We start from the raw sequence: 57232 nt of genomic DNA on the forward strand, positions 1-57232 counted from the left end.
TTTTGACGAGCCTACAGGGATGTATTCACGGCGTGTCCCGCAAACCCACCCCGGTACGCCCAAATTCGGAACCGATGAACACCGGCTTTTCGCACAAATCCAACAGCAGCCGGGCAGAGCCCGGCGTTACGTAGCGTGTGCAATCACCGGGACGACGTCACCGGGTGTGCGCGACAGGATCGAACTCGTCGCCGCTGAGGCCCAGATCCCAGGCGAGGCCGGCGTAGGCGGGGTCTGCCGTGGGGGAGGGCGAGGGTGCGGGCTGCGCGGCAATCAGGCGGGCCAGTTCCTGCTGGGCCAGCTGCTCCAGCACCGGCAGCAGTGCGCGGCCGTTCGGCGGTGGGGCCGAAGTGACAGGCAGGCGCGTGGCGTCGACCGGGAGTTCGGTGACGGTGCTGGCGATCAGTGCTGCGTTGGGGGCGTTCAACAGCATGAGGTGTCATCTACAAAGCTGGGGGGAGCTGTGCATGCACAACGGCCCCGGGAGTGGCGGGGCCGTTGGGGTTGCCGTTGCCGGCAGGGTGCATCCGGTCAGAACAGTTCGACCGCGCCGGCCGACATGTTCTGCTGCGCCACCGCCTTGTGCGGCGGGCGCTCCCACTCCACGCGCATGTCGCGCAGGCGGTTGCCGGTACGCTGCAGCGCGCTGACGATTTCTTCGTCGAACACGCCGCCGTTACGGTGCAGCAGCTCCTGCAGGGCCAGCGCTTCGCGGTTGATCGAAGTCAGGCGGTCCAGGTGGGTGTGCACGCCGCCCAGGGCCTGGGTGGCGATGTCTTCGAACTGCAGGGCGCGCACCGCTTCGGCCACGCTGCTGTCGATCGCACGACCGCATTCGGAGATCTCACGCATGCCGTCACCCAGCGACGCATTGATCTGGGCCACGTTGTCCAGCATAGCCGCCGCTTCGTGACGCGCTTCGCGGGAGCGGTCCATGTCGCGCGAGGCCATGTGCGAGACGGTTTCGCGGACCTTGGCGATGGCGTCCTTGGAGCTGTGCGCCAGCTTGCGGATCTGTTCGTTGAAAGTGGTCGAGCGCTCGGACAGGTTGCGGACTTCGTCAGCCACCACCGCAAAGCCGCGACCGGCTTCGCCAGCACGGGCCGCTTCAATGGCGGCGTTCAGGGCCAGCAGGTTGGTCTGGTCGGCAATCGACTTCACGTCTTCCAGCAGTGCGAAGATGCCGTCCAGGTGCTGCGCCATCTGGTCGATGTGCTGAACCGTGGTGCTGCTCTGGCCGCTGACCTGTTCCAGCGCTTCCACCAGCTGTTCCATGCGGTGGCTGGCGTGCTGGGCGAAACGGGCCACGTCGACGCCGGCACCGCCATCTTCACCGGCGCGGTCGACGATGCGGGCCAGGGCCTGGCTCTGCTGGCGGGACTTGCGGTTCATCGCGTCGAAGCTGCTGCCCAGGCCGCCCACCGCGTGGCGGATCAGGTCACGGGCGCGTTCCACTTCACCGCGCGAACCTTCGATTTCATTGCCGACGAACTGGCGCAGTTCGGTCAGCAGCTGGTCCTGTTCACGCAGGATGCGGGCATGCTCGGGGGAGCGCTGCGCCTGGGCGCGGGTGGTCCACCAGGCAAAGCCCAGCCAGCTGAGCGTCATCGTGGTCAGGATCGCCCAGCGCAGAGCGGCGGGCCAGTCCAGGCCGATGGCCAGGGGGAGCAGGAGGGTCAGGACCAGGGGGGCGGCCAGACGGATGAAAATGCGTGAGTACATGGACGTTCTCGGGAGGTGCACGGTGAATGTATCGGCCGTACCCCCCGGAGCTTTAGCGGCAGTGCACAAATTGCCGCGGGTCAACGCAAATGGCGGTCCACGGCCTCGACCATCGCCTTGCGCGAGATCAGGAAGTCCCAGTACTGCCCACCGGTCTGCCGCCACAGCACCGCCGAACGCACCGCGGCCAGCAGCAGGGCGCGGATCTCGGCAATGACCCCGGCCTGGCCCAGGTAGTGCGGGTTGCCCTGGACCATCACCCGCGGCTTGAGGTGACTGATGGTGTCGGCATACAGCGCTCCCAGCGCCGCCAGCACGTCCGGGTGTGCGCTGTCGCCCAGTTCGGCGGCCTGGCGCTGGGCGCGGGCGATGCCCTCGCTGACCGCGCCAACCACGTCACCATTGCGCACGAAGGTGCGCTCCAGCTGCAGCACGGCCAGCGCCAGGCGCGGCAGGATCTCGTCCTGGCCCTGGTTGCGGAAGTAGTTGTGCAGCAGGCGCAGGCCGGGGGCCAGCTGGGCGGCGTTGCCGTAAATGGCCTGCGGGCTGTCGGCATCGATCCGGAACACACTGTCGATGGCGGTGCGGACCACGCCGGCCTCCGAATGCCCGGTTTCGGCGATACGGCGCACCTGCTGCAGGGCCTGGGCAATACCGGCCAGCGCAAGCACACGGTCGTCGACGGAAAAACTCATGCAGCAGTTACCTCAAAAGGAGAAGGGGTGGTCCGCAGCCGCTGCTCCAGCGGCGCGTCGGTGGCGGCGATCACCGCGCCACCCAGGCAGACCTCGTTGTCATACAGCACCAGGGATTGACCGGGGGTGACGGCCCGCTGCGGCTGGGCGAAACGGACGTCCAGCGTGCCATCATCGCGCACCGCCACCGTGCAAGGCTCGTCCGGCTGACGGTAACGGGTCTGCGCGGTGCATTCGAACGTCCGGGCCGGCGGCGCGCCGGCAATCCAGTGGGCCACCTCTGAATGCAGACGGGTGGACTGCATCCACGGACTCTCACGGTCCTGGTCCACGTACAGCACGTTGCTGGCCACGTCCTTGCCGACGACATACCAGGGTGCGGCCGGGCGACCGCGCACGCCGCCGATGTTCAGGCCCTCGCGCTGTCCGAGGGTGAAGTAGAAGACGCCGGGGTGCTGGGCGATCACGTTGCCCTGCGGGTCGTGGATCTCGCCGCTGCGCGCTGGCAGGTAACGGCCGAGGAACTCGCGGAAATCACGCTCGCCGATGAAGCAGATGCCGGTGGAGTCCTTCTTGGCGTGGGTCGGCAGCCGCGCATCGCGGGCGATCCGGCGCAGGTCGTTCTTCTGCAGGTCGCCGATCGGGAACAGGGTGGCGGCCAGCTGGGTCTGGCCCAGTTGATGCAGGAAGTAGCTCTGGTCCTTGCTGCGATCGGCACCGCGCAGCAACGCCCAGCGCCCACCCACCTGGGCGACCCGCGCATAGTGGCCGGTGGCTATGCGTTCGGCCCCCAGTTCGCGGGCCGCGTCCAGGAAGTGCTTGAACTTCACTTCGCGGTTGCACAGCACGTCCGGGTTGGGGGTGCGGCCGGCCGCGTATTCGGCCAGGAAGTGCTCGAACACGCCCTGCCAGTATTCGCTGGAAAAATCGCGGAAGTGGAACGGAATGTCGAGCAGGCCGCACACTGCCACGGCATCGCGGCGGTCGTCCTCGGCGCGGCACTCGCCGCTGCCGTCATCGGCCCAGTTCTGCATGAACAACCCGGCCACCGGCTCGCCCTGCTGGACCAGCCGCCACGCGGCGACCGAGGAATCCACGCCGCCAGACACGCCGACCATGATGCGGGGCGTACTCATGCCGCTTCCTTCACCAGTGAAAGGGGGTAGCGCTGGCCAGCGAGGTAGTCGCTAACGACCTGCTGCACCAGCGGGCTGCGCAGTCGCGCGGGTTCGGCCTGCAGTTCGGCGGGCGTCAGCCACAGCGCGCGCAGGATGCCTGCGTCCAGTGGCAGGGCCGGATCATGGGCGACCGGGTCGCCGGCAAAGGCGAAGCGCAGGAAGGCGGTTCCGTCCGGAGCGGTCCACTGGTAGCAGCCGACGAAGGCGGTCAGTTCGACCTGCCAGCCGGTTTCCTCCAGCACCTCGCGCACCGCGGCAGCGGCCAGGCTTTCACCCGGTTCCAAGTGGCCGGCCGGTTGGTTCAGCACGGCGCGGCCGTCGATGGACTCCTCGACCAGCAGCAAGCGGCCGTCACGGACCACCACGGTGGCCACGGTGACATGGGGAGCCCAGCGCTGTTCAATGGCGGTGCTCACGTCAGTACTCGTCCTGCCCGGTCAAGGCGCGTTCCATCTCGTCGGCCGTATGCGTGGCCGCATCGATTGCATCGGCCAGGACCGGGCCGTCGGCATCGGCGTCGACCTTGACCACGAACATGGCCAGTTGCTGCTGTTTGACCCAGCCGCCCAGCTTGGCGCTTTGGGCATCTTCCAGCAGGCGGTTGGCAATTTCGGCGCTGAACTGCTCCGTGGGTGCGTTGTAACCGGGCGACCAGATCTCGCGGATGCGGTGGCTGCCATAGTCTTCGACCGCCGAGCGCACGAATACCAGCTGGGTACGGTCGTTTTCGACATCAAAGACCATCTTGTAGTCGCCGTCCTCGTCCACCTCGTACGGGTAGCCGAGTGCGTCCAGCGCGTTGGCAACGGTTGGATCGGGCGTGGCGGCGTGTGCGCCGAAGGCCGAAGCCATCAGCAGCAGGGCGAGGGTGGTCTTCATGAAAGCCCCGTGAAAGTCCTATGCATGAGCGAATTGTGACGGGCGCGGCCAGCGGCGTCCAATCCGGCGGGGCCGCGTTTATACTAGGCGGATGCCTCGCGAGCCTTCCCAAGAACCCCATCACGACCACGGTGTTGCCCTTGAACCGGCACGTCCGGAGGTTGCGCCGCCGCCTTTCTATCAGGTGATGCTGCTGAACGACGACTACACCCCGATGGATTTCGTGGTGACGGTACTGCAGCACTTCTTCTCCATGGACCTGGACAAGGCCACCCAGGTGATGCTCCACGTGCACACCCGGGGCCGCGGCGTGTGCGGGGTGTTCACCCGCGAAGTGGCCGAATCGAAGGTCGCCCAGGTCAACGAATTCTCGCGCATGAACCAGCATCCGCTGCTGTGCACGATGGAGAAAGCGGGGTAAACCCCGCCGCGCGTGGCCGCTTCGCGGCCCGGCGCACGTCCTTTCCTGAAACAGCGCCAGGGAGCCGCCGGGGGGGCGGAGGGCGCGCGAAGGGGCCATGACATTCTCATCACAGCCGGACGGCCAATGCTGGGCGCAGGTCCGGGCATCGGGCTGCGAGTGCCAACACTGTCTGAACGCACCCTTCCATCAGGGTGATGGAATTTCCGCCGCTAGGCCGCATATTGTTCTCAACTGCCGCCGGAGTAGAACATGTTCAGCAAAGACCTCGAACACACCATCGGACAGTGCTACAAGCGCGCCCGTGAGGCCCGGCATGAGTTCATGACGGTGGAACACCTGCTGCTGGCACTGTTGGACAACCCGTCCGCCCAGGCCGTACTCAAGGCCTGCGGGGCCGATGCCGAGCGCCTGCGCCAGGAGCTGGAGCAGGCCATTGAAGCCTCGGTGTCCCGCCTGGCCGACGATGACGGCCGCGACACCCAGCCGACCCTGGGCTTCCAGCGCGTGCTGCAGCGGGCCGTTTACCACGTGCAGTCCTCGGGCAAGAAGGAGGTCACCGGTGCCAACGTGCTGGTCGCCATCTTCGGCGAGAAGGACTCGCACGCGGTGTACTACCTCAACCAGCAGGACGTGACCCGGCTGGACATCGTCAACTACCTCTCCCATGGCATCGCCAAGATGGGCGAGGAGGGCGAGGTGCCGCCGTCGGGCGAAGCCGAAGGGCGCGCCGAAGGCGGGGAAGGCGAAGGCAAGGGGGATGCCCTGGCGGAATTCGCCAGCAATCTGAACGATGCGGCCCGAAGTGGCCGGATCGACCCGCTGGTCGGGCGTCGCGACGAGATCGAGCGCACCATCCAGGTTCTGTGCCGCCGCCGCAAGAACAACCCGCTGTACGTGGGCGAGGCGGGCGTGGGCAAGACCGCCATTGCCGAAGGCCTGGCCAAGCGCATCGTCGAAGGCTCGGTGCCCGAGGTGCTGGCCGACGCCGTGATCTACTCGCTCGACCTGGGTGCGCTGGTGGCCGGCACCAAGTACCGCGGCGACTTCGAGAAGCGCCTGAAGGGTGTACTGACCGCGCTGAAGAAGATGCCCAATGCGGTGCTGTTTATCGACGAGATCCATACCATCATCGGGGCCGGCTCGGCCTCGGGTGGCACCATGGACGCCTCCAACCTGATCAAGCCGGCGCTGGCGTCCGGTGAGCTGCGCTGCATCGGCTCGACCACGTTCCAGGAGTACCGCGGCATCTTCGAGAAGGACCGTGCGCTCGCCCGTCGCTTCCAGAAGATCGACATCGTCGAGCCGACCGTGGGCGAAACCTACGAGATCCTGCAGGGGCTCAAGCCCAAGTACGAGGCGCACCACGGCGTGACCTATGCCGACGACGCGCTGCAGGCGGCGGTGGACCTCTCGGTCAAGCACATCGGCGACCGCCTGTTGCCGGACAAGGCCATCGACGTGATCGACGAGGCCGGCGCCCGCCAGCGGCTGCTGCCGGAGGGTGAGCGCAAGGAACTCATCGATATCGAGGAAATCGAGACCATCATCGCCAAGATGGCGCGCATCCCGGCCAAGCAGGTCAGCGCCACCGACAAGGACGTGCTGCAGCATCTGGAGCGCAACCTGAAGATGGTGATCTTTGGTCAGGACCCGGCCATCGAGACGCTGTCGTCGGCGATCAAGCTGGCCCGTTCAGGCCTGGGCAACCCCGACAAGCCGATCGGCAACTTCCTGTTCGCCGGTCCCACCGGCGTGGGCAAGACCGAGGTGACCAAGCAGCTGGCGCTGCAGCTGGGCATCGAGCTGGTGCGCTTCGACATGAGCGAATACATGGAGCCGCATTCGATCAGTCGCCTGATCGGTGCCCCTCCGGGCTATGTCGGTTTCGACCAGGGTGGCCTGCTGACCGAGAAGATCGTCAAGACCCCGCACTGCGTGCTGCTGCTGGACGAGGTGGAAAAGGCCCACCCGGACATCTTCAACATTCTGCTGCAGGTCATGGACCGCGGCATCCTCACCGACACCAACGGACGCGAAGCCAACTTCAAGAACGTGGTGCTGGTGATGACCACCAACGCCGGCGCGGCGCAGGCCTCGCGTCGTTCGATCGGCTTCACCCGCCAGGACCATGCCACTGACGCGATGGAAGTAATCCGCAAGAGCTTCACGCCGGAATTCCGCAACCGCCTCGATGCGGTGGTGCAGTTCCAGCCGCTGGGCTTCGAGCACATCCTGCGCGTGGTGGACAAGTTCCTGATCGAGCTGGAAATGCTGCTGCAGGAAAAGCACGTCAGCCTGTCGGCCACGCCGACCGCGCGCGACTGGCTGGCCCGCCACGGCTTCGACCCGCTGATGGGCGCGCGCCCGATGGCCCGGGTCATCCAGGACAAGGTCAAGCGTCCGCTGGCCGACGAACTGCTGTTCGGCAAGCTGGTCAACGGCGGCCGGGTCAGCATCGACGTCCGCGACGACGAGCTGTTCGTCGAAGCCCAGGCTGAGCCGGAACGACGGTTGCCGGCCACGGTAGAGTAAGACAAAGGCCCCGGAACTCCCGGGGCCTTTTCTTTGCCAGGTCAGCGGCGTGCGCGTGTGGCGAAGGCTTCCGCCGTGATCGGTTCCAGTGTGGTTACGTCGCAGCTGGCAGAGTCGGTGCGCAGCTTGCTGGCGCGGCCACCGCACAGCTGGCCTTCGTTGCCGCGGGTGACGAAATCGAGCTTCTTCGAGAAGCCCGCACTGCTGCAGGAGCTGGCAAAGTGCACGATGTAGTGGTCGCTGCCGTTACGCAGCAGGATGGAACGGTCTGCACCCTTGCGGACCAATTGCTGGTCACTGGACAACGTAATGCAGTCGCTGCCGGCTGCAGCCGGGGCAGGGGTCTGCGCCATGGCAGTGCCGGTGAGAGCGGCGGAGGCAAGCAGACACAGGGTAAACAGGCTCTTCATGTCGGGGGCCATTCGGGTGGCGGTCCGGAGTGGACCGGGTGCCAAGATGACGCTGTTCAGGCCCGTGCGAATCTGCTTCAAGGCAGCCTGACCGATGTCAGGGTGAGGGCGGTCACAGTGACCAATGACCCAATGAGCTGAATTGCGCCCACGCAAAAAGGCCAGCGCAAGGCCGGCCTTCTGTCGCAACCCCCGCAGGAGTTACGCCAACCGCTTACTTCATGCGGTAGGTGATGCGACCCTTGGTCAGGTCGTACGGCGTCATTTCAACTTTGACGCGGTCGCCCGTCAGGATGCGGATGTAGTTCTTGCGCATGCGGCCGGAGATGTGGGCGATGATTTCATGCCCGTTTTCCAGTCGAACGCGGAAAGTGGTGTTCGGCAGCGTTTCGCTAACGGTGCCTTCGAACTCGATGGAGTCGTCTTTCGACATGTAGTCCTGTGCAGTTCTGTAAACGGCCGATCTGGCCTCAAGGGCGGGCATTTTACGCGTCTGGGCCGGATGATGCAAAGGTATCGTTAAGCTGTCGCGCGGGGATCACCCCAAACCGCTGCCGCCACGAGCCCACGAACCCCTCTTCACGCACCTGACGCCGGACCAGGGTCAGGAACTGCTCCCGGGGCCAGTGCTCGGCCCCCATGCGCAGCAGGTGGTCGTTCTCCACCTGGGCGTCCAGCAACGGCCAGCCCCAACCGTGCAGGCAGCGGGCCAGGCCGGCGAGGGCGACCTTGGAGCCCCCGCTGACCGCGCTGAACATGCTTTCGCCGAAGAACATGCGACCGATCGCCACCCCGTAGATGCCGCCGACCAGGGTGTCGCCATCGAACACTTCCACCGAGTGCGCATGACCCAGCGCATGCAGGGCTTCATAGGCCAGCACCATGTCGTCGCTGATCCAGGTGCCGTCCTGGCCCGGTCGCGGGCTGGTCGAGCAGGATCGGATCACGGTGCCAAAGCACGTATCGGCGCGCAGGATCCAAGGGCTGTGGCGCAGGCTGCGGCGGAACCTGCTCGACAGGTGCACGCCATCGGTACGGAACACCATGCGCGGGTCTGGCGACCACCACAGCGGCGGCTGGCCCTCCGAGAACCACGGAAAGATGCCGCCCGCATAGGCGTTGAGCAGGCGCACCGGCGACAGGTCGCCGCCCACGGCCAGCAGGCCGTCCGGTTCGCGCAGGGCGGTCTGCGCCGGCGGGAACGGCGCGTCAGGCCGTGGATCCAGTTGCCACGGGTAGCGACGGCTCATGCCGGCTCCCGCGCCTTGAACGGGCTGTGCTCGGACAGCGCCACGGCATAGCGGTCGACGTCGGCGCGCTCCTGGTCGCACCAGCCAGCCAGTGCACCGGCGAAGTCCGGTTCGGCCAGCCAGTGCCGGCTGCGCACCCGCTGCGGCAGGAAGCCACGGGCGAGCTTGTGTTCTCCCTGCGCCCCGGGCTCGAAGCGCGCCAGCCCTTCACGCAGGCAGTAGTCGATGCCCTGGTAGTAGCAGGTCTCGAAATGCAGGCCCGCCAGCGGCGCGCCGCCCCAATAGCGACCGTAGAGGGTGTCACCGCCGCGTAGGCACAGGGCTCCGGCCACGGCTTCGCCGTCGGCCATGGCCAGGAAGATGACCAGCTGCCTGGGCATCGTGGTGGCGAGGTGCTGCAGGAAGGGCAGGGTGAGGGCGGGTGCGTTGCCGTACTCGGCAAAGGTCTGCAGGTAGAACCCATGCATGGTCTGCAGGTCATCGGTGCTCGCTTCGTCGCCGTGCACGATGCGGTAGCGGATGCCGGTGCGGGCAAGCTTGGCGCGCTCCTGACGGATGTTCTTGCGGTGCTTGTGGTTCATGTCGGCCAGGAAGCCATCGAAATCCATCCAGTGGCCAGGGTTGTGCCACTGGAACTGGATGTCCTCGCGCAGCAGCCAGTGCGCATCGAATGCCGGGTCTTCGTCCTGCAGGTGAAAATTGACGTGGGCAGAGGACCAGCCCATGCGTTCCACGTCATCGCGCAATGCGCGTACCAGCGCGGCGCGATGGCGGCTGTCGCGCGCCAGCAGGCGCGGGCCGGTGACCGGCGAGTACGGCACCGCGCCCAGCCACTTGGGGTAGTAGTCCAATCCGTGCCGCGCGTAGGCGTTGGCCCAGGCGTGGTCGAACACGAATTCGCCGTGCGAGTTGTCCTTCAGGTAGCCCGGCACAGCGCCGACCAGGGTGTCGCCCTCCCATAAGGTGAAGTGACGTGGACGCCAACCCCACTCCGGGCGCAGGCAGCCGTGCGCTTCCAGCCCCGCCAGGAAGGCATGACTGACGAACGGGTTGGTGCCGTCGTGCAGGGCATCCCAGTCCGCGGCAGGGAGGTCGGTCAGGCGGTGCAGAAAACGTGACTCGGTCATGCCCGAAGGATAGGGCAGCCGTGGCGAAAAGGGGTGATCCCACCGCACCCCGAGCCATCCACGACATTCCGTACGGACACGCCATGCGTGTCCAGCGCGATCCAACCGCCGCCATTGCCCATGCAAAGCGCATAAGAGGCGAGTTGCGCCATCTGTGATGTCGTCGGTCCGCAGCGGAACGTCAAGGCCGGGGCATGGTTTCAGGCGCTGTTTGCAAGTTCGACGCAGAAAAACGTTGACAGCTTCAGAGGTCTGTTCCCGGCGAGGAAAAGCTCATTTTCAGCGCCCTGAAAAAGAGCGACGCAGTGCTCACTTTTGGCGCATCGCGAAGAGCAGAGTCCGCCGGCGCATCGCCCGATGCGCGAACGACATTCAAGGAGCATCAACATGGTCGAAAACATCCCGCGTCTCACATCGGGAAACCGCGCACTCATCCTGGGCATCGCAATGGCGCTTCCACATGCGGCGAACGCGCAGACCTTCGGATTCGAGGAATCAGATGCCGTGGCAGGGTTGGAGACGAACAGCTCACCACAGATCGCCACGGAGCGGCCCAGTTCGATAGGTAGTGCAGCGCAGACGCCGGTGCCGATTCACCCGCAACCGAGGAGTGATGCTGATTCGGACGCGCCGTGGTACGTGGATCCAGAGCTGATTCACGTGCTTGAGAAGGAAGCGTCAAGGAGGGTCTCCGCGCATGTCCAGCACCGAGGTGAACTGCGCGTGGTCGATGTGAGCGTGTCCATCGATCTGTCGACGATGAGAATCCTGGCGGACGTAAAGGATGGCTACCGACCAGAACCGGACGGTGACGAAATGTTCCTGCAGGAGCTGGCAGTGACACTTCGACACTACGCCGAACAAGCTGGGCTTCCGATCAGTGACGTGGACATCCATTTCCAGGGGCATCCGCTCAAGTACTACTACCCGGAAGAGCTGGAGGTGCCGCCTCGCGCCAGGAACAATCCCGCGAACCAGACCGCGATGGTTTCCGCGGGTCACGGATTGGTCCGAGTGCACCCCGCGCTCAGCTGGGACTTCCAACGACCGGTCGCTTTCGGATTTCGTGAGGACATGATCACCCCCGCCTTCGGGGACGCCCTGCAGCGGCTGCTTGAGGAGCGCAGCACGCTGACGGTTCATCGGGCAAGGAGTCGATCGATGGAGCTTCACCCGAATTCGAATCGGCCATGGGAGCAGATGTCGTCCAGGTATCACATCAAGGCGCTGCTTCCGGATCGCCGTGATCTATGGAACTCGCTCCCGAATCTGGCCACCAACGACCGGGAGGTGAAAGAGGACATTCGTGTGCGCCCCTTGTACGCCAATCATGTGGATGCAGGCACGATGATCAGCCTTCACACGAACGGAAATGACTCAAGCATGGTTCGCGGCGTCGAGGTCTACTACCACGTTGACAAGCCCGGGGATCGTCCGCTGGCTACAAGCGTGCTGTGCGGAATGCGGGAGCTGATTCGTGCGCAGCCCGGATACGAGAATTTCCCGGTGCGGGACGGGGCGAACGCCGGGAACCATGGCGAGAATCGCCTTGGCACGATGCCCTCAGTGCTGGTCGAAATCGCCTACCACTCCAATCCGGAGGATTCGGCCGCCTTGCAGGACCCGATCTTCCGCACTGCCTCCATGAAAGGTGTGGAAAAGGGCATCCGCCTGTTCCGTGAAGGAAAGACCTGTGAGCCGTTCGTGTTGGCCCCGCTGCCGGATGTCTCGCTGCCCACGGGTAGTTCAAAAGAGCAGCCCATGGTGTTCGCCGGCAATCCGCAGTTCCCGGTCACCATGGAGTTCACCACCGCCAATTGCAGCAAACCCGGGGCGTGCAAGCCGAGCAAGACGACCTTCGACGATCCGAACGCGCCGATCAAGGCGAACATGCGCTGCCACGGCACCCTGACCGGCACCGCCCGCTGGAGCGTCGTCCTGCGCGACGTCGACGGCGTCGCCACCGACCCGGTGGAGTTCCAGCAGACCTGCCACAAGCCCGGAGCCGCGTAGCGACGCGCCATGCGCGTCGGCAGGTGCCGCAGAAACAAAAAGGGGACGCGCCAGGCGCGTCCCCCAGATGGCCAGAGGCCAATCGGAACCTCAGGCCAGCGCGCCCTTGGCATCCAGGTAACGCTCCGCATCCAGCGCGGCCATGCAGCCGAAGCCAGCCGAGGTGATCGCCTGGCGGTAGTGCTGGTCGGCCACGTCGCCGGCGGCGAACACGCCTTCCACCGAGGTCTGGGTGGCGTTGCCGCCCAGGCCCGAGCGGATTTCCAGATAGCCGTTGTTCATGGCCAGCTGGCCGTCGAACAGGGCGGTGTTGGGGTGGTGGCCGATGGCCACGAAGAAGCCATGCGCGCTGATGTCGCGGGTGCTGCCGTCCTGGGTGGACTTCACGCGCACGCCGGTGACACCGGCGTCGTCGCCCAGCACTTCTTCGATGGTGTGGTGCCACACGGTCTCGATCTTGCCGGCCGCGACCTTGGCGAACAGCTTGTCCTGCATGATCTTTTCCGCCTTCAGGGTGTCGCGGCGGTGCACGAGATAGACCTTGCGGGCAATGTTGGACAGGTACAGCGCCTCTTCCACGGCAGTGTTGCCGCCGCCGACCACCACCACGTCCTGGTCGCGGTAGAAGAAGCCGTCGCAGGTGGCGCAGGCCGACACGCCGCGGCCCTTGAAGGTTTCCTCGGTCGGAATGCCCAGGTACTTGGCGGTGGCACCAGTGGCGACAATCAGTGCGTCACAGGTGTACTCGGCGCTGTCGCCGATCAGCTTGAACGGGCGCTGCGACAGGTCGGCGGTGTGGATGTGGTCGAAGATGACCTCGGTCTCGAAGCGCTCGGCATGGGCCTGCATGCGGGTCATCAGGTCCGGACCCATCAGGCCGTGGGCGTCGCCCGGCCAGTTGTCCACTTCCGTGGTGGTCATCAGCTGGCCGCCCTGCTGCAGGCCGGTGATCACCACCGGCTTCAGGTTGGCGCGGGCGGCGTACACGGCGGCGGTCCAGCCGGCCGGGCCGGAGCCCAGGATGACCAGCTTCTGATGACGGGAAGGCTTGGAATTGCTCATGTAGACTCGCGTAAAGAAGAGTGGGGCGGGGTGCCGGGGGTGATTGCCGGTGCCCATGTTCACGCCATAGAGTGGCGGCACGGGCGAGGTGATTCAAGGCGACCAATGGAACGCGGCAACCTGTGGGGGACAGGGCCGGGTCTACCAGGGTGCCCAGGCAGGGCTTGCAGGGCCTTGCCTGAAAACTGCGCCGCAGTCGTTTATTATCAAGCACTAACAGAGTATTCCCAAGGTCTGGTCTAAGGTGGCGAAACAGGTCCCGGAGCGATCCAAGTCAACCGACAGCAAGGCGTCCTCGCGCCGGGCTGCGCCAGCGCCGGCCGCGGACAATCCGCGCCGCCAGCGGCTGTGGCGTGATCTGGGGCTGATCGCCATTGCCCCGGCGCTGCTGTATCTGGTGGCCAGTCTGTTCACCTATTCGGCGACCGACCCGGGCTGGTCGCATACCGGCAGCGTGGTGGCCCCCATCCACAACATGGGCGGCCGGGTCGGTGCCTGGGTGGCCGACGTGCTGCTGCAGCTGTTTGGCTACATGGCCTTCGTGCTGCCGATCGTGCTCGGCGCGTTGGCCTGGTTTGCGATGTTCGGCCTGAAGCGTGGCGAGAACGCCTCGGAACATGACCTCGACCCGGCGCTGCGGCTGGTCGGGTTGGTGGGCTTCCTGATTGCCGGCACCGGCTTCCTGCACGTGCGTCTGTTTACCGGCGATGTCGCCCACGCGGGTGGCATTCTGGGGCGGCTGGTCGGCAATTCGCTCAGTGCGGGCTTTGGCGCACTGGGCGCGAACCTGTTCGTGCTGGTGCTGCTGCTGGCCTCGATCACCCTGGCCACCGGGCTGTCCTGGTTTGCGGTGATGGAAAAGATCGGTCGCGCCATTCTGGCCATTCCGCCGCTGCTGGAACGCAAGAAGGAGCAGGCTACTGACTGGCAGCAGACCCGCGCCATGCGGGTGGAACGCCAGGAAGTGCGCAAGGTCGACGCCGAGGTCCGTGCGAAGCGCGAGCCGGTGAAGATCGAGCCGCGCCCCGAACCGGTGCTGGAAAAGAGCGACCGCGCCAAGCGCGAAACCCAGATTCCGATGTTCCGTGGCGTGAACGGCGATGGCTCGGACCTGCCGCCGCTGGCGCTGCTGGATGATCCCAAGCCGCAGCCCAAGGGCTATGACGAAGAAACGCTGGAGACCCTGTCACGGCAGATCGAGTTCAAGCTCAAGGACTTCCGCATCGAGGCACAGGTGGTCGGTGCCTATCCGGGCCCGGTGATCACGCGCTTCGAGATCGAGCCGGCGCCGGGCGTGAAGGTCAGCCAGATCAGCTCGCTGGACAAGGACATCGCACGCGGCCTGTCGGTGAAGTCGGTCCGCGTGGTCGACGTGATTCCAGGCAAGTCGGTGGTGGGGCTGGAGATCCCCAACGTCACCCGCGAGATGATCTATCTGTCCGAGCTGCTGCGCTCGAAGGAATACGACAAATCCGCCAGCGTGCTGACCCTGGCGCTGGGCAAGGACATCGCCGGCCGGCCGACCGTGGCCGACCTGGCGCGCATGCCGCACCTGCTGGTGGCCGGTACCACCGGCTCGGGTAAATCCGTGGCGGTGAACGCGATGGTGCTGAGCCTGCTGTACAAGGCCTCGCCGAAAGACCTGCGCATGCTGATGATCGACCCGAAGATGCTCGAACTGAGTGTCTACCAGGGCATTCCGCATCTGCTGGCGCCGGTGGTCACCGACATGAAGGAGGCCGCCAACGGCCTGCGCTGGTGCGTGGCGGAGATGGAGCGCCGCTACAAGCTGATGAGCGCGGTCGGCGTGCGCAACCTGGCCGGCTTCAACAAGAAGGTGAAGGACGCCGAGGATGCCGGCCAGCCGCTGATGGACCCGCTGTTCAAGCCCAACCCGGAGCTGGGCGAAGCGCCGCGTCCGCTGGAGGCGCTGCCGTTCATCGTCATCTTCATCGACGAATTCGCCGACATGATGATGATCGTCGGCAAGAAGGTCGAAGAGCTGATTGCGCGTCTGGCGCAGAAGGCCCGTGCCGCCGGCATCCATCTCATCCTGGCCACCCAGCGCCCGTCGGTGGACGTGATCACCGGCCTGATCAAGGCCAATATTCCGACCCGCATCGGCTTCCAGGTGAGCTCGAAGATCGATTCGCGCACCATCCTCGACCAGTCCGGCGCGGAAACCCTGCTGGGCCACGGCGATATGTTGTACCTGCCGCCGGGTACCGCACTGCCGGACCGCGTGCACGGCGCGTTCGTGTCCGATGAGGAAGTCCACCGCGTGGTGGAACACCTCAAGGCCAGCGGTCCGGCCGATTACATCAGCGGCGTGCTCGACGAAGTGCAGGTGATGGGCGATGGCGTGGTGGTCGGCCCGGGCGGCCTGCCCGAGGCCAGTGCCGGTGCCGGCGACGAGTCCGACCCGCTGTACGACGAGGCGCTGCGCATCGTCACCGAAACCCGTCGGGCGTCCATTTCCGGCGTGCAGCGCCGGTTGAAGATCGGCTACAACCGCGCCGCACGGCTGATCGAGGCCATGGAAATGGCCGGCGTGGTCAGTCCACCCGAGCACAACGGCGACCGCAGCGTGCTGGCCCCGCCACCGCCCAAATAAGCAGCCGGTTGCGCCCCATCGCAACCGACCTCTCCGGTAGCGCCGGCCGTTGGCCGGCTCTCGGCACCCCAAGGAACCCCGATGACGCTGAAGCAATGGATGATGCTGGCTGCTTTCTTTCTGCCCGTGGGGGCGAATGCCCAGGTACCGGCCCCATCCCCGGCCGCACCCACGCAGCCGTCCAGCGCACCCGCCAGCGACGCCCAGGCCAGCAACAACTACAGCTTCGTCCGCTACCGCGCCGACTACGTGGTGCGCCCCGACGCCGGCAATGTGCAGACCGAGGAATACGAGATCCTGCTCAAGACCAAGGCGGCGGTGGAGCAGTTCAGCCAGGTGCGCCTGAGCTACAGCGAGAAAATGGAAACGCTGGAGGTGCTGTCGGCTTACACCATCACCGCCGACGGGCAGCGCCGCGAGGTACCGGCCGAACGCATCTACACCCAGGAAAGCTATTCCAGCGCGGCTGCGGCAATGTATGCCGACCGCAAGGTGCGGGTGGTGGTGTTTCCCAATCTGGCCCCGGGCACGCGGCTGGTGTACCAGACCCGTCGCACCCAGACCCAGCCGTACTTCCCGGGCTACTTTGGCTTGTGGGAAACCTTCAGTGTGTTCAACCAGTACGACGACGCACGGGTGACCCTGACCGCGCCGGCCAGCCTGCCGATGTTCGTGGAGCAGCGGGGCGTGCAGGGCAGCACCCGCCCGAAGCGGCGCGGTGACCTGGCGCAATGGGAGTGGCGCTACCAGCGCAGCACGCCGATGCCGGTACAGAACTGGACGGCGGCCGCCTGGGAATTCAGCCCCACCATCATGGCCAGCACCTATCGGGACTGGTCCGAGCTGGCGCACGCCTACCAGGCCAAGGCAGGCGTGGCCGCGCAGGTGACCCCGGGCATCCAGAGGCTGGCCGACCAGATCACCCACGGCATCGACGACCGTCGCGCGCAGGCGGACGCGCTGTATCGCTGGGTGGCACAGAACATCCGCTACGTGGCAGTGTACCTGGGCAATGGTGGGCTGGAGCCGAACCCGGCGCAGAGCATCCTCGACAACCACTACGGCGACTGCAAGGACCATGTGGTGATCCTGGAGGCGCTGCTGGCCGCCCGTGGTATCGACAGCACGCCGGTGCTGATCGGGGCCGGTGGTGGTCCGACCTTGCCGGCGGTACCGATGCTGGGGCGGTTCAACCACGCCATCACCTACGTGCCCGAGTTCGATCTGTATCTGGATTCCACCAGCACCTATGCCCGCTTCGGGCAGTTGCCCGAGGGCGATCTCGGCGTCCCGGTGCTGCACACCCGCACCGCGGCGCTGGCGCGCACGCCGGCCAATGACAGCGCGCGCAATGGGGCCGGCTTTGCGGTGAGTTTCCAGTTCGACCGGGACGGGAACCTGCAGGGACGCACCGAACAGGACCTGCGCGAGGTCGGCGAAATCGGGCTGCGCGCCGCGTTCGCACGCCTCAATGCACAGAACCGCAGCCGGGTCGAGGAGTCGATCATGGCCTCGTCCGGGTTTGACGGCAGCGGGCAGCTCACCCTGCTCGGCGACCCGCAGGACCTCGGCCAGCGCTTCAACTATCGCTACGACTTCCACGCCCGCGACTATGTCGACTTCAGTGTGGTGGGCGGCATGCCGCTGCCGGATGCACCGGGCGGTGAGTCGTTCCGTGACATCTACAGCAACACCTCGGCCGAGCAGAACGCCACACCGTTCTACTGCAATGACAACCTGCGCGAGGAGCGCTACCGGCTGGAGTTTCCGGCCGGCGTACCGATCGTGGCGATTCCGCGCGATCTCGACTTCCGTAATGCCGCGGGCGAGTACCAGCTGCGCTGGAGCCGGGAAGGGCAGGTGATCGTGGCCCAGCATCGTCTGCACCAGCGCGCCGTGCGCGGGGCGCAGGCGCTGTGCCAGCCCGCCGATTACCCGGCGTTCCGCGAGTTGTACCAGCAGGTGCGACGCGGTTTCCGCGGGCAGGTGTTGTACGGCGACCTGCGCACGGTGCAGGCCGATCTATAATGCCGGCTGTCTGGTGGCAGCCGCTGCACCGCCCATTCAGCTTGAGCCGGGCACACTGCTTCCATCTTTCAATTCCGCCTGGATTACGCGCATGCAGACCTCTTTCCGTCGCCACCTTGTTGCTGCTGCCCTGGTCTGTGCCAGCGCCGTATCGGCCAGCGCCTGGGCCGGCGGGCGCGATGAGCTCAACCGCTTCACCCAGGGCCTGAAGGGCCTGGACGGTCAGTTCAGCCAGCAGGTGTTCGACAAGAACGGCAAGGTCAAGGAGAACACCAGTGGCCGTGTCGCGTTGTCGGCTCCGAGCCAGTTGCGCTGGGAGTATCAGAAGCCGCACGTGCAGCTGATCGTGGCCGATGGAAAAACCGTCTGGGTGTACGAGCCGGACCTGGAACAGGCGACCAAGCGCGTGCAGGGCCCGGAGGAGCAGAACAGCCCGCTGGTGGCGCTGGTCACCCCGGCGCTGCTGGACAAGCAGTACGACGTCAGTGAAGAAGCTGCGCCGCGGGATGGCCTGCAGTGGCTGTCGCTGAGCCCCAAACGTGAAACCGAAACCGCCTTCCAGTACGCCGCGCTGGGCTTCAATGCGCAGGGCCTGGCCCGGATGGAAGTGCTGGACGCGGTCGGCCAGCGCACGGTGATCAAGTTCAGCGGCTGGAAGCGCAATCCTTCCTTCAGCAAGGACACCTTCACCTTCACCCCGCCGAAGGGCACCGACGTCATCGGCGAATGACCCCGCGCTACGTCCATCCCGTAGAGCCGGGCTCTGCCCGGCTGCCATGTGCCGTCATACAATAAGGGCGTGGCCAGAAACCGAACGACATTCAATGGTCCCGATCTGCTGACCGTGGATCGTGACCACCTGCGCCCGCTCGCTGAGCGGATGCGCCCCCAGACCCTGGATGAAATGGTCGGGCAGAAGCGCCTGCTCGCACCGGGCAGTGCGCTGCGCCGCGCGGTGGAATCGGGGCACGTGCACTCGATGATCCTGTGGGGACCGCCCGGCTGCGGCAAGACCACGCTGTCGCTGCTGCTGGCGCATTACGCCGACGCCGAGTTCCGCGCGATCTCGGCCGTGCTGTCCGGCCTGCCCGAGGTACGCCAGGTGCTGGCGGAGGCGGCGCAGCGCTTTGCCGAAGGCCGCCGCACCGTTCTGTTCGTCGACGAGGTGCACCGTTTCAACAAGGCCCAGCAGGATGCGTTCCTGCCGCATATCGAGCGCGGCACCATCGTGTTCGTTGGGGCCACCACGGAAAATCCCTCGTTTGAATTGAACTCCGCATTGCTGTCACGCTGCCGCGTGCACGTGCTGGAGGCGGTTTCGCCGGCCGATGTGGTCGAGGCGCTGGAGCGGGCGCTGCACGACCCGGAGCGGGGGCTGGGTGCGGAACCGGTGCAGGTGAGTGCGGAGGCGCTGCTGGAAATCGCCACCGCCGCCGACGGCGACGTGCGCCGGGCGCTGACCCTGCTGGAGATCGCGGCGGAACTGGCGGGCGGCGACAACGGCGTGATCACCCCGGAGATGCTGCAGCAGGTGCTGGCCGACCGCACCCGCCGCTTCGACAAGGGCGGCGAGCAGTTCTACGACCAGATCTCGGCGCTGCACAAGTCGGTGCGCAGCTCCAATCCCGATGCCGCGCTGTACTGGTTGACCCGGATGCTGGACGGCGGCTGTGACCCGTCCTATCTGGCACGCCGCCTGACCCGCATGGCGATCGAGGATATCGGCCTGGCGGACCCGCGCGCGCAGAGCATGGCGCTGGAAGCGTGGGACATCTACGAACGGCTGGGCAGCCCGGAAGGCGAACTCGCCTTCGCGCAGCTGGTGCTGTATCTGGCCAGCACCGCCAAGTCCAATGCCGGCTATGCCGCCTTCAATATGGCCAAGGCCGAAGTGCGCGAAACCGGCACCCAGGAGGTGCCGCTGCACCTGCGCAACGCGCCGACCAAGCTGATGAAAGAGCTCGGCTACGGCAAGACCTACCAGTACGACCACGATGCCGAGGGCGGCATCGCGCTGGACCAGACCGGCTTCCCGGATGCCATGGGCGAACGCGTGTACTACGAACCGGTTCCGCGTGGGCTGGAGATCAAGCTGAAAGAGAAGCTGGACCGCCTGCGTGCAGAACGTGCGCAGGCCCGCGCCGCCAAGGGGCGGGGATGAGCCTGCTGCCGGGCGCGTGGTGGCAGCAGCTCGGGCTGGTCATGCTGGGCGGCGCGCTGGGCGCGTCGCTGCGTTTCATCATCGGCGACGCGATGCTGCGCCAGTTCGGCGCGGGTTTCCCGTGGGGCACGCTGACGGTGAACCTGATCGGGGCTTTCGCGGTCGGTTACGTGATGGTCTGGTTGCAGACCAAGGGCGCGGCGGCTCCGTACTGGCGGGCCTTCATCATCGTCGGCATCATCGGCGGGCTGACCACGTTTTCGTCGATGATGCTCGAGGCGGTGCTGCTGGTGCGCAATGGCCACGGCTGGGTCATGCCGGTGTATCTGGCGGTCAGCCTGCTGGCGGGCTTCGTGCTGGTCTGGGTGGGGGCCCGGGTGGCCGAATCCAGTGCCTGACGTGGTATCTTTCGCGCCCCCGTTTTTCCTCCCGATCCGTCATGCGTGATGAAGATGACCCCGGCACCCTGGAGCTGATGCTGCCGCGCAAGCGCGGTCGGCCGCCCACGTTCGGATACGCAATGACCGATGCCCAGCGGGCGGCCCGCTACCGTGCGCGCCGGGCCGGGCAGGCCGGGCACGCTGACGTGCGCACCTGCAGCGACATGGTGCTGCTGGACAAGATCCGCGCATCGATCACGGCCAAGGATCCGGAACTGACCGGGTTTCTGGTCCATGTACTGTGGCAGCGCTACCCGTTGCAGCTGAAGTAGGGCAGCTGCGCGTCAGCAGCGCCAGCGCCGGGCGCAGATAGCCCAGCAGGCGCTCCACCTCCAGCCAGTCGGCGGGTTCCTCAAGGTCCAGTTCGTGCAGGTCGGAGGCGATGCCCGCCAGCGACAGCTGCCCGAGCATGCGCAACACCCCGGCCAGGCGATGGGCGTGGTGGCGTAGACGGTTGCCATCGTGGGCACGCAGCGCTTCATTGATGGCCTGCTGCTCTTCCAGCACGGCCTGCAGATAGTGCAGCCACATCGGATCATCGTTGGCGGTCGGCGACGGGTCCGCAACGCCGGCGGCAGCGCTGCCCAGCCCCAGCAGTGACAGCAGCTGGCGCGTATCCAGGGGCTTGTACAGCACCGCATCCATGCCGCAGTCGCGACAGCGTTGCACGTGCGCCGGTGCGTCATTGGCCGACAGCGCGATCAGCATGGCGGGCGGGCGTTGTTGCTCCAGTTCCTGCCGGCGCAGCAGCCGGGCCAGGTCGTAGCCATTGATGTCGCCCAGCACGCAGTCCAGCAGCACCACCCCGCAGGGCTCGCTGGCCTGGACCTGCAGCGCGGCGGCCGCGTCGGCGGCGGTGCTGACCGATGCGCCCAGCGTCGCCAGCTGCCGGCTGACCACCGTGCGGTTCAGCGCATGGTCTTCGACCAGCAGCAGCGAACGTCCCGCCAGCGGCTGGCCAACCGGCCCGCTGCCGGGGGCTTCAATGACCACCGGCAGCAGGACCTCGAAGCTGCTGCCCTGGCCGGGCACGCTGCACAGGCTCACCTGGCCGCCCAGCGCTTTCACCAGGTCATTGCAGATCGCCAGACCCAGTCCCGAGCCGCCCACCCGGTGGGCCTGCGCGTCGTGCACCTGGGCAAACGGCTTGAACGCGGCGTGCTGCTGATCGAGCGCGATGCCGATGCCGGTGTCATGGACGCCCAGCAGCAAGGTGGCGCGCTCGGGTTCCAGCTTCAGCTCCAGCAGGATCTCCACGCTGCCGCGATCGGTGAATTTGAGCGCATTGCCGAGCAGGTTGTTCAGCACCTGGCGCAGCGCGTCGGCGTCCACCCACATGCGGGGCAGCGGGTCGGTGAGCTGCCGCACGGTGAGGGTCAGCCCTTTGTCCTCCGCGCTGGGGCGGTGGGTTGCCGCGCACTCCAGCGCCAGCTGCCGCATGTCCTGCCAGGCGAGGCGTGGCTGGTATTCGCCGGCGGCAAGACGTGAGTAGTCCAGTGCATGTCCCAGCAGCTGGCGCAGTCCGGTGCCGGCGACCCGTGCGGCATCGGCCAGCTGCTGCTGGCCTTTGTCCAGGCCGGACTGATGCAGCAGGTCCACCGAGGACACCAGCGTCTGCGCGGCGTTGCGGACTTCATGGCTCATCGTGGCGATGAACTGGGCCTGCTGGCGCTCGCTGCGCTGTGCGGCCAACTGCATGCGGCGCAGCCAGAACCCGGCCGCCAGCAGCGACAGCACGGTCAGGCCCATGGTCGCCAGTTCCCAGCGGAAATGCTGTGACAGCACGGCAAGCGAGGGGCCACTGAAGTAGGTGGCGCGGGTCCAGCGCTGCATCAACATCGCATGTTCCTGCGGGCTGATTGACCGCATCGCCTGATGGATCTGGTCCAGCAGCGCGTGGTCCTGCTGCCGCACCACCAGATGCAGGCTGCCGGGCAGATTGCCGGGCGCGCCGTGCAGCAGCAGGCTGTCGCCGTGATCGCGGCGCACCAGCGGCCGCATGGCCACGTCCAGCTCCAGCGCCACATCGGCAACGCCGGTTTCCACCGCCGCCAACGCCTCGCGCAGCGTGGGTACCGACATCGTCTGCAGGTTCGGGTGATGGCTGGCCAGCCACTCGGCGTAGCGGCTTCCGCCGATCACCGCGATGCGGCGCAGATGCGAAAGCTCGGGTGGGTTGGGGTGGGTGTGGCGGCTGGCCAGCAGGGCCTGGCCACGGTAGTACGCGGGCGAGGCGACCAGCGTGTTGCAGGGCGCGCCCTCCAGACCACCCAGCAGCAGCATCAGGTCGGCCTGGCCATCACACAACGCCTGCAGTGCGGCGCGCGCCGATTCCACCCGCTGCTCACGGAAGCTGAGCCCGGTTTCCTGGCTCACCAGCTGGGCGTAGCTGCTGACCAGATTCGCATCGCGCGCCGCCCGGGTTTCCGGGGTGAGCAGACGATGTTGTGACGGGTCGGCCGCCACGCGGATCAGGCGTGGACCGTCAGCAGCATGCGCGGACAGCGCCAGCAGCCAGGCCGTCAGCAGCGCTGCGGCGTAGCAGCGAACCGTGCTCACAACACCGCCAGCTGATGGCGCAGCGTGAACAGGTCGCGGTCGGTGCGCAGGCCCAGCTTGCGGAAGGCGGCGTGCTTCTGTGTGCTGATGGTCTTGATGCTGCGGTTGCGGACGGCGGCGATCTCGGTGACGGTCATGCCGCTCAGGCACAACTGCAGTACTTCACGTTCGCTGGGGGTCAGCCGGTGTTCTGCGTGCTCATCGCGATAGCCCTCCGGCAGGTGGATGTGGCCGGCGGCCACCCGGCCGACGGCGCGGGCCAGTTCCTCCAGTGACTGGCTCTTTGACACCACACCGGCGGCACCCGCCGCAATGGTGTTGGAGATCATCACATGGTGCACGTTGGCCGAGAACATCAGCAGCCGCACCCGCGGGAAGCGCCGGCGCAACATGCGCAGCAGCTCCATGCCCTGCAGGTCGCCTTCGGCCAGCGCGTAATCGATGACCGCCACATCGACGTGGCAGCGTGCCAGCGTGGCAATCAGTGCGCTGCTGCGTGCATGATTGCCGACCACCTCAAGCCGGTTGTGGTTGGACAGATGGACGCAACTGCCATGGCGGACCACATCGTGGTCGTCGAGAAGGGCAATCTTGAGAACGGACGGAAGACATTTTCCGCACACGGGACCTGGATGGCGCTTGGACAAGGGAGGCACGCAATCGTGGGATTTGCGCCATTCTTACTGCTTGAACGCGTCACAAGGCTCTTCTGACATCAGATTAGGATGATTCCTATAAGCGGGACAGGCGTGAGCGGCGCTGGACCGTCATCTGCCAGAACGTCGCTTTTTCAACCAACCGCGCTCAGCGCTGGCCGCGATCCAGCAGACGCGCGAACTGCGCGGCGAGATCCACGATGATCGGCTCGGCGGCCGGTCGATGCAGCAGCGCCACCTCGAAGCTGTCCATGGGCAAGAACCCCTGGCGTGCGCCGAGCACGCGATGGTCGCGGGTGACAGCGCGGGCGGGCAGCAGGCTGATACCCATGCCATCGGCCACCGCCCCCTGGATGCCGCTGAGGCTGGAACTGGTGAAGCTGATCCGCCAGCGCTTCCCCTGGCTTTCCATTGCCGCAATCAGCTCATCGCGGTACAGGCCACGCGGCGGGAAGGTCACCAGCGGCACCGGGTCTTCCTGCAGGCGCGGCGTGCGCGCACTGTCCACCCAGCGCATCGGCTCGGGCCAGCAGGCCATCGCAGGCCGGCTGGCGCGTCGCTGCTTGACCACGGCCAGGTCCAGCTCACCGTGGTCGAAGGCCTGTGCCAGGTCGCGACTCAAGCCGCTGGTCACTTCCAGTTTCACGTGCGGGTGACGGCGGTTGAAGCGGCCGAGCAGGGTGCTGGTGCGGCGGCTGACAAAATCCTCCGGTACGCCCAGGCGCACGGTGACCGCCACGGTGGCACCGGCCAGTACCTCGCGCATCTGGTCGTTGAGCGCCAGCATCTGGCGGGCGATGCCGAGCAGCGCATGGCCGGCATCGGTGGGATGCACATCACGATTGGCGCGCACCAGCAATGGACGCCCGGCGATGTCCTCCAGACGCCGGATCTGCTGGCTGACCGTGCTCTGGGTGGAGTGCAGCCGCGCCGCCGCCGTGGTGAAACTGCCGCAGTCGGCGACCATGACCATGGCACGCAGCAGGTCCAGGTCAAACAGCGTGCGTGGGGAATTGGCGCGGGCAGTCATCGCCGCTCAGCATACGCCACCCCGCGCAGCAGGCGCGCACTCGTGTCACGCAGATGCTGCTGCAGCTCCGGTGGGCCCAACACCTCGAATTCCACCTCCAGCATGATCAGCCAGATTTCCAGCAGCCCGGGGCTGTACTCGGCGCAGCGCAGCAGGCAGCTGTCCGCGTCGCGCGGCTCCAGTGCCCCGAGGCTGGGCGGCACCCGCTGTCGCATGGCGGCCAGCGGGGCACGCAGCACGACCTGCGCTTCAACGGCGTGACTGGGCAGCGCGAGAATCTGTTTGACGTAACGGCCAAGGTCGCCGTCGCCGGGTGACGGTCGTGGCCGGAAATGCACGCCGACCTGCGGTGCGGCGGTAATGCGGTCAATGCGGAAGGTGCGCCAGTCCTGGCGCGACGTGTCCCAGGCGACCAGATACCAGCGGCGTTCGGCCTGGACCACGCCTTGCGGTTCGACCTGCCGATGACTGCCGACGCCGTTGCGGTCGGCGTAGTCAAAGCGTAGCTGCAACTGGTCGCGGCAGGCGGCCGCCAGGGTGCCGAGCAGACCGGCATCGACCACCGGACCGCCGGGATGGGTCGGCACGATCGCGGTGCGCAACGCATCCAGGCGCCGTCGCAGGCGCAAGGGCATCACCTGTTCCAGCTTGACCAGCGCGGTGATCGCGGTCTGTTCGATGCCGCTGATGGTGCCGGTCACCGCGGTGCGCAGGGCCAGCGCGGCGGCCAAAGCCTCTTCGTCGTCCAGCAGCAGGGGCGGCAACGCCCTGCCCGCACGGAACGCATAGCCACCGGCGACGCCACTGCTGGCCTGGATCGGGTAGCCGAGCTCGCGCAGTCGATCGATGTCGCGGCGCAGTGTGCGCGCATGCACGCCCATCTCGGTGGCCAGTGCCGGGCCGGACCAGTGCGGCCGCGACTGCAGCAATGACAACAGGCGAAGCAGTCGGGACGAGGTGGTCAGCATGAGCGCAGGATCGCCACAATCGAGGACAGGAACTGTCCGCAATGGTCGCTAGCCTGTGTCCATGGTGCAAGCCCCGCTGGCGGCACCGCGACGTCCCTCAACACAAAGGAATGCACATGTCTTTGGTCTTCTATTGGCACCCAATGTCCAGCGCCACACCGATTGCCTGTGCGCTGGCGGAACTGGCCGTCCCCCACGACCGCGTCCGCATCGACATCCGCAATGGTGAACAGCGCACCCCCGAGTACCTGGCGATCAACCCGAACGGCAAGGTGCCCTGCCTGGTGGTGGACGGCACGCCCATCTTCGAAGCACTTGCCATCCACCTGTGGCTGGGCGCGCGCTTCGGCGTGGCCCAGGGCCTATGGCCGGCCGAGGGCACGCCCGAGCGCCTGCAGGCGATGTCGTGGTGCGCGTGGTCGTATGTGACCTACGGGCCGGCCATCAATCGACTGCGGCTGGCCAGCACGGAAGGTGAACTTGAAAACGCGGCGCACGCCACGGCCGCCCGTGCGCTGCTGCAGGAACTGCTGGACATCCTCGAGGCGCGGCTCAGCGCGCAGGACTGGATGGTGGGCGAGGCCTATTCCCTGGTCGATCTGGTTGTGGCGCAGGTGGTGGGCTACGGCGTTTACGTCGGTGCCCAGGTTGACGGCCATCCGGCGGTGGCGCGCTGGCTGGGCCAGGTGATGGCGCGGCCGGCCATGCAGGCAGACGCCTGAAGCGCATTTACACAATGAATGCATGGCATGGTGAAATTTAACTGGTGAATGTGTGCCCCTGCGCCGTAAGGTGCAGGGGTCTTCCCATTGCGACCTGCCATGAAGCGTTCCGTAGTGCTGCTGTCCCTGTTGCTGGCGATGTCGCCGGCGGTCTCCGCTGCCGAGCGGGCCGACCTGATCATCCGCCATGCCACCGTGGTCGACGTGGAACAGGCGACCACACAGGCTGACCAGGCGGTGGTGGTACGCGGCGATGCCATCGTGGCGGTGGGCGACGATGCTGCGATTGCAAAGGCCTGGAGCGCCAAGCGCCGGATTGACGGCAGCGGCCGCTACCTTATTCCCGGCCTGTGGGACATGCACGTGCATTTTGGCGGCGGGCCCGAGCTGGTGGAGGAGAACAAGGCGCTGCTGCCGTTGTACATCGCCTACGGCATCACCACCATCCGTGACTGTTCCGGCGACCTGCCTGGCCAGGTGCTGCAGTGGCGTGACGAGATCGCGCAAGGCACGCTGGAAGGCCCGCGCCTGTTCACCTCCGGAGCCAAGATCGAGGGCATCAAGCCGGTCTGGAAGGGCACCATCGAGGTTGGCAGCCGCGACGATCTGGATGCCGCCTTCAAGCGCCTGCGCGATGACCGGGTTGACTTCGTCAAAATCACCGACAGCACACTGACCCCGGACCTGTTCCTGCAGGCTGTGAGTGGTGCGCGTGCCAACGGGCTGCGTGCGTCGGGCCACATTCCGATGGCGTTGACCGTGCAGCAGGCGGTCGATGCCGGCATCAGCTCGATTGAGCACCTGGATTACGCCTACAAAGCCGGGGTCAAGGATGAAGCCGCGATTGCCGCCGATTTTGCTGCCGGGCGGATCAACCGCGCAGAAGCAAACCAGCGCCTGGATGCGGGCTTTGATGGCGACACCGCACTCACGGCGTATCGCGGTTTCGCCGCCAAGGGCGTGTACGTGACGCCCACGCTCAACGGCGGACGCATCCTGGACTTCCTGGACCAGGACGATCACGCCAATGATCCGTACCTGCAGTACATCGGGCCCAAGCTGCAGGGCACCTACGCATGGCGGGTCGAGCGTGCCGCCAAGGCCACGCCGGCGCAGATTGAAGCGCGCCATCAGCAGTATCACCAGGTGGCGGCGGTGCTGCCGCTGCTGCAGCAGGCGGGTGTCACGATCATGGCCGGTACCGATGCCGGCTTCCTCAACTCATTCAACTATCCCGGCATCGGGCTGCACGACGAACTGAGTCTGTTCGTCAAAGAGGGCTTGACCCCGGCGCAGGCGCTGTCAGCCGCCACCCGTGCCGGCCCCGCGTGGTTTGGCCAGCTCGACCGCTATGGCAGCGTGCGCCAGGGACACGCGGCGGACCTGGTGCTGCTGGATGCCAATCCGTTGCAGGACATCCAGGCCACCCGCCGCATCAATACCGTGGTGATGCGCGGGCAGGTTTATGACCGCCAGGCACTGGATGCCTTGCTGGAACGTACGCGTGCCCAGGTAGCGGCATGGCGCACGGCCGCGACGCCCTGATCTACTCCATGATGCATCTGCACAACGCCCCGTCTGACGGGGCGTTGTGCGTATCGGTTGCACATTCTGCAAGGATTCCTACGCCGCCTTGAAACAAGTTGCATAGGGTGGAGCGGGTGCGCGCGCCTAATCTGCGCGTCCTGTTTGGTGTGCGGCGACGACAGCTGCATGCAGAGCGCTCCGCCGTGGGATCTGTTGTGATGAAACGACTGCTGTGGCCGTTGCTGTTGTCTTTCGGATTGCCGCTCATCGGCAATGCCGCCGCCCCGGACATCCAGGTGGGGGCGATGTATGAGTACCTTGAGTCCGACCAGGCCAGTCTGCTCAAGCGGGTAAGCAACCGGGGAACGGCTACCGCTTTCGTCCGGGTCATGATCAGCGAGGTCGTCTATGACCAGGACCTGCGTGCGCACGAGCATGTGGTGGATGCCAGCGCAGAAGGCGGGGACGGGCTGATCGCCAGCCCGGCGCGCCTGATCATTCCTGCCCAGGGACAGCAGGCCGCGCGTCTGGTGTTCCTGGGCGATCGCAGCCGCGAACGTTACTACCGCGTTCGCTTTATCCCTGTGCTGCCGAAGGCGGCGGATGAGTTCGCGCTCAGCAACGAAGAAGCACGGGACTACGACGCGCAGTTGTCCGCCGGGGTCAACGTGCTGGCCGGCTACGGCGTGTTCGTGATTGTCCATCCGGGCAGCGCGCACTACGAGGTGCACACCGAGCACGGACCGGACCATGTGCTGCTGCACAACGTCGGCAACAGTACCGCCGTGCTGGATGACCTGCGCACCTGCACCGTCAGCGGCCGTGCGGAAACCTGCAGTCCGGCCCAGCGCATCCACCTGCTGCCGCAGCGGCAACAGCGTCTCGATCATGACCAGGGCCAGCGCCATCGACTGCAGCTGGTGGAAGGCGAACGCCGCCGGCCACTGCAGCTGCCCTGACGTCTTCCGTTGTTCAAGCCCGGCCGCGCGGGTTCCGTGACGCGGCATCCGTTCCAACCTTCTGTGGAGATGACGTTATGCGTTTGATGATGATCCCGCGTGCCCTGACGGGTGCGCTGCTGCTGGCCCCGCTGGGCGCGATGGCGGCGGTTGAGCAGTATCCCCTACAGGTGACCGTGGAGGCCGTGGTGCCTTCGCCCACCGGCTTGCAGATCTCGCCGGTGGGAGACTGGGCCGGCCGCGTGCAGAGCATGCGCTGGAACCTGGCCACCGAGCGGCTGGATCCGATCCGCCAGCAGCTCGACATGAAAAGCGGGCTTGGCGCTATTGTCGCCTACCTGAGCAGCGAGGCGCTGTTGACCAGTGCCGGCAACCAGATTGGCCTGACTGTCAGCGTGGCGGGCCAGGAACTCGGGGTCGGTGCAGCGGCCGCCGCCGAGGTGGCCAGTGCCACCGAAGCAGCGGCCAGCAAGCGCGCAGCAGTGGAGATTCTGGCAGCGGCTCCCACCGCCGGCGGCTACGCGCAGGGCAACTACCAGGGCAACGTCTTCATGATGTTCGAAAGCGGCACGCCCTGATTCTTTCCCACGCTGTGCCGGTGCCGTGCGGCACCCAGCCGCACGGCACCTGTCCGCGTGTGCCGCTTCCGATTCAACTCTGCTGGATATCTCATGTCGCGCCTGCTTCCGTTGTCGACGGCGATGCTGCTGTCCTGTCTGCCTGCGTCCGCCAAGGCGGCACCCGTGGCGCTGGACAGCCTGCACCTGCTGGAACAGGCCGGCCAGTTGCCGGATGATTTCCAGCATCACTTCTTCGACGCACCGCTGATCCTTCGGGTAGAAGCAGATGGCCGCTATCTCGGCGATGCGCGGGCGGTGCTGTCGCGAGACAACGCGGTGTCGTTGCTGGAGTTCGTGGAGCACGCAGGCAGCCGTTTACCGGAGGCCGAGCGGGCACGCTGGCAGAACGCGCTGGCGATGCCGCAACCGCTGGGTCCGTGCACGCGCAACTGTCCCGCCGGGATGACCCGGCTGCACTACAGCCTGGAACGTTCGCTGCTGTCGATTGCCAGTGCCGCTGCCGATGCGGCAGGTGTCGCCGCGCCACGCCATCACACGTTGCCGCAGGGGGGAAGCCGGGGGCTGATCCTGCACCACCAGCTCAACGCCTACGCCAGCGAGGGTGCGACCCATGCGGGCCGCTACGCGCTGGACGCCCAGGCCAGCCTCGGCAACTGGAGCGTGGACGGACACTACCAGGTGGACCGGGGCAGCGATGTCGACAGCGGGCTCCGTCACGTCGTGCAGAGCCTGTACGCGCAGCGGGAATTCAACGACCACTTCTTCCGCGCAGGCTACTTCATGCCAAATTTCCAGGGCGTCACCCGGCAGCCGCGTGCCGCCAGCAGTCGGGTGTTCACCACCGCCGGCATCATGGCCGGGTCTTCCGACAGCCTGCGCGTGGACGGGCAGGCGTCCAGTCTGTATCCGGTGTACGTCACCGCCAACCGCGAAGGTCGGGTGGAGGTGTACCGCGACGGCGCGCTGATCCAGAGCCAGCCGGTGCGCCCGGGACTGCAGCGGCTGGACACGCAGCGACTTCCCGGCGGCATCTACGAGGTGGAACTGCGGGTGATCGAGGATGGCCGCGAAACCAGCCGCGAAACCGCGGTGATCCACAAGCCGATGCATTGGCGGGACCCCAGCCGACGATGGCGTTACAGCGCCTTCGCCGGTGTGCAGCGCAGCCTGCTGGACAGTGTGGACGACCCGCAGGCCGGTGAACTGGGTGCAGGCGGGGTGATCAACTACCTGGCCCACGCCCGTGCCGTACTGGGCGTGGCCGTGCAGCAGATCGGGCATGCGCGGGCCGCTGCCGGATCGCTGGACTGGCAGCTCAACGACCGCGCCAGCCTGTACACCAATGCGTACACCTCCAGCGCCGATGGACACGGTGTCGACCTGCAGGGATTGATGCGCTATCGGCATGGCAGCGTGATGGTGTCGCACAACCGCAGCTGGCAGGAGCGGCAACCGCTCGATGCTCCCTGGTATGAAGCGAACGAGGTGACCGACCTTCGCGCCGGTTGGCTGCAGACCAGCGCGATCGGACTCAACCACCGGGTGGGCGACAGCGGTCACCTGGCCGCGCGTGTTTCGCACCAGCGCGGTATCAGTCGCGGCGTCGGTGTCGACCTCGCTTTCAGTCGTCGGCAGCGGCTGTGGGGCAGTGATGCCAGCTGGCGCGTGTCGCTGTTCGACCGACCGGGCAGCGCCAGCACCGGCCTGCGGCGCAATCGTGGCGTCGACCTCAGCCTGAACATCGCGCTCGGACGCGACCCGCGACGCGTCAGTGGCAGTCTGGGTTCGCGCGCGGGCCGGCAGGGCGGACGTGACCTGTACGCCAGTCTGGGCGTGCAGCGGGAATTCGAGCAGGGCCTGCTGCAGGGCGTCGGCGTGCAGGCAACCGCAGACCGGGACGGCGTCGGGGTCAGCGGCAACGCGCAGTTTGAGCATCCGGCGTTGCGCGGCGATGCGTATCTGCAGCGGTCGTCGCTGCATGGCGAGCGCAGCGGGGGTGTGAACCTGGAAAGCACGCTGGCCGTGGGAGGCGGGCGGATGGCGATGACCGGGGCCGGTCACCTGGGCGGTACGCGCACCGGGATGATCGTCGATGTGCGTTCGGACGTCCCCGACGTCGCGCTGCGTGCACATGACCGCCAAGGCGGCAGCTATGTTCTACGCCCGGGTCGCAACCTGCTGCCGGTGCCCGCGTACCGGGCCGGCGCGTTGCAGATCGACTTCGAGGGTCGCCGTGCGCCGGCGGCCAGCATCCAGCCTTCGGTGCTGCCGTACCACCTGAACCGTGGCGGCGTACTGCATGGCGAGGTCGAGGTGCTGCAGACAGTCACCGTGCTGGGGCAGGTCCGCGATGCGCAGGGACGCCCCTTGACCGGTGCCCGCGTGGTCAACCATGCCGGACGCAGCGTGACGGAAGCGGACGGCTTCTTCGCGCTGGAGGTCAGTCGGCGCGCGCCGACGCTCGAGGTGCAGCACCCAGAGGTGAACCAGTGCCAGTTCGCGCTGGATGGCAAGGTCACGCGGTCGCAAGGGGATGTATGGATGGCGGGGGTGCTGAAGTGTCCGCCGACAGGCCTTGCACAGCGCCCGGCGGCAGCGGCGGGAGAAGCCCCATGACCGCCAGAACGTTGTGCGCAACATTGCTGGGGCTGATCCTGGCAGGCACCGCCGGCGCGGCGGACGTGCACATCACGGCTGAATTCAAGCCCGATCTGAATGACCCCAGCATGCGCACCTTCACCAACACCACGCCGTGGACCGGTGTGTGCGCGCAGGGGCACATGGAGCGCTGCCGGCAGAGCAACTGGTGGAGCATCGACACCACGCTGCGCGGCAGCAAGGACGCCGTGCGCGTGACCGACTGGGGGCGGGATGGGTTCTACATCCGCATGCCGCCACCGCGGACGGTGCAGGTCACCTCGGAAGACGGGGCCAGCACCTTCGACCTCGAGCTGCGCATCATCGGTGCGGCGATGCGGTACACCGACGAAGAGCGTGATGGCGCGGAGCACATCGCCTCCAGCGGCGGCGCGCTGGGATGCGACTTCGGCATCATCGGGCACGGACCCTACACCCTGATGCGCATGCTGTTGCGCCGGGACGGGGGGCAGGGCTCGGCGGTGTGCTCGCTGCACTGGGTGAACACCAACAACTACGCCATTCCCATGCTGGATTTCGTATACGCACTGGACACGCCCGCACCGCTGGACATGCGCAGTGGCATCTACACCGGCTCCACCGTTTACAGCTTCGGGGGGACGGGGGAGGGCACCGACTTCGATCTCGGCAACGGAATAGCACTGACTGACCGCCTGGTGCATGTGCACTTCCGGCTGGATGTGCGGCATGCGTTCCGGCTGGACATTCCGCCTGGAAGCGACCGGGCGCTGCTGGTGCCGAAGGGCGGCTGGCGGGCGTGGACCGAGCAGGGCATCGTGCCGGCGGCACTGGAGCGGGAGCTGGCCTTCGGTGTGAGCAGCAGCGGCCGCTTCAGTGTTTCGCTGCAGTGCCAGTATCCGCAGCCGGACGGGCGCTGTGGCATCCGCAACACCACGGTCGATGCCGAGGATGCGCCGCTGGATGTCAGCGTGACCCTGCCGGGCTTCCGCGATGTTGCCAGTGGCGCGGCCGCCGTGGCGGTGGCGCTGAACAGCCTGGGCGCGCCGCCGGTGTTCGGTGCGGACTCGGTGGTGATCGGGCGGCCGGCCCGGTTGCGTTTCGCGGTGCAGGGGGCAGCGGTGCAGGCGATGCTGGCGCACCCGGGCACGCGCTATCGGGGCGATGTGACCGTGGTGTTTGACGCGGATCCGTGAAAAGCAGCCGGGCAAGCCCGGCTCTACAAGTGATACCCATTCGCATTTGAGCTACACTGGGTGGATTGTGAACCCCGGTGTTGCATTTGTGTCCAGCCGCTTACCTTCCTTTTTCGCCGTCGTGGTCATGCTGTGCATGCTGGCCATGAGCAGCGTCCACGCCCAGCAGCGCAATCCGCTGCAGAAGATCGGCCAGACCGTGCTGGATGAGCCGGCGCAGTCCTACCGGTTTGAACGTTTCGTGATCGACAGCGCCGACCATTCGCGCCGCTGGCGGGTGAACGTCGGTGTTCCGGTCACGCCCGGCAAGACCCCGGCCCCGGTGCTGTACATGCTGGACGGCAATGCTGCGGCGATGGTACTGGACCAGCCGATGCTCGCCGAACTGGCCGCCAAGGCCGCCCCGGTGCTGGTGTTCATCGGTTACGACAACGACCTGCGGGTGGACTCCGCGGCCCGCACCCAGGATTACACCGCGTGGATCGACGTTGCCGACGATGAAAGCGGCAAAACCGTGTCCAGCGGCGGCGGTGCATTCCAGTTCCTGGACATGATCGAGCGTCAGATCAAGCCCGAGGTGGAAAAGCGCGCCCGCATCGACCCGATGCAGCAGTCGTTATGGGGGCACTCGCTGGGCGGCTTGTTCGTGCTCAGCACCCTGTACACCCGCCCGGCGGCGTTCCAGCACTACATCGCGGCCAGTCCGTCGCTGTGGTGGAGCCAGGGCGCACCCCAGCGTGATCTTGAGAAGCAGTTCATCGACAACCGTCGTGGCCAGCCGGCGCAGCTGACGGTGATGCTGGGCGGCGACGAACGCAGCGGCAACCGCGGCGTGCGGGACATGAACAACCCCCGCGTGGTGGCGCACCTGCGCCGCATCGGTGGAGCCACCCCGGATGCCGCGTGGAAGCTGAGCCAGCGCCTGGGCGAGCTGCCCGGCCTGCAGGTCGGCTACCGTGAGTTTCCCGGCCTGGGCCACGGCCCGATGCTGCCGGCCTCGCTGAAAGCCACGCTGAGCCAGCTGTATGGCATTGCCGACCGCAGTGCCACGCCGACGGCAGCGGACCGTAGCGCCGATTGATCAGTTTTTCGCTTACCCAGGCAGGGCGTGGCAGACCGCCACCGCCGCGTTACAGCGGCCATGCCAAGGCAACCCATGTGACACCGCGCGGCAACGCGCGTCCCCAACAGAAGGAGTCTGACATGACCCGTTTCACCGCACTGACCCGTACCGCGCTCGCGGTGGCCCTTGCCGTCGCCAGCAGCAGCGCGCTGGCCGAACCGGTGTTCGATACCCCGGCTAACGGTTTCCGCGGCCAGGTGAGCGCCCGCAATGAAAACGTGGTGCCGGGCAGCGACGCCCAGGTCACCGGCCGCCAGTTCGTGCCCGGCCAGCAGATCACCCTGCTGCGCGGTGACACCGTGCTCAACGCCACCCCGGTGGTGGTCGACGCGCAGGGCAACTTCAAGGCCACCGTGACCGTGCCGGCCGACGCCGTGCCGGGCCAGCATCCGGTGGTGGTGCGTGCCAGCCAGCCGGCCGCCGCTGCGGTGGCGACCCTGCGGGTGTCGCCGAACCTGCCGCTGAGCGGCGAAAAGGCGTTCAACCTGACGTCCGGCAAGCTGGTCCAGGGCCTGTACCAGAGCGCCTACAGCCCGGCTGCCAATGCCCTGTATGTCACGTCCGCGGTCGGCCGCCCGCCGGTCACCCAGTCGCAGTTGCTGAAGGTGGACCCGAAGTCGCTGAAGGTGGTCAAGGCGATCACCCCGGCGCAGGTGCCGGATGCCAAGGGCGGCAGCGTCTACGCGGTGTACGGCGTGGGCGTGGACGACGCCAATGGCAACGTGTGGGTAAGCAACACCCGCCAGGACACCGTGGCGGTATACCGCCAGTCCGATCTGGGCCTGGTGCATCAGTTCCCGGTCGGCACTGTGCCGCATGCCCGCGACGTGGTGATCGACAGCCAGCGCGGCAAGGTGTTCGCGTCGGCCACCGGTGAAGACCACCTGTCGGTGTTTGATGCGAAGACGCTGAAGGCACTGGAGCCGATCACCCTGGAATCGGGCGTGGACGACGGCAAGTTCGTGCCGATGAGCCTGACCCTGGATGCGGCCGGCGGCAAGCTCTACACCGTCAGCATGGGTACCCCGGAAGCGGCGGTGATCGACGTGACCAGCGGCAAGGTCGAGAAGGTGATCGACCTCGGCAACGCGGTCAGCGCTTCGGGCGTGGCCGTGGATGCAAAGAACAACCGTCTGTACGTGGCCTCGCAGGGCAGCGACAACCTGCTCATCGTGGACATCGCCAGCGGCAAGGTGCTGCACGACGTGGGTGCGGGTGCGCTGAACGTGGCGTTCGAGCCGGTGTCCGGCCTGGCCTATGTGACCAATCGCGGTGCAGGCACCGTGACCGTGGTCGATGGCAATGGCCAGGTGGTCGGCAACCTGGACGGCGGCACCTTCCCCAACCACGTCAGTGAAGATGGCAAGGGCAACGTGTTCGCGGTCAACAAGTCGCGCGGGGCCGAAGACCCCAAGGGCGACCGCGTGACCCGCATCGCCAAGCGCCGCTGAGTAGAACCCGCGCACGGGGCAGCTGCCCCGTGCGCTCATCTGGAGAATCGTGATGCGTCTTTCGATCGACCTGCCGCACTCGCTGCTGGCGCTGGCCCTGGTGGGTGCGCTGAGCGCCTGCGGCGACAAGCCGGCCTCACCTGAAAGCGCGTCGTCCGCGCCGGCGACGGCCGCGGCACCGGCGGAGGCGAAGGCCGATGCACTGCCGGCAGGCTGGCAGCGTGTGGCAGGGACCGACGTGCCAAGTGTCGAGGGAATCACGCCGGTGCTGCCGGTGACCCTCACCTCCGACGACGGTGCCTCGGTCACGGTGACCGATACCTCGAAGATCGTCGCTGGTGGCGACGACGTCATCGCGGTGATTGAAGCGCTGGGCATGGGCTCGCAGGTGTATGCCGCGCCGCTGCGCTCGGCCACCGCGTCCGGGCGCAACGCACCGAAGCAGTTCCTGTTCAACCGCACCACGGGCGTGGAGGGTGTGCTGAGCCTCGAAGGCTCCCTGTTCCTCGGCAACAGCCTGCGCCGGCATACCGAGCTGGCGAAGAAGCTGCGCGGTGCAGGTGAGGCGGCCGTGGTCGTGGACGACCTGCAGCCGGCCCCCGACAAAGTGCGCAAGGTCGCCGCTGCACTGGGTGCGGCGGAGGCCGGCGAGACGCTGGCAACGCAGGTGCAGGCGCAGCTGGATGAAGCCGCCGCCGTGGCAAAGGCCAGTGCGAAACATCCGCGGGTGATCCACCTGTCGGCCACGGGGGCCGGCGGCGCGCCGACGGTGGCCGGGGCGGACAGTGCGTCGGGCAAGCTGATTGCGCTGGCTGGCGGGGTGAACATCGGCACCGAAGCCGGCGTGCAGAACTATTCGGCGCTCAGCAATGAAGGCGTGGTCGCGGCCGCACCGGATGTGATCCTGGTAACCGAGAACGACCTGCAGCTGTTCGGCGGCGAAGCGGGGCTGTGGAAGGCGTATCCGACCCTGAAGCAGACGCCGGCGGGTGCCGCCAATCGCGTGTGGGTGATGCCCGATGTGCAGCTGAAATCGACCAGCGTGGGCTCGGGCAGTGGCGCGCTGGCGCTGGCCAAGGCGTTGGCGGCGTTGCCGGCACCGTGATGACCGGTCGTACCCGACGCACAGCCGGTGGCTGGGTGCTGCTGGCGATGGCGCTGGCGTTGCTGGGCGCGATCCTGGCGTCGTTTGCGGTCGGCCCGTTGCGCCTGCCGCCGCTGGAGGTGGTGCAGGCGATCGGGGTCAAGCTGGGCTGGGTGGATCCGGCGCAGGTGAGCACGCGTGACCTGGCGGTGGTGTGGAATCTGCGGATTCCGCGTGCGCTGCTGGGTGCGCTGGTGGGGGCATCGCTGGCGATGGCCGGTGCCAGTCTGCAGGGCCTGTTCGGTAATCCGCTGGCCGACCCGGGCATCGTGGGGGTGACCCAGGGTGCGGCGTTGGGCGCTGTGGCGGCGATCGTGCTGGGCGCAGGCAGTGTCGGCGGCTGGACCCTGCCGCTGGCGGCGTTTGCCGGCGGTGCGGCGGCGATCAGCCTGACCTATGCGCTGGCGCGGCCGGGCCGCAACAGTGGCACGGCCACGCTGCTGCTGGTGGGCATCGCGATGGCGGCGTTCTGTTCGGCGGCGATTGGATTTCTGACCTACATCGCCAGCGAGAGCGAACTGCAGTCGCTGGTGTTCTGGCAGATGGGCTCGCTGGCGCAGGCGGACTGGGCGGACGTGGCGGCGGCAACGCCGGTGTTCGTGCTGGGCACGCTGGCGCTGCTGCGTCTGGCCACACCGCTGGACATGCTGGCGCTGGGGGAGCGTCAGGCACAGCACCTGGGGTTGGATGTGCAGCGCACGCGCTTGAAGTTGATCGCGTTCAGCGCACTGCTGGTGGGGGCGGCGGTGGCGTTTGCGGGGTCGATCGGCTTTGTGGGCCTGGTGGTGCCGCACGTGGTGCGGATGCTGGTGGGCCCGGGACATCGCTGGCTGCTGCCGGTGTCGGCGGTGACGGGGGCGCTGCTGATCGTGGTGGCTGACACCGCGGCGCGTACGCTGGATCCGCCGGCGGAGATTCCGCTGGGCCTGTTCTCGGCAGCGCTGGGTGCGCCGTTCTTCCTGTGGCTGGTGCTGCACCAGCGGCGGAGCGAGGCGGTATGAGCGCGCCATTCCTGCACCTGCAGAAGGTGGGCCTGCGCTATGGGGAGCGCGCGATCCTGCATGACATCACGCTGGGCTTTGCGCCGGGGACGCTGACGGCGTTGGTGGGGCCGAACGGGGCGGGGAAGTCGACGTTGCTGGCGGTGGCGGCGGGGGACGTGGCCGCAGATGCAGGGCAGGTGATCCTGCATGACCAGCCGATCGCGCACTGGAAGGCAAAGGCATTGGCCCGCGAGCGGGCGGTGATGCCGCAGGACCATGCGGTGCGTTTCGCGTTCACGGTGGACGAGGTGGTGGCGATGGGGCGGCTGCCGCACCCAGCGGACCCGGCGCGTGATGCGGCGCTGATCGAATCGGCGCTGGACAAGGCGGAGATGCAGGGATTGCGCGCGCGCGAAGTGCGCACATTGTCAGGTGGCGAGGCCGCGCGTGCGACCTTCGCGCGCGTGCTGACCCAGGACACGCCATTGCTGTTGCTGGACGAGCCAACGGCGGCACTGGACCTGCGCCACCAGGAACGCACCCTGCGTGCGGTGCGCGAACTGGCGAACAACGGTGCGTGCGTGATCGTGGTGGTGCACGACCTCAATCTGGCGGCCGGCTACGCCGACCGCATCGTGCTGCTGGAGCAGGGCCGGGTCGCGGCGGACGGCACACCCGACGAAGTGCTTACCCGCGAGCACATCGAACGCGTGTATCACCAGCACGTACTGGTGCTGCGCCATCCCCAACGCGATGTGCCGCTGGTGGTGGTGGCGGACAGCTGATCGCTGGCATTGTGCCAACTGCTCGGATTGCATGATCCGCGCCAACAACTCGGATTGCATGGTGCACGCCAACAACTCGGATTGCATGGTGCACGTAGAGCCGGGCTTGCCCGGCTGCTGTTGGATTCAGGCGAACAACCGGCAGTCATCGGTTCTCTGGTTTGGCGGCTCGGGATGGGCGTTCCGGGGGACGCCGCAAGTACGTCCGTGTAGGCTCAGTCGCCGCATCCATGCGGCTCATGCCCCCTCCAGCCCACCCCGAGCCGCCACGACAGTGTGTCGGTGGCCATCGAAGATCAAGATCAACGGCAGCTCTGATCCATTGTCATGCGTTGCCGACCGGTGGCAATCTCACTGCCGTCGTCTGTCGAGCGACGCTACCGGAACTACGTGCTTTTGATCTTCCATGGCCACCGGCCAACTGTCTGGGGCGTGCCGGGGTGGGTTTGCGGGACCGTCAAAAACATGGATGTTTTTGACGAGCCTACAGGGATGTATTCACGGCGTGTCCCGCAAACCCACCCCGGTGCGCCCAAACACGGATGCACGTGACCACCGGCTGTTCGCCAAAAACCAACAGCAGCCGGGCAAGCCCGGCTCTACGTAGTGCATGCAATTGCAGCGGGTACGTCCGCCGCAATCACGCGATCAGATCACCAACCGAACGTCGCCGTCGCCATCACCGTGCGGCCGCTGCCGTAGTAGCAGGACGAGACGCCGGTGCAGGTGGAGACGTAGCGTTTGTCGGAGAGATTGCTGGCGTTGAGGGCCAGCTGTACGTGGGTGCTGCCCAGCTGGCCCAGGTCGTAGCGGATGGCCGCGTCGAACAGGGTGTAGGAGGGAATGCGGTACAGGTTGGCGCTGTCGCCGTAGCTTTCGCCGTTGTAGCGCGCGCCGGCGGCCAGGCTCAACCCGCGCAGTGCGCCGGCCTGGAAGGTGTAGTCAGCCCAGAACGAGGCCGTGTAGTCTGGCACCATCGCCAGCTGCTTGCCGGCGTAGGCGCTGGAACGGATCATTTCCGAATCCATCCGCGAGGCTGCGCCGATCAGGCTGAAGCCCTCGAACGGCGTGATGCGACCTTCCAGTTCGATGCCGCGTACACGGCCTTCGTCGCCCTGGATCGAACAGACCGTCGTGCCCGTGCTGCCGCAGTTGCGGTGCGCCGGATTTGGGTCGTCCACGATCATGTTCTGCTGGCGCAGGTCGTATACCGCCAGCGTCAGCAGGCCGTCCACGTTGGCAGGCTGGTATTTCAGCCCCGCTTCCCACTGTTCGCCGGTGACCGGGTCGAACGCGTTGCGGGTGAAGCTGTCCAGCGGTGACTTGGTTGACGGCTGGAACGACTCGGCGTAACTCACGTACGGCGTCAGCCCGTTCTCGAACACATACAGCACGCCCGCACGGCCGGTGAACGCCTCGTTCTTGATCACATTGTGCGGGCCCGGCTGGGAAATGCCGGTGGCAATATTGCGGGTCGCGCTCAGCGTGTCGTCCTTGGTCCAGTCATACCGACCGCCCAGGGTGAAACGCCAGTTCGCCACCGCCAGCTGGTCCTGCAGGTACACGCCGCTCTGGCGGTTCACGCCCGCCGTCGGTGTCTCCGTGCTCACCGTCGGCTGGTAGTTGTAGTACACCGGATTGAACACATCGATCGCGCGCGGGTTGCTCATCGCGCTGCGCACGCCTTCCCAGTCGGCCCGCTGCCAGTCCCAGCCCAGCAGCAGGGTGTGATCCACCGCGCCGGTGGTGAAGCGCGCCTGCAGGCGCGTGTCGAAGGTGTCGCCGTCGGAATCGCCGGTGCCCTGCACGCCGCGGCGGTTCTGGGTGCGGCCGTCGGCGTTGAGCGCACCGAAGGTCACCACGCCCCGGTACAGAGAATCGACGTGCGTGCGGCGCGCATTCTGGATCAGGGTCAGATGATCATTGAACGCGTGCTCGAACATCCAGCCTGCCGTCCACAGGGTACGGTCGAAGGTGTTCCAGCCCGGCTCGCCGATGAAGGTGGTGTTCTTCATGTAGCCGTACTGCGTCGGCTTCAGCGTGCTGGCCATCGGCAGGAACTGATACGTCGAGCCGCCGTCATCCTTCTGGTACATGCCCAGCAGGGTCAGGCGCGTGCGCTCGGCAATCTGCCAGGTGTAGCTGGGGGCCAGGAACCAGTGTTCCTGCTCGGTGTGTTTGATCTGCGTGTCGCCATTGCGGTACAGACCGACCAGCCGGCCGAGGTGGGTATTGTCGGCAGTGCCGGCACCCACGTCGAAGGCCGCGCTGTACTGCCCGTTGGCATCCAGGCCCAGGCGCAGCAGCTGTTCCTGGTCCGGTGTCGGGGTCTTGCTGACCTGGTTGACCATGCCGCCGGGTGCCATCTGCCCGTACATCACCGCCGACGGACCCTTCAGCACTTCCACGCGGGCCAGGTTCCAGCTGTCGAACATGCTGCGGTTCCACTGACTGCCCTGCGGCGCGCGCATGCCGTCCAGGGTGACATTGTTGGCCCAGCTGCCCGCATCGAAACCGCGGATGCGGAAGTCGTCGACGCGGTTGTCGATGCCGCTGCTTTCCAGGCTGACACCGGCTACATAGCGCATGGCGTCATTGAGCGACTGCACGCCGCGCGCGTCCAGTTCCGCACGTTCGATCACCGACACCGACTGCGCGGTTTCCGCAATCGCGGTGCTGGTTTTGGTCGCACCGCTGGTGCTGTTGGTGGTGCGGTAGGCGTTGACCTGGACGCTGTCGAGTTCGGTGGCGTTCTGGGCGAAGGCGGCCGGTGCGGCTACGGCCAGCACGCAGGCAAGGGCAAGCCGGCTGGGGGTCAACCGAGAGGAACGGGCAGGGGAGAAGGACATGGGGCACTCGATATTCGGAAGGGGCGCAGGCGCTGGCCTGTGCGCGCGAACCGAAGCGGCTACCAGCGTCGAAACCGTCGTGGGTACGACGTTGCGTGACGCATTTTAGAAGTTAAACCTGCATGATGCAATTGCGACCTATTCGCATATACAAAAAGCTGGCACGCGACGGTTGTTGCACATGCCGTGCCGGCCGCCCGAATTGATCGCCTGTGTTCCATAAATGAGGGCAATGTTCGCTTGCATCCGGCAATCAGAGGTCTAGAATGCGCCCCATACCCCGGACCTGAACCGAAATGACCTTGATGCCGCTCCTGACGTTTTTTACCCAGAACCGCGTTCGCGCGGAACGGGCGCGTCTGCCTTGCGGCTCAGGCGGTTGACCGGATTCCCGGTCACCTCTCAGATCCCAGACAGAGCGCCCACCGGGCGCTCTTTTCGTTTCAGCCACCGCAACCCGCAGATGACCAAGGAGAACGTGCCATGCACCTGATCGCCGAGCCCCAAATCTGGCCGCACGCCCGTTAGCCAATGACGGCGTGCGGCTCTCTCAACGTTGGCAACGAGATCGCATTCCATGAACACCCAGAACACCCTCAACCTCCGGCGCAACCTCGGCATCATTGCCCATATCGACGCCGGCAAGACCACGCTCACCGAACGCCTGCTTTGGAAAACCGGCGAGATCCACCGCGTGGGCGAAGTCCACGACGGCGCGACCACCACCGATTTCTCGGCGATCGAGCGCGAGCGTGGCATTACCATCGGTGCCGCCGCCGTGCAGGCGCATTGGGCACCGCGTGACCAGCCGCTGCATCACCTGACCCTGATCGACACCCCGGGCCATATCGACTTCGCCATCGAAGTGGAGCGCTCGCTGCGCGTGCTGGATGGCGCGGTGGCGGTGTTCTCCGCGGTCGACGGCGTGCAGCCGCAATCGGAAACGGTGTGGCACCAGGCGCGTCGGCACGGCGTGCCGCTGATTGCGTTCGTCAACAAGATGGATCGCATCGGCGCGTCGTTCGAACGCGTGCTGGATCAGCTGCAGGACAAGCTGCAGGCGCGACCGTGGGCGCTGGGCGTTCCGATCGGTGCCGAAGCGGCCTTCAGCGGCTGGGTCGACCTGGTGGATCGCAGCGTGGTGCGCTGGGACGAGGCCGGTACGCCGACCCGTACCAGCTGGAGTCCGGACGAACAGGCGCAGTGGGAGCCCGAGCGCGCCCGCCTGGTCGAGTCGGTTGCCGACCGCGACGAACTGCTGGCGGATCTGTGGCTGGGTGGCGGTGACATCGGTGCGCCGGCCCTGCGCGCAGCGCTGCGACGGGCCACGCTGGCCGGTGCCGGCGTGCCTGTGCTGGCGGGTGCGGCGTTCAAGAGCAAGGGCATTGAAACCCTGCTCGACGCTATCGTCGATTACCTGTCGGCACCGGAAGATCGGCCGGCGGTGGTCGCTGAAGACGCCCAGGGTGAGGTGGTGCTGCCGCCGGAGGCATCTGGTCCGTTGGCGGCGCTGCTGTTCAAGATCACCCACCAGCATCACGGTGCGCTGAGCTTCGTGCGCCTGTACTCGGGCACGCTGCGGGTGGGCGATACGCTGGCCAGTTCGCAGCATCCGCAGGGACGGCGGGTCAGCCGGCTGGTGCGCGTGCAGGCCGACCAGACCCACGACATCCAGCAGGCCGTGGCCGGTGACATCGTGGCCGTGCTTGGCTGGAAGGACGCGGTGAGCGGTGAAACGCTCAGCGCACCGGCACATCCGTTGCGTCTGGACGCGATCCAGGCGCAGCAGGCGGTGCTGGCGTGGCGGCTGACCGCGGAGAAGGCATCCGACCTGATCCGCATCAGCCAGGGCCTGGCCAGCCTTGCCCAGGAAGACCCGTCGTTCCGCGTCGATACCGATGCGGACACCGGTGAAACCCTGGTCTGGGGCATGGGCGAGCTGCACCTGGAGGTGATGGTCGAACGCCTGCGTACGGAGTGGAACGTCAACGTACGTACCGGCGCGCCACGCGTGGCCTACCAGGAAACGCCGAAGCAGGCCGCGCGTGCGGTGGAAGGCAAGGTGGTCAAGCAGACCGGCGGTTCGGGTCAGTTTGCCCGCGTGGTGATCGATGTGACCCCGCGCGACGATGGCGAGGTCAGCTTCGAGGATCGCACCGTGGGCGGGGTGATTCCACGTGGGTTTGTGGCGGCGGTGGAGAAGGGCGTACGTGCAGCGCTGTCGGAAGGTCCGCAGGGCCATCCGGTGGTGGGCCTTACGGTCACCCTCACCGATGGCCAGACCCATGCCAAGGACTCCTCCGACATGGCCTTCCATCGCGCGGGTGCGGAGGCGGTGAAAGCCGCGCTGGCCCAGGGCGGTACGCGTCTGCTGGAGCCGGTGATGGAGATCGCCATCCATGTGCCGTCGGTGCATGTGGGCGACGTGGTGGGCGACCTCAACCGTCGCCACGGGCGGGTGTCGTCCATTGATGACCTGGGCGGTCGTGCCGAGGTGGTCGGACTGGCACCGCTGGCGCAGCTGTCCGGTTACACCACGGCGCTGCGCTCGTTGACCCAGGGACGGGCATCGAGTGACATGCGTTTCACCGGGTATGAAGAGGTGCAGGCCGCATGAAGCGGGGAGGGGAGCCGGGGTGCCGGCTCCCCTTTTTGTTTGGGGTTCCGACGACACGCATGGCGTGTCGCTACAATGGTGGCGAACGAAACTGGAAATCTGCGCCATGACGACTTCACACTTCTATCCGGTCGGTTCGCCCGGCCAGCCTTGGGGCGATGAAGAACGCACGCAGTGGCGTCAGCGCCAGATCGTGCAGCGCAGCCACGCGCGTGATGTGGTTGAGGTGCTGCAGGATCTGCCGGCCACGCTTGAGGTGGTTCAGTACGGTGAGCTGGAAACCGGTCCTGATCGTTACCCGCTGCTGGCCGTGGTCAGCCGCGACTGGAATGTCGCGTTGCCGACCGCGCTGGTCACTGGTGGCGTGCACGGCTATGAAACCAGTGGCGTGCATGGTGCACTGCAGTTTCTGCAGCAGCATGCGGCTGATTACGCAGGCCGGCTCAACCTGGTCGTGGTGCCCTGCGTGTGTCCCTGGGGCTATGAGCGCATCCAACGCTGGAATCATGATGCGGTGGACCCCAACCGCAGTTTCCGCAATGGCGGCCTGATCGTCGAATCCGCCGCACTGATGAACTGGATCAGCGCGCAGGGCATCACGCCGCTGGTGCACCTGGACCTGCACGAGACCACCGACAGTGACGCGCACGAATTTGATCCTGCGCTGGCCTCGCGTGATGGCAAGGCCTGGGTGCCGGAAACCATTCCGGACGGGTTCTACGTCATCGGCAACAGCGAGAACCCCGAGCATGCGTTCCAGAAGGCGCTGATTGCTGCGGTGGAGCCCATTACCCACATCGCACCGGCGGACGCGCAGGGGCATCTGGTGGGGCTGCCGCTGCAGTCGCACGGCGTGGTCTGGGGTGAATCGCGCTCGATCGGGGCCTGCGCCGGCTTCACCGATGCGCGCTTTGCCACCACCACTGAAGTCTATCCGGACAGCCCACGCACCGATGCGGCCGAATGCAATGCGGCGCAGGTGGCGGCGGTGCGTGCCGGACTGGATTTCGCGCTGGCGGCGCGCTGATTCGTGACCGCACGCACTGCAACCGGTGCCACCCCGAATCCGGCGGCGGCCGACGACGGTGACGCCCTGCATTTCTGCAGCACCTGTGCCTTTTCCGAAGCCTGCATGTCGCAGGGGTACGACAAGCAGGCGCTCGGCGAACTGCACGTACTGGTGGACCACGTCGGCCCGTTCAAGGCCGGTGAGTATCTGTTCCGCGCCGGTGATCCCTTTGACGCCATTGCCGCCGTGCGTGCGGGCATGGTCAAGACTTTTCTAGTTGACAGCCAGGGGGTGGAGCAGGTGCTCGGCTTCAGCCTGCCGGGGGAGGTGATCGGGCTCAATGCGATTCATGGTGCCCGCTATCCGTGCAACGCCGTCGCCCTGGATACGGTGTACCTGTGCCGGTTCTCGTTCCCGAAGATGAGCGTGCTGGCCAGCCGCATGCCGGGGTTGCAGGCAAAGTTGTTCAGCCTGCTCAGCGCGGAGATCGGCAAGGTCACCATGCTGGCGGCCAATCACCGGTCAGATGCGCGCCTGGCGGCGTTCCTGCTGGACCTGTCCGGGCGTTATGCCCAGCGCGGTTTTTCGGCAACGCGTTTCAACCTGACCATGACCAAGCTGGACATCGCCAACTACCTGCGCATGGCTCCGGAAACCACCAGCCGGGTGCTGCGTCGGTTCAGTGACGAGCAACTGATTGTGATGAATCAGCGCGAGATCGTGCTGCTGCAGCCTGAGCGCCTGCAGGCGCTGGCGGACGTGGACCCTCCGCCGTCGGCAACAGCAACCCCGTAGAGCGGGGCTTGCCCCGCTGCTTTTCGCGGTACCGCCGAAAGCAGCCGGGCAAGCCCGGCTCTACATGTCTTCGCCATCATCGCCAGCCCGTTGGCAGTTGCGCAGGTCAGTAAAGCTCACAGTGCAATCGGCCCTGCTCACGCAGCAGGCTCCACGCATCCGCCTGCCCGAACGCCGCCGCACCCAACTGATTGATGGCCTGCTGCAACGCGCCGTCCAGATGCCGCTTGTTACCACACAGATACAGGTGTGCCCCACGAGCAATCAGATCCACCACCGATCCGGCCTGCTCTGCCAATGCATGTTGCACGTAATACTTCTCACTGCCATCGCGCGAGAATGCGGTGTGCAGCCGGGTGATCCAGCCCTGTTCCTGCCAGGCCTGCAACTGCGACTGGTACAGGAAGTCCCGCGCACGATGCTTCTCACCAAACACCAGATGCACTTCACGCGGTGTCCCGGCGCTTGCCAGTTCCTGCACCAGCCCCATCAGTGGCGCGATGCCCGTGCCGGTGCCGACCATCAGCAAGGGGGCTGTGCTGTCGGCCGCCAGGTGGAAGCCCGGATTGGAACGGCAATACACCTTCGCCGTCGCGCCACCGTGCAGGAGGCCGGAGGTAGCGGTGCCCACACGCTCGCGCCCGTTGCGCAGATAACGCACTTCGCGGATGCACAGACTGACGCTGTCGCCGCCGGACGAGGCAATGGAGTAGGCACGCGGCAGACACGGCGACAGCCGTTCCAGCAGTGCCGGCAGCGGTACGCTGTCGGGGGTGGCATGGTCGCTCAGCACGTCCAGCAGGTCGGCACCGTGCAGATAGCTTTCCAATGCGGGTCGCTGGCTGGACTTGAGGAGGTCCTTCAGGGGCTCGCTGCCGCTCATCCGAGCCAGATCGCGCAGCAATCCCTTGCCCAGTTGCCGCAGTTCACGATGGCGCAGCAGTTCAACAGCGGCGGGGTCGCCATACCAGTCCGCAATCGCCTGCAGCAACGCCGGGTCGTTCTGCGGCACCACATGCAGGGTGTCACCAGCACGCCACTGCATGCCGCTGCCGCGCAGGTCCAGCTGCACCTGCCACGCGGCGGGTTCACTGAGACTGAGCCGCCGGCGTTCGATGACCGGCGCAATGAACGCGTCATCCGCACTGTAGGCGCTGACCTGCAGGCGCAGGTCGCGACCCGCATCCGGGGCTCCGTTCAGCACCTCGCCCAGCACCGGTGCCCATTTCGCGAAGAAGCCTTCATACCCGGCATCCGCATCCACGCGCTGCAGCAGCGGCTGTGCCTGTTTCTCGCCGAGCAGCGCATCGAGTGCCTTGGTGAAGCCGCAGAACCGGGGGTAGCCGGTGTCGCCCAGGCCGAACACCGCATAGCGCAGCCCGGGCAGCGCGGGGTGCTGGCGCAGTGCGTCGGCGAAGCGTTCGGCATTGGCCGGTGGCTCGCCGTCGCCAAAGGAGCTCGACAGCGCCAACAGCACGTCGCCGGCGCCCAACCCGGCGACATCGATATCGTTGAAGGGCAGCACCTGCGGTGCGTGCGCGGTCAAGGCCGGAAACGTGCCCAGACGCAGCGCCAGGGCACGGGCCGTGCCGGACTCGGAGCCGTAGCCCACCAGTACGCGGCGGATCGGAGACATGCTCAGGCGGCCTCGTAGAAGTCGTCGAACTTTTCCTTGCTGAACTCCACCGCATCGAACTGCGTCATCAGGTCGTTCACCACCCGGCGGATGCTGATATAGCCGTTGATCTGTCCCGCGTCGTCGAACAACGGCTGCACCGTGGTGTCCACGACATACAGCACGCCGCCCTTGCCGAGGTTCGGCACGATGCCGGTCCAGGTCTTCCCGACCTTGATGGTGTCCCACATGTCCTTGTACACGGCCTTGGGCACATCCGGATGGCGCACCAGGCTGTGCGGCTGGCCGATCAGTTCCTCACGCTTGAAGCCGGTCAGCGTGCAGAACAGGTCGTTGGCATAGGTGATGTTGCCCTGCAGGTCGGTGGTGGAGATGACCATCACGTTCTGAACGGCATCAAGCAGTTGTGCGGTGCTGGGCTGGTAGGACATTGGATCTTCCTCGGGGTGTGGACGGTGATTTCGGTGGCCCCAGCATGCGCAGCCCAGCGGAAGGGCGACATGACATTGGTCAAGCCGAGGCCAGCGCGGCCTGCGGCAGGGTGTCGCAGCCGCGCTACCGTAATTTCCTGCGTAGAACTACTGACGCCGGGCGGGGAGGGTTCCTGCATGATCGGCAGGACGTCCTTGCTGAATACCGGTGGCTGCCATGAATTCCACTGTCGTCAAGATGACGCGCGCCCAGCTCACTGCCATGGTGGTGGGGGGCATGATCGGCGCGGGTATCTTCTCCCTGCCGCGTACCTTCGCCGGCGCGACCGGACCACTGGGTGCCGTGGTGGCCTGGCTGATCGCCGGTCTGGGCATGTACACACTGGCCCGGGTGTTCCAGATGCTGGCCGAACGCAAGCCGGCACTGGATGCCGGCGTGTTCGCCTATGCCAAGGAAGGATTTGGCGACTACCCGGGCTTTCTGTCCGCTTTCGGCTACTGGATAGGCAGCTGCATCGGCAACGTGTCCTACTGGGTGCTGATCAAATCCACACTGGGCGCGTTCTTTCCGGTGTTCGGCGACGGCAACACCGTCGTGGCCATTCTGGTGGCCTCCGCCGGCATCTGGCTGTTCCATTTCATGATCCTGCGCGGGGTGCAGCAGGCGGCGGCGATCAACAAGATCGTCACCATCGCCAAGGTGATCCCCATCCTGGTGTTCCTGGCGATCATGGCGTTCGCCTTCAAGATGGACATGTTCCAGTTCAATTTCTACGGCGGCGACCTGACCGGCAGCATCTTCGAGCAGGTCCGCGCCACCATGCTGGTTACGGTCTTCGTGTTCCTCGGCATCGAGGGGGCAAGCGTGTACTCGCGCTATGCGAAAGACCGCTCCGACGTAGGCGCGGCCACCGTCACCGGCTTCCTGGTGGTGACCACGCTGATGGTACTGGTCACCTTGCTGCCATATGCGGTGGTTCCGCGGGCGGATATCGCCGCCATGCGGCAGCCCTCGATGGCGGCGCTGCTGGAGGCGGTGGTCGGGCACTGGGGTGCGGTGTTCGTCAGCGTGGGCCTGCTGGTCTCGGTGCTGGGGGCCTACCTGACCTGGTCGCTGATCTGCGCGGAGGTGTTATCGGCGGCTGCGCGTACCCGTGACATGCCCAAGGTGTTCGCGCGTGAGAACGCCAACGGGGTGCCCTCGGCCGCACTGTGGGCGACCAACATCATCATCCAGCTGATTGTGATCAGTACTTACTGGTCGCGCGATGCCTTCTCGCTGATGCTCAACCTGACCAGCGCGATGTCGCTGATTCCGTTCCTGCTGGTGGCCGCGTACGGCCTGCAGGTGACACGACGGGGCGAGACCTACGACGTGCGTCCGCAGGAACGCAACCGCGACCTGATACTGGCCGTTGTGGCCACGATTTATACCGTGTTCCTGCTGTATGCCGGAGGCATCGAGTTCATCGTGCTGTCGGCCGTGCTGTATGCACCGGGCAGCCTGCTGTACCTGTGGGCGCGGCGGGAACAGGGCGCGAGGGTGTTCAACAAACCGTCCGACGTGGTGATTCTGGCGCTGGCGGTGATCGCGGCAGCCGTGGGCATCTACTGGATCGCCACCGGCTACATCCAGATCTGACCCCGCTCACCGGTCCCTGCCACGGCGATGAGTCCGCCCTCCGACCGCCGCACGTTGAGCCTGCTCGAGCTGACCGCACTGGTGGTCGGCTCGATGATCGGGTCGGGCATCTTCGCGCTGCCGGCCGCATTCGCCACCCGCACCGGCATCTACGGAGCGCTGCTGGCGTGGGCGATTGCCGGCACCGGCATGCTGATGCTGGCGCTGGTGTTCCAGTCGCTGTCGCGGCTGAAGCCGGAACTGGATACGGGCATCTATGCGTACGCGCGGGCCGGCTTTGGTGACTTCGCCGGGCTGCTGTCCGCGGTGGGTTACTGGCTGGGCTGCTGCCTGGCGGATGTGGCCTGCCTGATTCTGATCAAGGCCACGCTGGGGCTGTTCTTTCCGGTGTTTGGCGACGGCAGCAATGCGCTGTCGATCGTGTGCGCGTCGGTGCTGCTGTGGGGGTTTCACTTCCTGATTCTGCGCGGAATCAAGGAAGCCGCATTCCTGAACACCATCGCGACGGTGGCCAAACTGGTACCGCTGGCGGTGTTCGTGGTGTTCGTGGTGCAGGGCGTCCGCGCCGATGTGTTCGCTTGGAACCTGTGGGGCGGGGACGCGCCCGGGGCGGACACCCTGCTGCGACAGGTGCGTGGCACGCTGTTGCTGACGGTGTTCGTATTTGTCGGTATCGAAGGGGCCAGCGTTTACTCACGCTACGCGCGACGTCGCGAGGATGTGGGCATTGCCACGGTAGCCGGGTTCCTGGGCGTGCTGTGCCTGTTGGTGATGGTGACGGTTCTGTCTTACGGCATCCTGCTGCGCCCGGATCTGGCCGCGCTGCGTAATCCATCGATGGCCGGGGTGATGGAGGCAGTAGCGGGGCGATGGGGCGCGGTGTTCATCAGCATCGGGTTGCTGGTCTCGGTGCTGGGCAACTACCTGTCGTGGTCGTTGCTCGCAGCGGAGGTGCTGCATTCGGCTGCGCTCAACGACGCCATGCCGCGCGCACTGGCCGGTGAGAACCGGGCCGGGGTGCCGAGCACCGCGTTGTGGCTGACCAACGGAGTGATCCAGCTGTTCCTGCTGGTGAGCTGGTTCGCCGAGTACGCATTCACCCTGGCCTTGATGATGACCAGTGCGATGACGCTGGTGCCTTACCTGCTGGTGGCGGCGTATCAGTTGAAGCTTTCCGCGTCCGCCTCCCGCATGCGCTGGATCGCCGGCGGCGCGACCTTCTACACCGCGGCCATGCTGCTGGCCGGGGGCAGCCGCTACCTGCTGCTGTCCAGCCTGCTGTATCTGCCGGGCGCGCTGCTGTTCTGGGCGTGGCAGCGGCATCGCGGCATTGCATTCCGTCCTGCTGAGACCTTGGTGCTCGGCCTGCTGGCCGGTATGGCGGCGGTGGCGGTGTACGGGTTGGTCAGCGGACGGTTGCAGCTGTGAACGCGCTGGCGCGGCCGCGCGTGCCCTCCTGGCTGGTAAACGCGGTGCGGCCGTGGCGCGGCCCGCTATGCCGTACCGGAGAGGTGCTTGGTGCCTTCTGTTTCATGGCTTCATTGACCCCCAGCCTGGTGCCGCGCGGCTACATTGCCCAGGGGCTGCTGAGCGGCGTGTGTTTCGCGCTGGGTTATCTGCTGGGTGTGGGTCTTTCAGGTGGTTGGCACCTGCTGCAGCTGCCGGAGCTGGGTCGGGGTCGATTGCAGCAGGTATTGCGCTGGTTGCCGCTGGTCTGCCTGCTCGGCTGCGCGGTGCTGGTGTGGTGGGTGCGCCCGTGGCAGGACGCGGTGCGTGCGGTGATGGGGCTGGCCCCCATGGAGCAGACCTACTCGCTGCGGCTGCTGCTGATCGCGCTGGTTACCTTCGCGGTGCTGTTGGCAGTGGGGCGGGCCTTTGTCTGGGTGGCGCGCCGTGTCGGCAGGTCCGCGCGCCGGCGCGTTCCCGCCCCAGTGGCCGGCGTACTGGGCGTCAGCGTGGCGGCGGTGCTGTTCTTCTTCCTGGCCAATGGCGTGCTGTTGCGTGGGGCGCTGCATCTGGCCGATGCCTCCTTTCGCCAGGCCGATGCGTTGATTCCCCCCGATCCGCGTGCCCCGACCGATGCGCTGCAGACCGGCGGACCGGGTTCCTGGGTGAGCTGGGAGCAGATGGGGCGCGCCGGCCGCGACTACGCGAGTAGTGGCCCCTCGGCGTCGGAGATTTCTTCCTTGATGGGTCGGCCGGCACTGCGCCCGCTGCGGGTTTACGTGGGCCTGCCTGCGGCGGACACGGCGCAGGCGCGGGCGCGGTTGGCGTTGCGCGAGCTGCAGCGGCAGGGTGGGTTCCAGCGCAGCACTCTGGTGGTGATTACCCCGACGGGCACCGGCTGGGTCGACCCGGCCGCGGTGGACAGCCTGGAGGTGCTCCTGCGCGGCGACGTGGCCAGCGTGGCGGTGCAGTACTCGTATCTGTCCAGCCCGCTGTCGCTGCTGGTGGAGCCGGAGTACGGCCAGGAGAGCGCGCAGGCGCTGTTCGCGGAGATCTACAGCTACTGGCGCACCCTGCCGGAGCAGCAGCGGCCGCGCCTGTACGTGCATGGCTTGAGCCTGGGGGCGATGAACTCCGAGCGCTCGGTGAACCTGTTCGACATGATCGATACGCCCATCCACGGCGCGCTGTGGAGCGGACCGCCGTTCGCCACGCGCTACTGGCGGCAGGTCACCGACAGCCGGGTGGAAGGCTCGCCAGAATGGCGGCCGGTGTTCCGTGACAGCCGCAGCGTGCGCTTCATGAACCAGGACGGCAGCGCAGTGCCGGCGGCTGCACCGTGGGGGCGCATGCGGGTGGTGTACCTGCAGTATGGAAGCGATGCAATCACCTTCTTCCGGGCGCAGGATGCGTGGCGTGAGCCGGAATGGATGGACGCGCCGCGGGCCTCGGACGTCGCTCCCGCGGTGCGCTGGTATCCGCTGGTGACCATGCTGCAGCTGGCGCTGGACATGCTGCTCGCGGACCGTACCCCGATGGGCTACGGACACGTGTTCGCACCCGCGCACTATGTGCTGGGCTGGCAGGCCGTGCTGGGTCTGGAGGACATGGATGCCGACGCGGTCACGCGGTTGCAGCAGCAGCTGGATGCGCGGCGGCGCGCACAGCGCGATCAGACCGGGGGCGGGGGCTGAGTGGGTGCATCACGGTGCGTGCCGGGCAGGCGTGCCAGACGGTCGGTGACCGACAGCACCACCGCGGACAGCAGCAGCACGCAGTGCAGGATTGCCATCCAGCGCAGCACCTCCGGGTCCACCGGCTTGCCTTCCTCCAGCTTCATGAAGATGCGCAACAGCGCGATCGCGGAAATGGCGGTGATCGAGCCCATCAGCTTCATCTTCATGCCGCTGAAGTCGACCGTGCCCATCCAGGCCGGGCGCCGCTCATGGCCGGATTCGATGCGGGCCACGAAGTTCTCGTAGCCCGCCAGGATGACAATCAGGAGCAGGTTGGCGATCAACGACAGGTCGATCAGTGCCAGGGCCAGCAGCACGGCGTCTACCGGCCCGAGCGACGCGATCCGAACCAGATGTTCGTAGAGTTCGCGCAAGAACACCCACAGCAGCAGCAACAGGGCGACCACCAGCCCGAAGTAGAACGGTGCCATGATCCAGCGCGCATCGAACAGGCTGCGCGACATGGACCGGGCCGCCAGCTGTCGGAAGGCCCGTCTCATGGCTCCTGCGAGGGCAGGTAGTCGCCGGGACGATCACTGACCTCCGGACCGGTATCCTCGACCACATCGGCGGCACGATCCGAGCGCACGGTCGCACGCATTTCCCGTCGCGCGTCACGCAGGCCGGTGCCGTCCAGCGGGCGGATGCGCATGATGCGACACGACTGTGGCATCGCGACGCTCACCGTCCGCGGGATCACGCTGTCCCATCGCGCGCTTACCGTTCCGAACGAGTTGGTGATCTGCACGGTGTGTGCAATCGCCAGGCCGGTGCAGCGCCCGCGCAGCTGCAGCAGATAGCCACGGCTCTGGCTGATCCACACTGCCAATGCGCGGTCGCCGAGTGGCGTCCACTGCGTATGCCGGACGAACCGGGTCAGGCGGAAGGACTGCACCGGCGGACCCGCATGCTCGAAGTACAGCGCGATACGCTGGTCGGTGGTCATTGTGGGCGTCGTCGAGCACCCGGCCAAGGCGAGGCTCACACCCAGCATCAACATACGCAGGCGCATGGCGGCGACTCCTTTCAGCGACTGACGCGCGTGGTCACACCATCACTGGAAACGCGCACGCGGTCGCCCACGCGGTAGTCGGCGGAGGTGCCGTCCTGGGCCACGGCAACGGTGCGACCGTTCTCCAGTTGAACCGTGATCTCGACGCCATTACGAGCCGAACGGGACAGCGCGTTGCCGGCTGCGCCGCCCGCAGCGGCACCGGCAATGGCACCCACCGCGTTGGCACGGCGCCCGCCACCGATCGTGCTGCCGGCGATGCCGCCAATGGCCGCACCGGTGACCGTGGCCACGCCGCGCGAATCGTTCTGGATCTGAACGTCGCGGATGGACTGGATGGTGCCCCATTCCACGGTCTGCGCACGACCCACTTCGGATCGGTTGAAGGTGCTGGGGGTGGTGTGGGTGGAGCATGCGCCGGCCAGCAATGCGGCGGCCAGCAGCGCGGGAAGCGTGATGGGGCGAAGTTTCATGATGCATCTCCTGAAGCAGGGGAGAAAATGCGCGGTGCGTACACCGGGCTGCCTTGGTGAAGGAGTATGCGCGTGGATCGGGCAGTGCGAATTCAGTGTTTCAGGCAGCCGCTCTCGGTATTTCTACTGCTTTCTACGTAAGCGCGCTCGTTTGCCTGTCTTCGGCGACTAGGATCAATTCATCTACCGTCGCGGAGAAGCTCCCATGTCCAACGCCCCCGTTTATGGCGTCCACTCCGAAGTTGGAACCCTGCGCAAGGTCATGGTGTGTGCGCCGGGGCTGGCGCACATGCGACTGACGCCGCGCAACAAGGACGAATTGTTGTTTGACGATGTGATCTGGGTCGACAACGCCAAGCGTGACCATTTCGATTTCATGTCGAAGATGCGCGACCGCGGTGTCGAGGTGGTGGAGATGCACAATCTTCTTGCCGAAACCGTCGAGATCGAGGAAGCCCGCAACTGGATCCTGGATCACCAGATCAACGCCAATGAAGTGGGCGTGGAGTTCATGTCCGAAGTCCGCTCCTACCTGCAGGGGTTGCCCGCGCGAAAGCTGGCCGAAGTGCTGATCGGCGGTCTCAGTGTGGTGGATCTGCCCGAGGATTTCAGTGGTCCCACACTGCAGGCCGTGCGCGAGGTGCCGGATCTGGTCGGTTACCTGCTGCCACCGCTGCCGAACACGCTGTACACCCGCGACACCACCTGCTGGATCTACCAGGGGGTGACGCTGAATCCGTTGTACTGGCCGGCGCGGCATGAAGAGACCATTCTCACCACGTCGATCTACAAGTTCCATCCGGACTTCGCCTCGGCCGATTTCCCGATCTGGTTCGGTGACCCTACCCAGGACCATGGCAACGCCACCCTGGAAGGCGGCGACGTACTGATTGCCGGCAATGGCATCGTGCTGATCGGCATGAGTGAACGCACCTCGCGCACCGCCATCACCCAGTTGGCGCAGTCGCTGTTCAAAAACAAGGCGGCCACCCGGGTGATCGTCGCGGTGATGCCGAAGCTGCGCTCGGCGATGCATCTGGATACGGTGTTCACCTTCGCTGACCGCGATGTGGTCACCGTGTTTCCGGGAATCGTCGACCAGATCCACCCGATCTCGCTGTACCCCAGTGACAAGGAACCCGGATTCGAGATCGTGTTCGAGAAAGCCCACTTCAACGATGTGGTCGCACAGGCACTGGGCTTCAAGAAGCTGCGCATCGTGGAATCCGGCGGCGACCGCTACGCCGCCGAGCGTTCGCAGTGGGACAGCGGCAACAATCTGGTGGCAATGTCGCCCGGCGTCGTGGTGGCCTACGACCGCAGCACCGCGACCAACACCGGCCTGCGCAAGGAAGGCATCGAGGTGATCAGCATTGTGGGTGCCGAGCTTGGGCGCGGGCGTGGTGGCGGGCACTGCATGACCTGCCCGTTGATCCGCGACGCGGTGGCCTTCTAACAGCGCGGAGGTGCCTGCGATGGGTATCCGTCGATCCAGGGCAGGTAGCTGGCCGTGGTGGATCGTGTTGACCGTGGCGCTGGCCGGTTGCGGAAGTGAGGACGGGCCAGCCGCTGGTCAGCGCCCCCCTGTTCGGGTGGATGTGGAAACCGTGACCGCGCAGGCGGTGCCCAACCTGGTGGAGCTGCCTGGCCGGGTGGAGGCCGCGCGCTCGGCCGAGGTGCGTGCGCGCGCCGACGGCATCGTCGAGCGCCAGCTTTACGTGGACGGCACCGATGTCGCTGCCAATGCGCCTCTGTTCCGGATCGACCCGCGTGACCTGCAGGCACGGCTGCAACAGGCGCGTGCCTCGCTGGCGTCGGCCAAGGCCGCACGCGCGCAGACCGCCGCCTTGCGTGCGCGCTTGTCGGCGCTGGTGCAGCGCAAGGCCGTGAGCGTGCAGGAGTACGAGTCGGCACAGGCGTCGTTCCGGCAGGCGGATGCGGCACTGCTGGAGGCCCAGGCCGCCGTCGATCGCGCCACCCTGCAGCTGGACCACGCCACCGTGCGTGCGCCGATTGCCGGGCGTGCGGGTCGTGCGCAGGTCAGCGAGGGCGCGCTGGTCAGTGCCGCCGGGGCCACGCTGTTGACCCGGATCGACCAGCTCGACCCGGTCTTCGTGATCTTCAATCCCTCGCATATCGCCATGAATGAGCTCGAGCGGGGAATCACGGCCGGACGCGTGGTGCTGGCCGATGACCGCAAGGTGGCGGTGACCGTGCTGCTGGATGACGGCACGCCCGTGTCTACCCCGGGCGTGCTGGACTTCAGCGAAACCGCGATCGATCCGGCCACCGGTAGTCGCACGTTGCGTGCCCGCCTGCCCAATGCGGAGGGGCGCCTGCTGCCGGGCCAGTTCGTGCGCGGCATCCTGACCGTTGGCACGGTACCGAATGGCATCAGCCTGCCCGAGCGTGCCATCCAGGTGGGCGAAGACGAATCCAGCGTGATGGTGGTCAACGACGATGGCATCGCCATGCGCCGGCCGGTGATGCTGGCCGGGCAGTCAGGTGGACGCTGGGTGGTGCAGTCAGGGCTGAAGCCCGGTGAGCGGGTCATCGTGGATGGCTGGCACAAGATCCAGCCGGGGCAACCGGTCAGCGTGGCATCGCCCAAGGATGCGCCGCGATGAACCGCTATTTCGTTGACCGCCCGGTACTGGCCTGGGTGATCGCGCTGTTTGCGATCCTGTTCGGTGCCATCGCGCTGAGCCGCCTGCCGGTGGAGCAGTACCCGGATGTGGCCCCGCCGTCCCT

The 57232-nt window shown here is 66.5% G+C and carries 50 protein-coding genes (1 of these 50 cut by a window edge); 29 read left to right on the forward strand and 21 right to left on the reverse strand.

Annotated features, from left to right (window positions below; genetic code table 11):
- Positions 1-157: 157 nt before the first annotated feature.
- The 6 genes from RT551_RS00005 to RT551_RS00030 form a co-directional block, all read right to left on the reverse strand.
- Positions 158-433, reverse strand: coding sequence for a hypothetical protein (locus RT551_RS00005; RefSeq protein WP_313454899.1), 276 nt, complete (start codon positions 431-433; stop codon positions 158-160).
- A 98-nt stretch (positions 434-531) separates the two neighbouring features.
- Complete coding sequence (locus RT551_RS00010; RefSeq protein WP_125359084.1) at positions 532-1722, reverse strand: methyl-accepting chemotaxis protein; 1191 nt, start codon at positions 1720-1722, stop codon at positions 532-534.
- An 80-nt stretch (positions 1723-1802) separates the two neighbouring features.
- Positions 1803-2417 (reverse strand): high frequency lysogenization protein HflD, encoded by a 615-nt coding sequence (hflD, locus tag RT551_RS00015; protein WP_313454901.1) that lies wholly within the window; start codon positions 2415-2417, stop codon positions 1803-1805.
- Positions 2414-3553 carry a tRNA 2-thiouridine(34) synthase MnmA gene (mnmA, locus tag RT551_RS00020; protein ID WP_313454902.1) on the reverse strand — a complete coding sequence of 380 codons (1140 nt, stop codon included), beginning with the start codon at positions 3551-3553 and terminating at the stop codon, positions 2414-2416. Before mnmA ends, hflD begins: the two co-directional genes overlap by 4 nt.
- On the reverse strand, positions 3550-4011 hold the full coding sequence (locus tag RT551_RS00025) for an NUDIX hydrolase (RefSeq protein ID WP_313454904.1): 462 nt from the start codon (positions 4009-4011) through the stop codon (positions 3550-3552). Before RT551_RS00025 ends, mnmA begins: the two co-directional genes overlap by 4 nt.
- A 1-nt stretch (position 4012) precedes the next feature.
- Positions 4013-4474 (reverse strand): hypothetical protein, encoded by a 462-nt coding sequence (locus RT551_RS00030; protein WP_313454906.1) that lies wholly within the window; start codon positions 4472-4474, stop codon positions 4013-4015.
- 91 nt (positions 4475-4565) lie between these two features.
- On the opposite strand from RT551_RS00030, the gene clpS reads away from it, so the two are divergent.
- Entirely contained in the window at positions 4566-4895 is a 330-nt protein-coding gene (clpS, locus tag RT551_RS00035; RefSeq protein WP_311191184.1) for an ATP-dependent Clp protease adapter ClpS, read from the forward strand.
- A gap of 252 nt (positions 4896-5147) precedes the next feature.
- Complete coding sequence (clpA, locus tag RT551_RS00040; protein WP_311191185.1) at positions 5148-7430, forward strand: ATP-dependent Clp protease ATP-binding subunit ClpA; 2283 nt, start codon at positions 5148-5150, stop codon at positions 7428-7430.
- 41 nt (positions 7431-7471) lie between these two features.
- Here clpA and RT551_RS00045 read toward each other — a convergent pair whose 3' ends face one another.
- From RT551_RS00045 to RT551_RS00060, 4 genes are all read right to left on the reverse strand, one after another.
- Positions 7472-7840, reverse strand: coding sequence for a hypothetical protein (locus RT551_RS00045; protein ID WP_313454911.1), 369 nt, complete (start codon positions 7838-7840; stop codon positions 7472-7474).
- 214 nt (positions 7841-8054) lie between these two features.
- Positions 8055-8273: a translation initiation factor IF-1 gene (gene infA / locus RT551_RS00050; protein WP_005409596.1), complete on the reverse strand. Its 219-nt coding sequence runs from the start codon at positions 8271-8273 to the stop codon at positions 8055-8057.
- A gap of 52 nt (positions 8274-8325) precedes the next feature.
- Positions 8326-9090, reverse strand: coding sequence for a leucyl/phenylalanyl-tRNA--protein transferase (aat, locus tag RT551_RS00055; protein WP_313454913.1), 765 nt, complete (start codon positions 9088-9090; stop codon positions 8326-8328).
- Positions 9087-10217, reverse strand: coding sequence for a GNAT family N-acetyltransferase (locus tag RT551_RS00060; protein ID WP_313454915.1), 1131 nt, complete (start codon positions 10215-10217; stop codon positions 9087-9089). The genes aat and RT551_RS00060 overlap by 4 nt, the downstream gene beginning before the upstream one ends.
- A gap of 387 nt (positions 10218-10604) precedes the next feature.
- Between RT551_RS00060 and RT551_RS00065 the strand changes: the two genes are divergently transcribed.
- A complete protein-coding gene (locus RT551_RS00065; protein ID WP_313454916.1) occupies positions 10605-12230 on the forward strand; it encodes an N-acetylmuramoyl-L-alanine amidase in 1626 nt (541 codons plus the stop codon).
- A gap of 90 nt (positions 12231-12320) precedes the next feature.
- Here the strand turns inward: RT551_RS00065 and trxB are convergent, their stop codons facing one another.
- The gene (gene trxB / locus RT551_RS00070) at positions 12321-13292 is read right to left on the reverse strand and encodes a thioredoxin-disulfide reductase (RefSeq protein ID WP_313454918.1); all 972 of its coding nucleotides are present in this window, start codon (positions 13290-13292) and stop codon (positions 12321-12323) included.
- A gap of 244 nt (positions 13293-13536) precedes the next feature.
- On the opposite strand from trxB, the gene RT551_RS00075 reads away from it, so the two are divergent.
- From RT551_RS00075 to RT551_RS00100, 6 genes are all read left to right on the forward strand, one after another.
- Positions 13537-15906 (forward strand): DNA translocase FtsK 4TM domain-containing protein, encoded by a 2370-nt coding sequence (locus RT551_RS00075; RefSeq protein ID WP_313454919.1) that lies wholly within the window; start codon positions 13537-13539, stop codon positions 15904-15906.
- A gap of 99 nt (positions 15907-16005) precedes the next feature.
- A complete protein-coding gene (locus tag RT551_RS00080; protein WP_313455037.1) occupies positions 16006-17934 on the forward strand; it encodes a DUF3857 domain-containing protein in 1929 nt (642 codons plus the stop codon).
- 91 nt (positions 17935-18025) lie between these two features.
- Positions 18026-18664 (forward strand): outer membrane lipoprotein chaperone LolA, encoded by a 639-nt coding sequence (gene lolA, locus RT551_RS00085; RefSeq protein ID WP_313454921.1) that lies wholly within the window; start codon positions 18026-18028, stop codon positions 18662-18664.
- A gap of 150 nt (positions 18665-18814) precedes the next feature.
- Positions 18815-20095, forward strand: coding sequence for a replication-associated recombination protein A (locus RT551_RS00090; RefSeq protein ID WP_313455039.1), 1281 nt, complete (start codon positions 18815-18817; stop codon positions 20093-20095).
- Positions 20092-20493 (forward strand): fluoride efflux transporter CrcB, encoded by a 402-nt coding sequence (gene crcB, locus RT551_RS00095; RefSeq protein ID WP_313454923.1) that lies wholly within the window; start codon positions 20092-20094, stop codon positions 20491-20493. The genes RT551_RS00090 and crcB overlap by 4 nt, the downstream gene beginning before the upstream one ends.
- Positions 20494-20534: 41 nt before the next feature.
- The gene (locus RT551_RS00100) at positions 20535-20807 is read left to right on the forward strand and encodes a hypothetical protein (RefSeq protein WP_125359051.1); all 273 of its coding nucleotides are present in this window, start codon (positions 20535-20537) and stop codon (positions 20805-20807) included.
- On the opposite strand, the gene RT551_RS00105 is transcribed toward RT551_RS00100, so the two are convergent.
- The 4 genes from RT551_RS00105 to RT551_RS00120 form a co-directional block, all read right to left on the reverse strand.
- Positions 20731-23094 carry an ATP-binding protein gene (locus RT551_RS00105; RefSeq protein ID WP_313454924.1) on the reverse strand — a complete coding sequence of 788 codons (2364 nt, stop codon included), beginning with the start codon at positions 23092-23094 and terminating at the stop codon, positions 20731-20733. The genes RT551_RS00100 and RT551_RS00105 overlap by 77 nt on opposite strands.
- Positions 23091-23750, reverse strand: a complete 660-nt coding sequence (locus RT551_RS00110; protein WP_313454926.1) for a response regulator transcription factor — start codon at positions 23748-23750, stop codon at positions 23091-23093. Before RT551_RS00110 ends, RT551_RS00105 begins: the two co-directional genes overlap by 4 nt.
- Before the next feature lie 148 nt (positions 23751-23898).
- Positions 23899-24780 (reverse strand): LysR substrate-binding domain-containing protein, encoded by an 882-nt coding sequence (locus RT551_RS00115; protein ID WP_313454927.1) that lies wholly within the window; start codon positions 24778-24780, stop codon positions 23899-23901.
- A complete protein-coding gene (locus RT551_RS00120; RefSeq protein ID WP_313454929.1) occupies positions 24777-25748 on the reverse strand; it encodes a WYL domain-containing protein in 972 nt (323 codons plus the stop codon). The genes RT551_RS00115 and RT551_RS00120 overlap by 4 nt, the downstream gene beginning before the upstream one ends.
- A gap of 116 nt (positions 25749-25864) precedes the next feature.
- Here RT551_RS00120 and RT551_RS00125 point away from each other — a divergent pair, with 116 nt between their 5' ends.
- The 11 genes from RT551_RS00125 (at position 25865) to RT551_RS00175 (ending at position 38835) form a co-directional block, all read left to right on the forward strand.
- Positions 25865-26470, forward strand: coding sequence for a glutathione S-transferase family protein (locus tag RT551_RS00125; protein WP_313454931.1), 606 nt, complete (start codon positions 25865-25867; stop codon positions 26468-26470).
- Positions 26471-26569: 99 nt separating this feature from the next.
- Positions 26570-28015, forward strand: a complete 1446-nt coding sequence (locus RT551_RS00130) for an amidohydrolase family protein (protein ID WP_313454932.1) — start codon at positions 26570-26572, stop codon at positions 28013-28015.
- Between the two features lie 200 nt (positions 28016-28215).
- Entirely contained in the window at positions 28216-28956 is a 741-nt protein-coding gene (locus tag RT551_RS00135; RefSeq protein ID WP_313454933.1) for a CS1 fimbrial subunit B flags: Precursor, read from the forward strand.
- A gap of 77 nt (positions 28957-29033) precedes the next feature.
- On the forward strand, positions 29034-29534 hold the full coding sequence (locus tag RT551_RS00140) for a CS1 type fimbrial major subunit (RefSeq protein WP_313454935.1): 501 nt from the start codon (positions 29034-29036) through the stop codon (positions 29532-29534).
- A gap of 93 nt (positions 29535-29627) precedes the next feature.
- Entirely contained in the window at positions 29628-32153 is a 2526-nt protein-coding gene (locus RT551_RS00145) for a TcfC E-set like domain-containing protein (protein WP_313454936.1), read from the forward strand.
- The gene (locus RT551_RS00150) at positions 32150-33349 is read left to right on the forward strand and encodes a hypothetical protein (protein WP_313454938.1); all 1200 of its coding nucleotides are present in this window, start codon (positions 32150-32152) and stop codon (positions 33347-33349) included. The genes RT551_RS00145 and RT551_RS00150 overlap by 4 nt, the downstream gene beginning before the upstream one ends.
- Positions 33350-33494: 145 nt before the next feature.
- On the forward strand, positions 33495-34430 hold the full coding sequence (locus tag RT551_RS00155; protein WP_313454939.1) for an alpha/beta hydrolase-fold protein: 936 nt from the start codon (positions 33495-33497) through the stop codon (positions 34428-34430).
- Positions 34431-34552: 122 nt separating this feature from the next.
- On the forward strand, positions 34553-35923 hold the full coding sequence (locus RT551_RS00160; protein WP_313454940.1) for a YncE family protein: 1371 nt from the start codon (positions 34553-34555) through the stop codon (positions 35921-35923).
- 52 nt (positions 35924-35975) lie between these two features.
- Positions 35976-37028, forward strand: a complete 1053-nt coding sequence (locus RT551_RS00165; protein ID WP_313454942.1) for an ABC transporter substrate-binding protein — start codon at positions 35976-35978, stop codon at positions 37026-37028.
- Positions 37028-38068, forward strand: coding sequence for an iron ABC transporter permease (locus tag RT551_RS00170; RefSeq protein ID WP_313454944.1), 1041 nt, complete (start codon positions 37028-37030; stop codon positions 38066-38068). The genes RT551_RS00165 and RT551_RS00170 overlap by 1 nt, the downstream gene beginning before the upstream one ends.
- On the forward strand, positions 38065-38835 hold the full coding sequence (locus tag RT551_RS00175; protein ID WP_313454946.1) for a heme ABC transporter ATP-binding protein: 771 nt from the start codon (positions 38065-38067) through the stop codon (positions 38833-38835). Before RT551_RS00170 ends, RT551_RS00175 begins: the two co-directional genes overlap by 4 nt.
- 653 nt (positions 38836-39488) lie before the next feature.
- Here RT551_RS00175 and RT551_RS00180 read toward each other — a convergent pair.
- The gene (locus RT551_RS00180) at positions 39489-41684 is read right to left on the reverse strand and encodes a TonB-dependent siderophore receptor (RefSeq protein WP_313454948.1); all 2196 of its coding nucleotides are present in this window, start codon (positions 41682-41684) and stop codon (positions 39489-39491) included.
- Positions 41685-42261: 577 nt separating this feature from the next.
- Here RT551_RS00180 and fusA point away from each other — a divergent pair.
- The 3 genes from fusA to RT551_RS00195 all read left to right on the forward strand — a co-directional run bounded on the left by fusA (position 42262) and on the right by RT551_RS00195 (position 46105).
- Positions 42262-44301, forward strand: a complete 2040-nt coding sequence (fusA, locus tag RT551_RS00185; RefSeq protein WP_313454950.1) for an elongation factor G — start codon at positions 42262-42264, stop codon at positions 44299-44301.
- A 106-nt stretch (positions 44302-44407) separates the two neighbouring features.
- Positions 44408-45328 (forward strand): M14 family metallocarboxypeptidase, encoded by a 921-nt coding sequence (locus tag RT551_RS00190; protein ID WP_313454952.1) that lies wholly within the window; start codon positions 44408-44410, stop codon positions 45326-45328.
- A gap of 3 nt (positions 45329-45331) precedes the next feature.
- The gene (locus RT551_RS00195) at positions 45332-46105 is read left to right on the forward strand and encodes a helix-turn-helix domain-containing protein (RefSeq protein WP_313454953.1); all 774 of its coding nucleotides are present in this window, start codon (positions 45332-45334) and stop codon (positions 46103-46105) included.
- A 106-nt stretch (positions 46106-46211) separates the two neighbouring features.
- On the opposite strand, the gene RT551_RS00200 is transcribed toward RT551_RS00195, so the two are convergent.
- Both RT551_RS00200 and RT551_RS00205 read right to left on the reverse strand, forming a co-directional pair.
- On the reverse strand, positions 46212-47741 hold the full coding sequence (locus RT551_RS00200; protein ID WP_313454954.1) for a sulfite reductase flavoprotein subunit alpha: 1530 nt from the start codon (positions 47739-47741) through the stop codon (positions 46212-46214).
- A 2-nt stretch (positions 47742-47743) separates the two neighbouring features.
- On the reverse strand, positions 47744-48172 hold the full coding sequence (locus RT551_RS00205) for a PAS domain-containing protein (protein WP_313454956.1): 429 nt from the start codon (positions 48170-48172) through the stop codon (positions 47744-47746).
- Positions 48173-48389: 217 nt separating this feature from the next.
- Here RT551_RS00205 and RT551_RS00210 point away from each other — a divergent pair, with 217 nt between their 5' ends.
- From RT551_RS00210 to RT551_RS00220, 3 genes are all read left to right on the forward strand, one after another.
- Positions 48390-49814, forward strand: a complete 1425-nt coding sequence (locus RT551_RS00210) for a basic amino acid/polyamine antiporter (RefSeq protein ID WP_313454957.1) — start codon at positions 48390-48392, stop codon at positions 49812-49814.
- 27 nt (positions 49815-49841) lie between these two features.
- The gene (locus tag RT551_RS00215; protein WP_313454959.1) at positions 49842-51242 is read left to right on the forward strand and encodes a basic amino acid/polyamine antiporter; all 1401 of its coding nucleotides are present in this window, start codon (positions 49842-49844) and stop codon (positions 51240-51242) included.
- A gap of 104 nt (positions 51243-51346) precedes the next feature.
- Positions 51347-52954 (forward strand): alpha/beta-hydrolase family protein, encoded by a 1608-nt coding sequence (locus RT551_RS00220; RefSeq protein WP_313454961.1) that lies wholly within the window; start codon positions 51347-51349, stop codon positions 52952-52954.
- Here RT551_RS00220 and RT551_RS00225 read toward each other — a convergent pair.
- The 3 genes from RT551_RS00225 to RT551_RS00235 are packed head-to-tail and all read right to left on the reverse strand — an operon-like array spanning position 52933 to position 54481.
- The gene (locus RT551_RS00225) at positions 52933-53460 is read right to left on the reverse strand and encodes a YqhA family protein (protein ID WP_313454962.1); all 528 of its coding nucleotides are present in this window, start codon (positions 53458-53460) and stop codon (positions 52933-52935) included. The genes RT551_RS00220 and RT551_RS00225 overlap by 22 nt on opposite strands.
- Positions 53461-53492: 32 nt before the next feature.
- The gene (locus tag RT551_RS00230; RefSeq protein ID WP_313454964.1) at positions 53493-54008 is read right to left on the reverse strand and encodes a DUF6491 family protein; all 516 of its coding nucleotides are present in this window, start codon (positions 54006-54008) and stop codon (positions 53493-53495) included.
- 14 nt (positions 54009-54022) lie between these two features.
- A complete protein-coding gene (locus tag RT551_RS00235) occupies positions 54023-54481 on the reverse strand; it encodes a glycine zipper 2TM domain-containing protein (protein WP_313454965.1) in 459 nt (152 codons plus the stop codon).
- Positions 54482-54686: 205 nt separating this feature from the next.
- Between RT551_RS00235 and arcA the strand changes: the two genes are divergently transcribed.
- The 3 genes in view from arcA to RT551_RS00250 are tightly spaced (at most 19 nt apart) and all read left to right on the forward strand, a layout consistent with a single transcriptional unit that may run on beyond the window.
- Positions 54687-55937 (forward strand): arginine deiminase, encoded by a 1251-nt coding sequence (arcA, locus tag RT551_RS00240; RefSeq protein ID WP_313454967.1) that lies wholly within the window; start codon positions 54687-54689, stop codon positions 55935-55937.
- A gap of 19 nt (positions 55938-55956) precedes the next feature.
- Positions 55957-57108, forward strand: a complete 1152-nt coding sequence (locus RT551_RS00245; RefSeq protein ID WP_313454968.1) for an efflux RND transporter periplasmic adaptor subunit — start codon at positions 55957-55959, stop codon at positions 57106-57108.
- Positions 57105-57232, forward strand: the start of a protein-coding gene (locus RT551_RS00250) for a multidrug efflux RND transporter permease subunit (protein ID WP_313454970.1). It continues 2983 nt past the right edge of the window; only the first 128 of its 3111 coding nucleotides appear in the window; its start codon is at positions 57105-57107; its stop codon lies off the right edge, out of view. The genes RT551_RS00245 and RT551_RS00250 overlap by 4 nt, the downstream gene beginning before the upstream one ends.

Source organism: Stenotrophomonas sp., from assembly GCF_032103445.1.
Lineage (GTDB): Bacteria > Pseudomonadota > Gammaproteobacteria > Xanthomonadales > Xanthomonadaceae > Stenotrophomonas.

Coding starts and splice junctions, on each gene's coding strand:
- RT551_RS00220 (WP_313454961.1), top strand. CDS start 51,347: ATGGCTTCATTGACCCCCAGCCTGGTGCCGCGCGGCTACATTGCCCAG.
- RT551_RS00030 (WP_313454906.1), bottom strand. CDS start 4,474: ATGAAGACCACCCTCGCCCTGCTGCTGATGGCTTCGGCCTTCGGCGCA.
- RT551_RS00210 (WP_313454957.1), top strand. CDS start 48,390: ATGAATTCCACTGTCGTCAAGATGACGCGCGCCCAGCTCACTGCCATG.
- RT551_RS00060 (WP_313454915.1), bottom strand. CDS start 10,217: ATGACCGAGTCACGTTTTCTGCACCGCCTGACCGACCTCCCTGCCGCG.
- RT551_RS00090 (WP_313455039.1), top strand. CDS start 18,815: ATGCGCCCCCAGACCCTGGATGAAATGGTCGGGCAGAAGCGCCTGCTC.
- RT551_RS00005 (WP_313454899.1), bottom strand. CDS start 433: ATGCTGTTGAACGCCCCCAACGCAGCACTGATCGCCAGCACCGTCACC.
- RT551_RS00065 (WP_313454916.1), top strand. CDS start 10,605: ATGGTCGAAAACATCCCGCGTCTCACATCGGGAAACCGCGCACTCATC.
- RT551_RS00245 (WP_313454968.1), top strand. CDS start 55,957: ATGGGTATCCGTCGATCCAGGGCAGGTAGCTGGCCGTGGTGGATCGTG.
- RT551_RS00225 (WP_313454962.1), bottom strand. CDS start 53,460: ATGTCGCGCAGCCTGTTCGATGCGCGCTGGATCATGGCACCGTTCTAC.
- RT551_RS00155 (WP_313454939.1), top strand. CDS start 33,495: ATGAGCAGCGTCCACGCCCAGCAGCGCAATCCGCTGCAGAAGATCGGC.
- RT551_RS00010 (WP_125359084.1), bottom strand. CDS start 1,722: ATGTACTCACGCATTTTCATCCGTCTGGCCGCCCCCCTGGTCCTGACC.
- RT551_RS00130 (WP_313454932.1), top strand. CDS start 26,570: ATGAAGCGTTCCGTAGTGCTGCTGTCCCTGTTGCTGGCGATGTCGCCG.
- lolA (WP_313454921.1), top strand. CDS start 18,026: ATGCAGACCTCTTTCCGTCGCCACCTTGTTGCTGCTGCCCTGGTCTGT.
- RT551_RS00165 (WP_313454942.1), top strand. CDS start 35,976: ATGCGTCTTTCGATCGACCTGCCGCACTCGCTGCTGGCGCTGGCCCTG.
- RT551_RS00160 (WP_313454940.1), top strand. CDS start 34,553: ATGACCCGTTTCACCGCACTGACCCGTACCGCGCTCGCGGTGGCCCTT.
- RT551_RS00230 (WP_313454964.1), bottom strand. CDS start 54,008: ATGCGCCTGCGTATGTTGATGCTGGGTGTGAGCCTCGCCTTGGCCGGG.
- RT551_RS00170 (WP_313454944.1), top strand. CDS start 37,028: ATGACCGGTCGTACCCGACGCACAGCCGGTGGCTGGGTGCTGCTGGCG.
- RT551_RS00175 (WP_313454946.1), top strand. CDS start 38,065: ATGAGCGCGCCATTCCTGCACCTGCAGAAGGTGGGCCTGCGCTATGGG.
- fusA (WP_313454950.1), top strand. CDS start 42,262: ATGAACACCCAGAACACCCTCAACCTCCGGCGCAACCTCGGCATCATT.
- mnmA (WP_313454902.1), bottom strand. CDS start 3,553: ATGAGTACGCCCCGCATCATGGTCGGCGTGTCTGGCGGCGTGGATTCC.
- RT551_RS00215 (WP_313454959.1), top strand. CDS start 49,842: ATGAGTCCGCCCTCCGACCGCCGCACGTTGAGCCTGCTCGAGCTGACC.
- RT551_RS00145 (WP_313454936.1), top strand. CDS start 29,628: ATGTCGCGCCTGCTTCCGTTGTCGACGGCGATGCTGCTGTCCTGTCTG.
- RT551_RS00235 (WP_313454965.1), bottom strand. CDS start 54,481: ATGAAACTTCGCCCCATCACGCTTCCCGCGCTGCTGGCCGCCGCATTG.
- clpA (WP_311191185.1), top strand. CDS start 5,148: ATGTTCAGCAAAGACCTCGAACACACCATCGGACAGTGCTACAAGCGC.
- RT551_RS00045 (WP_313454911.1), bottom strand. CDS start 7,840: ATGAAGAGCCTGTTTACCCTGTGTCTGCTTGCCTCCGCCGCTCTCACC.
- arcA (WP_313454967.1), top strand. CDS start 54,687: ATGTCCAACGCCCCCGTTTATGGCGTCCACTCCGAAGTTGGAACCCTG.
- RT551_RS00115 (WP_313454927.1), bottom strand. CDS start 24,780: ATGACTGCCCGCGCCAATTCCCCACGCACGCTGTTTGACCTGGACCTG.
- infA (WP_005409596.1), bottom strand. CDS start 8,273: ATGTCGAAAGACGACTCCATCGAGTTCGAAGGCACCGTTAGCGAAACG.
- trxB (WP_313454918.1), bottom strand. CDS start 13,292: ATGAGCAATTCCAAGCCTTCCCGTCATCAGAAGCTGGTCATCCTGGGC.
- RT551_RS00200 (WP_313454954.1), bottom strand. CDS start 47,741: ATGTCTCCGATCCGCCGCGTACTGGTGGGCTACGGCTCCGAGTCCGGC.
- RT551_RS00150 (WP_313454938.1), top strand. CDS start 32,150: ATGACCGCCAGAACGTTGTGCGCAACATTGCTGGGGCTGATCCTGGCA.
- RT551_RS00120 (WP_313454929.1), bottom strand. CDS start 25,748: ATGCTGACCACCTCGTCCCGACTGCTTCGCCTGTTGTCATTGCTGCAG.
- crcB (WP_313454923.1), top strand. CDS start 20,092: ATGAGCCTGCTGCCGGGCGCGTGGTGGCAGCAGCTCGGGCTGGTCATG.
- aat (WP_313454913.1), bottom strand. CDS start 9,090: ATGAGCCGTCGCTACCCGTGGCAACTGGATCCACGGCCTGACGCGCCG.
- RT551_RS00180 (WP_313454948.1), bottom strand. CDS start 41,684: ATGTCCTTCTCCCCTGCCCGTTCCTCTCGGTTGACCCCCAGCCGGCTT.
- RT551_RS00135 (WP_313454933.1), top strand. CDS start 28,216: ATGAAACGACTGCTGTGGCCGTTGCTGTTGTCTTTCGGATTGCCGCTC.
- hflD (WP_313454901.1), bottom strand. CDS start 2,417: ATGAGTTTTTCCGTCGACGACCGTGTGCTTGCGCTGGCCGGTATTGCC.
- RT551_RS00100 (WP_125359051.1), top strand. CDS start 20,535: ATGCGTGATGAAGATGACCCCGGCACCCTGGAGCTGATGCTGCCGCGC.
- RT551_RS00080 (WP_313455037.1), top strand. CDS start 16,006: ATGATGCTGGCTGCTTTCTTTCTGCCCGTGGGGGCGAATGCCCAGGTA.
- RT551_RS00190 (WP_313454952.1), top strand. CDS start 44,408: ATGACGACTTCACACTTCTATCCGGTCGGTTCGCCCGGCCAGCCTTGG.
- RT551_RS00125 (WP_313454931.1), top strand. CDS start 25,865: ATGTCTTTGGTCTTCTATTGGCACCCAATGTCCAGCGCCACACCGATT.
- clpS (WP_311191184.1), top strand. CDS start 4,566: ATGCCTCGCGAGCCTTCCCAAGAACCCCATCACGACCACGGTGTTGCC.
- RT551_RS00140 (WP_313454935.1), top strand. CDS start 29,034: ATGCGTTTGATGATGATCCCGCGTGCCCTGACGGGTGCGCTGCTGCTG.
- RT551_RS00205 (WP_313454956.1), bottom strand. CDS start 48,172: ATGTCCTACCAGCCCAGCACCGCACAACTGCTTGATGCCGTTCAGAAC.